At 45.4% G+C, this 57,671-nt stretch carries 46 protein-coding genes, 1 tRNA gene, 1 other RNA gene, 3 pseudogenes and 1 CRISPR repeat array (1 of these 52 running past the window's edge); of the genes and pseudogenes, 33 read left to right on the forward strand and 18 right to left on the reverse strand.

All coding sequences use genetic code 11. From position 1 onward, the window contains the following. Window positions 1-399: 399 nt before the first annotated feature. A complete protein-coding gene (locus tag QUB16_RS13165) occupies window positions 400-1,626 on the forward strand; it encodes a glycosyltransferase family 4 protein (RefSeq protein WP_333316607.1) in 1,227 nt (408 codons plus the stop codon). Between the two features lie 102 nt (window positions 1,627-1,728). Here the strand turns inward: QUB16_RS13165 and QUB16_RS13170 are convergent, their stop codons facing one another. Further along, entirely contained in the window at window positions 1,729-2,136 is a 408-nt protein-coding gene (locus QUB16_RS13170; RefSeq protein ID WP_333316609.1) for a hypothetical protein, read from the reverse strand. Between the two features lie 17 nt (window positions 2,137-2,153). Further along, window positions 2,154-5,497: direct repeats of the CRISPR family, unit length 37 nt; unit sequence GTTTCAATCCCTGATAGGGTTTTAGGTTTTATCCGGC. A gap of 1,269 nt (window positions 5,498-6,766) precedes the next feature. On the opposite strand from QUB16_RS13170, the gene QUB16_RS13175 reads away from it, so the two are divergent. The 3 genes from QUB16_RS13175 to QUB16_RS13185 all read left to right on the forward strand — a co-directional run bounded on the left by QUB16_RS13175 (window position 6,767) and on the right by QUB16_RS13185 (window position 9,561). Next, a complete protein-coding gene (locus QUB16_RS13175; protein WP_333316611.1) occupies window positions 6,767-7,786 on the forward strand; it encodes an RRXRR domain-containing protein in 1,020 nt (339 codons plus the stop codon). 29 nt (window positions 7,787-7,815) lie between these two features. Then, window positions 7,816-8,562 carry a dienelactone hydrolase family protein gene (locus QUB16_RS13180; protein ID WP_333316614.1) on the forward strand — a complete coding sequence of 249 codons (747 nt, stop codon included), beginning with the start codon at window positions 7,816-7,818 and terminating at the stop codon, window positions 8,560-8,562. Window positions 8,563-8,661: 99 nt separating this feature from the next. Next, window positions 8,662-9,561 (forward strand): S1 RNA-binding domain-containing protein, encoded by a 900-nt coding sequence (locus QUB16_RS13185; RefSeq protein WP_333053701.1) that lies wholly within the window; start codon window positions 8,662-8,664, stop codon window positions 9,559-9,561. Window positions 9,562-10,050: 489 nt separating this feature from the next. Here QUB16_RS13185 and QUB16_RS13190 read toward each other — a convergent pair whose 3' ends face one another. Then, entirely contained in the window at window positions 10,051-12,282 is a 2,232-nt protein-coding gene (locus QUB16_RS13190; protein ID WP_333316616.1) for a polysaccharide biosynthesis tyrosine autokinase, read from the reverse strand. Window positions 12,283-12,307: 25 nt separating this feature from the next. Beyond that, window positions 12,308-13,738: an SLBB domain-containing protein gene (locus QUB16_RS13195; protein WP_333316618.1), complete on the reverse strand. Its 1,431-nt coding sequence runs from the start codon at window positions 13,736-13,738 to the stop codon at window positions 12,308-12,310. A gap of 33 nt (window positions 13,739-13,771) precedes the next feature. Here QUB16_RS13195 and QUB16_RS13200 point away from each other — a divergent pair, with 33 nt between their 5' ends. Beyond that, window positions 13,772-15,127 (forward strand): O-antigen ligase family protein, encoded by a 1,356-nt coding sequence (locus QUB16_RS13200; protein WP_333316620.1) that lies wholly within the window; start codon window positions 13,772-13,774, stop codon window positions 15,125-15,127. Between the two features lie 120 nt (window positions 15,128-15,247). On the opposite strand, the gene QUB16_RS13205 is transcribed toward QUB16_RS13200, so the two are convergent. Continuing rightward, window positions 15,248-17,413, reverse strand: coding sequence for an ATP-binding protein (locus QUB16_RS13205; RefSeq protein WP_333316622.1), 2,166 nt, complete (start codon window positions 17,411-17,413; stop codon window positions 15,248-15,250). 170 nt (window positions 17,414-17,583) lie between these two features. Continuing rightward, a complete protein-coding gene (purD, locus tag QUB16_RS13210) occupies window positions 17,584-18,864 on the reverse strand; it encodes a phosphoribosylamine--glycine ligase (RefSeq protein ID WP_333316624.1) in 1,281 nt (426 codons plus the stop codon). 338 nt (window positions 18,865-19,202) lie between these two features. Here purD and QUB16_RS13215 point away from each other — a divergent pair, with 338 nt between their 5' ends. Then, window positions 19,203-20,465 carry a 5-(carboxyamino)imidazole ribonucleotide synthase gene (locus QUB16_RS13215; RefSeq protein ID WP_333316625.1) on the forward strand — a complete coding sequence of 421 codons (1,263 nt, stop codon included), beginning with the start codon at window positions 19,203-19,205 and terminating at the stop codon, window positions 20,463-20,465. A 325-nt stretch (window positions 20,466-20,790) separates the two neighbouring features. Beyond that, window positions 20,791-20,978: non-coding RNA, 6S RNA (ssrS, locus tag QUB16_RS13220), on the forward strand. Between the two features lie 252 nt (window positions 20,979-21,230). Here ssrS and QUB16_RS13225 read toward each other — a convergent pair. Then, window positions 21,231-21,401, reverse strand: a pseudogene (locus QUB16_RS13225) (ISKra4 family transposase); the annotation flags it as partial. A gap of 63 nt (window positions 21,402-21,464) precedes the next feature. On the opposite strand from QUB16_RS13225, the pseudogene QUB16_RS13230 reads away from it, so the two are divergent. Next, window positions 21,465-22,195, forward strand: a pseudogene (locus QUB16_RS13230) (IS1 family transposase). 189 nt (window positions 22,196-22,384) lie between these two features. Then, window positions 22,385-22,543, forward strand: coding sequence for a hypothetical protein (locus QUB16_RS13235; RefSeq protein ID WP_333289107.1), 159 nt, complete (start codon window positions 22,385-22,387; stop codon window positions 22,541-22,543). A 78-nt stretch (window positions 22,544-22,621) separates the two neighbouring features. On the opposite strand, the gene QUB16_RS13240 is transcribed toward QUB16_RS13235, so the two are convergent. Together QUB16_RS13240 and QUB16_RS13245 are read right to left on the reverse strand one after the other, a co-directional pair. Next, window positions 22,622-22,708, reverse strand: a tRNA-Ser gene (locus QUB16_RS13240). 34 nt (window positions 22,709-22,742) lie between these two features. Next, window positions 22,743-23,672: a TIGR04168 family protein gene (locus tag QUB16_RS13245; protein ID WP_333316627.1), complete on the reverse strand. Its 930-nt coding sequence runs from the start codon at window positions 23,670-23,672 to the stop codon at window positions 22,743-22,745. Window positions 23,673-23,871: 199 nt separating this feature from the next. Here QUB16_RS13245 and nadA point away from each other — a divergent pair, with 199 nt between their 5' ends. From nadA to QUB16_RS13305, 12 genes are all read left to right on the forward strand, one after another. Then, a complete protein-coding gene (gene nadA / locus QUB16_RS13250; RefSeq protein ID WP_333316629.1) occupies window positions 23,872-24,840 on the forward strand; it encodes a quinolinate synthase NadA in 969 nt (322 codons plus the stop codon). 201 nt (window positions 24,841-25,041) lie between these two features. Beyond that, complete coding sequence (locus QUB16_RS13255; protein ID WP_333316703.1) at window positions 25,042-25,659, forward strand: TIGR04282 family arsenosugar biosynthesis glycosyltransferase; 618 nt, start codon at window positions 25,042-25,044, stop codon at window positions 25,657-25,659. 413 nt (window positions 25,660-26,072) lie between these two features. Beyond that, on the forward strand, window positions 26,073-26,792 hold the full coding sequence (locus QUB16_RS13260) for a TIGR04283 family arsenosugar biosynthesis glycosyltransferase (RefSeq protein ID WP_445251121.1): 720 nt from the start codon (window positions 26,073-26,075) through the stop codon (window positions 26,790-26,792). A 114-nt stretch (window positions 26,793-26,906) separates the two neighbouring features. Then, on the forward strand, window positions 26,907-27,416 hold the full coding sequence (locus QUB16_RS13265) for a photosystem I reaction center protein subunit XI (protein ID WP_333081456.1): 510 nt from the start codon (window positions 26,907-26,909) through the stop codon (window positions 27,414-27,416). A 57-nt stretch (window positions 27,417-27,473) separates the two neighbouring features. Next, entirely contained in the window at window positions 27,474-27,590 is a 117-nt protein-coding gene (locus QUB16_RS13270; RefSeq protein WP_333042098.1) for a photosystem I reaction center subunit VIII, read from the forward strand. A 337-nt stretch (window positions 27,591-27,927) separates the two neighbouring features. Then, entirely contained in the window at window positions 27,928-28,482 is a 555-nt protein-coding gene (locus QUB16_RS13275) for a hypothetical protein (RefSeq protein WP_333316707.1), read from the forward strand. Between the two features lie 137 nt (window positions 28,483-28,619). Continuing rightward, complete coding sequence (locus tag QUB16_RS13280) at window positions 28,620-29,507, forward strand: hypothetical protein (protein ID WP_333316632.1); 888 nt, start codon at window positions 28,620-28,622, stop codon at window positions 29,505-29,507. Between the two features lie 183 nt (window positions 29,508-29,690). Beyond that, on the forward strand, window positions 29,691-30,263 hold the full coding sequence (locus tag QUB16_RS13285; RefSeq protein ID WP_333299244.1) for a DUF2996 domain-containing protein: 573 nt from the start codon (window positions 29,691-29,693) through the stop codon (window positions 30,261-30,263). A gap of 377 nt (window positions 30,264-30,640) precedes the next feature. Beyond that, a complete protein-coding gene (locus tag QUB16_RS13290; RefSeq protein WP_333316634.1) occupies window positions 30,641-31,462 on the forward strand; it encodes a sigma-70 family RNA polymerase sigma factor in 822 nt (273 codons plus the stop codon). Between the two features lie 233 nt (window positions 31,463-31,695). Continuing rightward, on the forward strand, window positions 31,696-32,136 hold the full coding sequence (locus QUB16_RS13295) for a hypothetical protein (protein ID WP_333316635.1): 441 nt from the start codon (window positions 31,696-31,698) through the stop codon (window positions 32,134-32,136). A gap of 311 nt (window positions 32,137-32,447) precedes the next feature. Next, a complete protein-coding gene (locus tag QUB16_RS13300) occupies window positions 32,448-34,043 on the forward strand; it encodes a tetratricopeptide repeat protein (RefSeq protein ID WP_333316637.1) in 1,596 nt (531 codons plus the stop codon). A gap of 74 nt (window positions 34,044-34,117) precedes the next feature. Then, window positions 34,118-34,558, forward strand: a complete 441-nt coding sequence (locus QUB16_RS13305) for a hypothetical protein (protein WP_333316639.1) — start codon at window positions 34,118-34,120, stop codon at window positions 34,556-34,558. A gap of 773 nt (window positions 34,559-35,331) precedes the next feature. Here the strand turns inward: QUB16_RS13305 and QUB16_RS13310 are convergent. Together QUB16_RS13310 and QUB16_RS13315 are read right to left on the reverse strand one after the other, a co-directional pair. Continuing rightward, a complete protein-coding gene (locus QUB16_RS13310; protein ID WP_333316641.1) occupies window positions 35,332-36,153 on the reverse strand; it encodes an alpha/beta hydrolase in 822 nt (273 codons plus the stop codon). A gap of 113 nt (window positions 36,154-36,266) precedes the next feature. After that, complete coding sequence (locus tag QUB16_RS13315; protein ID WP_333316643.1) at window positions 36,267-36,992, reverse strand: lysophospholipid acyltransferase family protein; 726 nt, start codon at window positions 36,990-36,992, stop codon at window positions 36,267-36,269. Between the two features lie 412 nt (window positions 36,993-37,404). Here QUB16_RS13315 and QUB16_RS13320 point away from each other — a divergent pair, with 412 nt between their 5' ends. The 5 genes from QUB16_RS13320 to QUB16_RS13340 all read left to right on the forward strand — a co-directional run bounded on the left by QUB16_RS13320 (window position 37,405) and on the right by QUB16_RS13340 (window position 41,240). Further along, a complete protein-coding gene (locus QUB16_RS13320; RefSeq protein WP_333056259.1) occupies window positions 37,405-37,719 on the forward strand; it encodes a hypothetical protein in 315 nt (104 codons plus the stop codon). A 129-nt stretch (window positions 37,720-37,848) separates the two neighbouring features. Continuing rightward, complete coding sequence (locus QUB16_RS13325) at window positions 37,849-39,576, forward strand: succinate dehydrogenase/fumarate reductase flavoprotein subunit (protein ID WP_333316645.1); 1,728 nt, start codon at window positions 37,849-37,851, stop codon at window positions 39,574-39,576. A gap of 191 nt (window positions 39,577-39,767) precedes the next feature. Beyond that, window positions 39,768-40,610 (forward strand): pentapeptide repeat-containing protein, encoded by an 843-nt coding sequence (locus tag QUB16_RS13330; RefSeq protein ID WP_333316647.1) that lies wholly within the window; start codon window positions 39,768-39,770, stop codon window positions 40,608-40,610. A gap of 124 nt (window positions 40,611-40,734) precedes the next feature. After that, window positions 40,735-40,959, forward strand: a complete 225-nt coding sequence (locus QUB16_RS13335) for a hypothetical protein (protein WP_333251707.1) — start codon at window positions 40,735-40,737, stop codon at window positions 40,957-40,959. Then, on the forward strand, window positions 40,959-41,240 hold the full coding sequence (locus QUB16_RS13340) for a type II toxin-antitoxin system mRNA interferase toxin, RelE/StbE family (protein ID WP_333316649.1): 282 nt from the start codon (window positions 40,959-40,961) through the stop codon (window positions 41,238-41,240). Before QUB16_RS13335 ends, QUB16_RS13340 begins: the two co-directional genes overlap by 1 nt. A 37-nt stretch (window positions 41,241-41,277) precedes the next feature. Here QUB16_RS13340 and QUB16_RS13345 read toward each other — a convergent pair whose 3' ends face one another. From QUB16_RS13345 to QUB16_RS13355, 3 genes are all read right to left on the reverse strand, one after another. Further along, window positions 41,278-42,147 carry a Uma2 family endonuclease gene (locus QUB16_RS13345; RefSeq protein ID WP_333316652.1) on the reverse strand — a complete coding sequence of 290 codons (870 nt, stop codon included), beginning with the start codon at window positions 42,145-42,147 and terminating at the stop codon, window positions 41,278-41,280. A 257-nt stretch (window positions 42,148-42,404) separates the two neighbouring features. Continuing rightward, window positions 42,405-43,313 carry a tetratricopeptide repeat protein gene (locus QUB16_RS13350; RefSeq protein WP_333316654.1) on the reverse strand — a complete coding sequence of 303 codons (909 nt, stop codon included), beginning with the start codon at window positions 43,311-43,313 and terminating at the stop codon, window positions 42,405-42,407. 191 nt (window positions 43,314-43,504) lie between these two features. Then, window positions 43,505-44,719, reverse strand: a complete 1,215-nt coding sequence (locus QUB16_RS13355; protein ID WP_333316656.1) for a transposase — start codon at window positions 44,717-44,719, stop codon at window positions 43,505-43,507. A 549-nt stretch (window positions 44,720-45,268) separates the two neighbouring features. Between QUB16_RS13355 and QUB16_RS13360 the strand changes: the two genes are divergently transcribed. Further along, window positions 45,269-46,519: a hypothetical protein gene (locus tag QUB16_RS13360; protein ID WP_333316658.1), complete on the forward strand. Its 1,251-nt coding sequence runs from the start codon at window positions 45,269-45,271 to the stop codon at window positions 46,517-46,519. Between the two features lie 230 nt (window positions 46,520-46,749). Here QUB16_RS13360 and QUB16_RS13365 read toward each other — a convergent pair whose 3' ends face one another. Further along, the gene (locus QUB16_RS13365; RefSeq protein ID WP_333108202.1) at window positions 46,750-47,925 is read right to left on the reverse strand and encodes a homocysteine biosynthesis protein; all 1,176 of its coding nucleotides are present in this window, start codon (window positions 47,923-47,925) and stop codon (window positions 46,750-46,752) included. A gap of 309 nt (window positions 47,926-48,234) precedes the next feature. On the opposite strand from QUB16_RS13365, the pseudogene QUB16_RS13370 reads away from it, so the two are divergent. After that, window positions 48,235-48,882 (forward strand): annotated as a pseudogene (locus QUB16_RS13370) (Uma2 family endonuclease). A 97-nt stretch (window positions 48,883-48,979) separates the two neighbouring features. On the opposite strand, the gene QUB16_RS13375 reads toward QUB16_RS13370, so the two are convergent. From QUB16_RS13375 to QUB16_RS13385, 3 genes are all read right to left on the reverse strand, one after another. Then, a complete protein-coding gene (locus QUB16_RS13375) occupies window positions 48,980-50,152 on the reverse strand; it encodes an AI-2E family transporter (RefSeq protein ID WP_333316660.1) in 1,173 nt (390 codons plus the stop codon). A 179-nt stretch (window positions 50,153-50,331) separates the two neighbouring features. Beyond that, window positions 50,332-50,949, reverse strand: a complete 618-nt coding sequence (locus QUB16_RS13380; protein ID WP_333316663.1) for a Uma2 family endonuclease — start codon at window positions 50,947-50,949, stop codon at window positions 50,332-50,334. 108 nt (window positions 50,950-51,057) lie between these two features. After that, entirely contained in the window at window positions 51,058-51,246 is a 189-nt protein-coding gene (locus QUB16_RS13385; protein WP_333316665.1) for a hypothetical protein, read from the reverse strand. Between the two features lie 333 nt (window positions 51,247-51,579). Here QUB16_RS13385 and QUB16_RS13390 point away from each other — a divergent pair, with 333 nt between their 5' ends. The 5 genes from QUB16_RS13390 to QUB16_RS13410 all read left to right on the forward strand — a co-directional run bounded on the left by QUB16_RS13390 (window position 51,580) and on the right by QUB16_RS13410 (window position 57,437). Further along, window positions 51,580-52,185, forward strand: coding sequence for a Uma2 family endonuclease (locus QUB16_RS13390; protein ID WP_333316666.1), 606 nt, complete (start codon window positions 51,580-51,582; stop codon window positions 52,183-52,185). Window positions 52,186-52,426: 241 nt separating this feature from the next. Continuing rightward, the gene (locus QUB16_RS13395; protein WP_333316668.1) at window positions 52,427-53,014 is read left to right on the forward strand and encodes a Uma2 family endonuclease; all 588 of its coding nucleotides are present in this window, start codon (window positions 52,427-52,429) and stop codon (window positions 53,012-53,014) included. Between the two features lie 106 nt (window positions 53,015-53,120). Continuing rightward, complete coding sequence (locus tag QUB16_RS13400) at window positions 53,121-54,440, forward strand: methyltransferase domain-containing protein (protein WP_333316670.1); 1,320 nt, start codon at window positions 53,121-53,123, stop codon at window positions 54,438-54,440. A 113-nt stretch (window positions 54,441-54,553) separates the two neighbouring features. Beyond that, window positions 54,554-55,087, forward strand: coding sequence for a type IV pilin-like G/H family protein (locus tag QUB16_RS13405; RefSeq protein ID WP_333316671.1), 534 nt, complete (start codon window positions 54,554-54,556; stop codon window positions 55,085-55,087). 109 nt (window positions 55,088-55,196) lie between these two features. Further along, a complete protein-coding gene (locus QUB16_RS13410; RefSeq protein ID WP_333316673.1) occupies window positions 55,197-57,437 on the forward strand; it encodes an O-linked N-acetylglucosamine transferase family protein in 2,241 nt (746 codons plus the stop codon). 59 nt (window positions 57,438-57,496) lie between these two features. Here QUB16_RS13410 and QUB16_RS13415 read toward each other — a convergent pair whose 3' ends face one another. After that, window positions 57,497-57,671, reverse strand: partial view of a methyltransferase domain-containing protein gene (locus QUB16_RS13415; protein WP_333316675.1) — the 3' portion only. It continues 2,132 nt past the right edge of the window; only the last 175 of its 2,307 coding nucleotides appear in the window; its start codon lies off the right edge, out of view; its stop codon occupies window positions 57,497-57,499.

A 57,671-nucleotide genomic window follows, 5' to 3' on the forward strand; every position in this document is an offset into this window, starting at 1 on the left:
AGTTGACAGTTGACAGTTGACAGTTGACAGTTGACAGTTGACAGTTGACAGTTGACAGTTGACAGTTGACAGTTGACAGTTGACCTGGGATACCGACATCTACCTGGAAAGAAGAGGATTGGAGTAAGCTGAAGTGCATTTAAATTGTAGAGTCAAATTTAAGAAAAGTCTTGTGGGGAGTAGGGGTTGGGCCTAAGAGCCCGCCCAAAAAATACAATTTAGATGCCCAACAGCTTAATGAACAGTCTTCTTTTAATTTCTCCCGATCGGGGTTCTGGCTGTAAACCTATTCTTTCTGGTAATTGGTAATTGGTAATTGGTAATTTTTGCTGGCTAATTACTAATTACCAGTTTCTGATTATTAGGTGAATTTTTAATTCCAAAAGCGGGAGTTTTGAATTGCAGATTATTGTTGAAGGCTGGCGTTTTATTTATCATTCCTATTGCGTAGCCAATCAATTTCAACTGCTGGAAATGCACGCGCGGCGCAGCTATCCCGTAGGGAATCGCCCGCGAGGAAAAATTGAGCTTTTCCACCGCGATATGCCCTACATTGACGCAGCTTGGGAGACGAAAATTAGTTTGTTCGATCGCCCAAATGAAACATTACTTCGCAGCATTAAGAGCCCTGGGGTAAATCAGTCAGCGGATGTTACCCTGCGAATGTACTGCCCGTGGAACTTCTCGGCATCCAGCAGCGCTCAAACTTGGGTATTTGCAGCCACAGAATGGGGGATTATTACCCGTTCAGTATTACAGGCGATGGGTGTTAAGTCGATCGCCCAAACCCCGGTTAATTCAGAAACGAAAATTATTACACCTTCAGCTTGGTCAAAAGCCGGCTTAATTCGCAGCGGAGTTGAGGCCGATCGCATTGCCGTTGTACCTTTGGGGGTCGATCCTAATATTTATTATCCTGCTACGGGCGATCGGCGTCAATCACTGCGCCAAAGCTTGGGCTGGTCAAACTATTTTATATTTTTAAACATCGGAGGACAAACGGATCGCAAAGGTATTCGCCCTTTATTAAAAGCCTTCGCTGCGGTAGTTGACAAATATCCAGATGCGAGATTAGTTTTAAAAGGTTCGGAACTGCTTTATCCGTCGAGAGACGAGATTGCCCAAGCCTGCCGAGTTGTGCTCAACGATGCCGAAAGAGCGAGGGTTTTACCAAGATTAATTTATACTGGTAGCCAGCTATCTTTTGCTCAAATAGCTGAGTTTTACCAAGCAGCAGATGTTTATGTTTCTCCCTATTTGGCAGAAGGTTTTAATCTGCCGGTGTTAGAAGCTGCAGCTTGCGGTTTGCCGGTTATTTGCACGGCGGGCGGCCCTACGGATGATTTTACGCGATCGAACTTTGCACAGCGGATTGAGAGTAAATTTACGGCTGTGGAGAGTGAGGGGGAAACCTTATTTATCTTAGCTCCTAAGTGGGAACATTTGACTGATTTGATGCAAAGGGCGATCGAACAGCCTGGATTGGCTGCGAAAGCGAGGGTTGCGGGCCCGGCTTTTGTGGCTGAAAATTTTACTTGGAGGCGTGTAGTCGATCGATTGCTTGAGGTTATGGGAGGAGATAAAAAGAGAGAGGAGAGGTCTATTTTTGAGCCAATAATTTTGTAGTTTGGGCGTTTCAAGCCCTAGATGGGGAAATAGGTATTTTCCGGCAAGTTTGCTGCATCGCAGGGGCGTTTTAATTTGTGACGTTGCTTGCGATCGGATTCCCTAGAACTGAGAGCAAGCATATTGCAAGATTGCTTCTGCAACCGTATCTTTTGTCGGCACAGTAGGCGCTTTGTCTGCGCTCTCTAGGGGAACCCGCCGAACAAATGAACCTTGAGCGTTTACTATTTCCACCGCCTGCAATGCTAAAGTTCTCTGGAAGCAATCAGCTTGATAGCGCATTCCCCTCAATGACCTTCCTTCAGGGGAAGTAGTCACGGTGCGGAAAGTGCTTTTCTTGACCCCAGAGTCAAACAGTCGTACTTGGGAAGACAGATCAAGATAAATCCGATTGCCGTCTTCGGTCGTAACTACTTGAACCCATTGCTCCGGCGGTCTTTGAGCGTAAACCGCTGTTGCGACAGTAAAACTTAATATTGACGCTGCGATTGCTTTGATTGACTTGTGCATTCTTTTACCTTGTTTTGGTTTCAATCCCTGATAGGGTTTTAGGTTTTATCCGGCATAGCTGCAAGTCGGCGGTTGATAGTAGCTTCTGCTGTTTCAATCCCTGATAGGGTTTTAGGTTTTATCCGGCGATTCCGGCTCGCCGCGCTGTACGAGATGAAAAAGCGACTAGCAAAGTTTCAATCCCTGATAGGGTTTTAGGTTTTATCCGGCATTCTGTATTGGTTAGTTTCTTCAGCCTGTAATCGTAGTTTCAATCCCTGATAGGGTTTTAGGTTTTATCCGGCTCATCGCTCAGCCACATGGCGAACCGTGTAGAAAGCTGTTTCAATCCCTGATAGGGTTTTAGGTTTTATCCGGCCTTAAGTTGGTTTTCTCCTCTGGGGTTCCCTGGGTTTCAATCCCTGATAGGGTTTTAGGTTTTATCCGGCAAGTGCAACAGGCAGAAGCTTTGCAGAAGTTAGTGTTTCAATCCCTGATAGGGTTTTAGGTTTTATCCGGCTCTGGGAAGACCCGTTAAGTAAACCTATTCCTTGTAGTTTCAATCCCTGATAGGGTTTTAGGTTTTATCCGGCTTAGCACAGCGCCACGAACTAAACCGCAAGCTCAGTTTCAATCCCTGATAGGGTTTTAGGTTTTATCCGGCTTTTCAAGAGAAGAGAAAGAGAGGAAGAAGAGTTGTTTCAATCCCTGATAGGGTTTTAGGTTTTATCCGGCCAAACAATCTGAAACCAACCGAGCCCGATGCCGCTTGTTTCAATCCCTGATAGGGTTTTAGGTTTTATCCGGCCAGTTGTTCGTAAACGAACTATAGTTAATTAACGTTTCAATCCCTGATAGGGTTTTAGGTTTTATCCGGCCAGAGGGACAGCAAACCCTGTCAATCCGTCTCCCCGTTTCAATCCCTGATAGGGTTTTAGGTTTTATCCGGCCCGCTGCACGTTCATCTGAGCAACCAACTTTTTCGTTTCAATCCCTGATAGGGTTTTAGGTTTTATCCGGCGCGGGATACCTTGAAGATGCGGGGGTTAAACGTGCGTTTCAATCCCTGATAGGGTTTTAGGTTTTATCCGGCCTGCACCCGCAGCACCTTAACCCCATTATTTTTGTTTCAATCCCTGATAGGGTTTTAGGTTTTATCCGGCAATCTGCCCATTGCTAATGCTGAATTTTAAAGGAGTTTCAATCCCTGATAGGGTTTTAGGTTTTATCCGGCTAAAAGCATTATTTCCTAACCAAACGCCACGCCTTGTTTCAATCCCTGATAGGGTTTTAGGTTTTATCCGGCTTGCAACTGGTGGGCGAAATTCCAGCACCACAAGACAACGTTTCAATCCCTGATAGGGTTTTAGGTTTTATCCGGCAAAACTTTAATTCCGTCTCGCCACTGAAGGCCAAGGATGTTTCAATCCCTGATAGGGTTTTAGGTTTTATCCGGCACCAAATCCATCTCAAAGAAGGCGGCCAAGCTGTCCATTTTGTTTCAATCCCTGATAGGGTTTTAGGTTTTATCCGGCTCGGCATCGTACAGGCCCGTCGTCTCGGTATCCAGAATGTTTCAATCCCTGATAGGGTTTTAGGTTTTATCCGGCGCGGTTCGTAAGTGTAATAGAAGTTGGGGCTATGTTCGTTTCAATCCCTGATAGGGTTTTAGGTTTTATCCGGCATGTCAGAGTTACGATGCCGTGCGATCTGGCAAGTTCGTTTCAATCCCTGATAGGGTTTTAGGTTTTATCCGGCAGTGTTGTGGGTGCGGGTGCTGCGGCGGGTGCGATGACTTCGTTTCAATCCCTGATAGGGTTTTAGGTTTTATCCGGCTTGCGACTTCGTTTTTATGTTGACTTGACACAGTTGCGTTTCAATCCCTGATAGGGTTTTAGGTTTTATCCGGCAGTTGTCAGCAAGCTAAAGACCGCGCTCGTTATAGTTTCAATCCCTGATAGGGTTTTAGGTTTTATCCGGCAATGATTCACCCTTGGAAGCAATGCGGTTGGAGTGTTTCAATCCCTGATAGGGTTTTAGGTTTTATCCGGCCAAGTAATTTAGAAAAAGATGCTCCAACTCTAATGGGTTTCAATCCCTGATAGGGTTTTAGGTTTTATCCGGCTCTCAGTTGATGGAAAAAGGCTTGGAGCCGACGACCACCGGGTTTCAATCCCTGATAGGGTTTTAGGTTTTATCCGGCCCGAAATAGACAAATACACAATCAAAGTCTGAGCCTTTGTTTCAATCCCTGATAGGGTTTTAGGTTTTATCCGGCTTTTGCTGTAGCCGATCGCCCGTGGGGAAGGAGTGTTTCAATCCCTGATAGGGTTTTAGGTTTTATCCGGCGAAAATAGGCCAACTTTGCAATGCAGATCCTCTAAGTTTCAATCCCTGATAGGGTTTTAGGTTTTATCCGGCTCTACAGAAAGTGGCGGCTAAAGTTACAGCAACCACGGCTAGTTTCAATCCCTGATAGGGTTTTAGGTTTTATCCGGCTTTGATTGTGGATAAATTACACCTGAATAGTAAGTTTCAATCCCTGATAGGGTTTTAGGTTTTATCCGGCTTCCCAGTCGAAGGGCGGCGCGGGGTGTCCAGATGGTGTTTCAATCCCTGATAGGGTTTTAGGTTTTATCCGGCGCTGCTTGTAGCTTCTTATCAAACCGGAAGTTTTAGCGTTTCAATCCCTGATAGGGTTTTAGGTTTTATCCGGCTCACCATCTCCCAGCCCCGCACCCGCACCGACTGGCGATTTGTTTCAATCCCTGATAGGGTTTTAGGTTTTATCCGGCCTTTAGCAACAACAGTCGTAATCATTGGCTCTCCGTTTCAATCCCTGATAGGGTTTTAGGTTTTATCCGGCCTACAAACATAAACCGATGGCAACTAGCGTTTAGTTTCAATCCCTGATAGGGTTTTAGGTTTTATCCGGCTTGTTGGTGAGAGCCTGGATATGCCTTGTGGCATTTAGTTTCAATCCCTGATAGGGTTTTAGGTTTTATCCGGCGAAGCCCCGGACGGCTCAATCTGGCAGGCTTGTAAGGTTTCAATCCCTGATAGGGTTTTAGGTTTTATCCGGCTAGATGTTTCGTCGAACTGGTATTTTAAAAATAAAAATATTAAGTTTCAATCCCTGATAGGGTTTTAGGTTTTATCCGGCGTTGGGGGCAAAACGCCCCCAACACACACCATCAAATAATGTTTCAATCCCTGATAGGGTTTTAGGTTTTATCCGGCACCACAACATGGCTGATTATGAAGTTGAACCCATGTTTCAATCCCTGATAGGGTTTTAGGTTTTATCCGGCACACGGGCAGCGTCTTCGAGACTTTGGTAGAAATGTTTCAATCCCTGATAGGGTTTTAGGTTTTATCCGGCCGCCCGTTCCAGAAGCCAGGGTGTATTTGGTTTTCAAGGTGCAGTTCCGTGAATCTAAAACAAAAGTACCATTCCAGCCTTCGGGTTGTCAATACCAAAAATTTCATATTCACTCCAAAACCTTATCCTGTAAAGCTTTCAGACTTTCCGTGAATCGTTTTTTCAGAGGAGGGGCATCAAACTCTTGCTGCACATGAGTTTGAGCCTAAAAATTTGATACCCCTATTTTAACACCTACCGGTTCACGGAAACTAGGCAAAAAATATTGTGCGATCGACTGGCTCTACCCCACCAATACCTTCGATCTTACCCTGACAGCAAGCCCACAGCGGAAAAAACCAAATACTGTCTTCCTTGGGTTGGATAACTTTGTTCGGCGTGGCGATCGTAACTTAGACTTGAGTCCTAGCCGGAATCAATCTCCTCAACTGGTTGCATGACTTTGTTCGGCGTGGCGATCGTAACTTAGACTTGAGTCCTAGCCGGAATCAATCTCCTCAACTGGTTGGATGACTTTGTTCGGCATGGCGATCGTAACTTAGACTTGAGTCCTAGCCGGAATCAATCTCCTCAACTGGTTGGATGACTTTGTTCGGCATGGCGATCGTAACTTAGACTTGAGTCCTAGCCGGAATCAATCTCCTAAAACGATTCCGCCAACCAGAAAGCAAAGCGATTAAAAAACAACTCCGATATATCAAAAAAAATTAGCTCATATTCAACAGCTAACGGCTTAGACACTTATCTCTAAAATCTCACGAAAAAGCCAGATAAAAGCTGCCCACTCGTAGAGTTATCAAAATCTATGCTTTAGAAAATCCCAGACCACAACTTATATTTTACCGGAATTGAATCCCCAATTAATTGCTAGGAGTGATTTGACCCAACTTATTTAGCGAAACCTAAACCTTCAATAAATAGCGAATTTTTACCTGCCATATTTGCGGTATTTGCGCTTCGCCGTTCCGAAAAATATTATTGGCAAATTTCATACAAAATCCCCAAATTAACTTAAAATTAGTAGAGTGGCATTTACCTTAAAACTCCCTGTCACTAACCCCACCCTAAAGGGATGGGGCTTGTAAGGAAACCAAGCCATAGGTAGAAAACAAGCGCAAGTAGGACTAGACAACGGTTGAGAAACCAATTTGAACTAACTGAAGGTGGCACTTTCATTGGACGTTACAGGCGCTATTCCTAACCCGTAACCACTCCGTTAGTCAAAGTCGAAGGAAATTAAACAGTTAGGCTTATCGCCAAACAAAAACCATGCAATACGTTCCTGTAGTGGACTTTGAGCAACGTCCTTTAATGCCAACAACACCCGCAAGGGCAGAGCGTTGGATTAAATCTGGAAAAGCAACACCATTTTTCCGTAAAGGGATATTTTGTGTTCGCTTAAACGTTGAACCTTCAAATCGTCAGACCCAACCCGTAGCAGTCGGAATCGATCCGGGTTCTAAACGTGAGGGGTACACAGTCAAATCAAAAGCTCATACCTACTTAAATCAGCAGTTTCATGCTGTTGATTGGGTCAAAGAGGCTGAGGAGACAAGTACAAACGCCAGACGTGCAAGGCGCAATCGAAAAACACCTTGTCGCCAACCTCGTAAAAACCGTAAGCGTGGCGGGATTCCTCCAAGCACTAAGGCGCGTTGGCAATTCAAAATCCGAGTAGTCAAAGTTTTTGATACCATCTTTCCTATCTCAGACATTGGAATTGAGGATGTAAAAGCATTGACCAAAAAAGGTTGTCGCAAATGGAATAAGTCATTTTCGCCCTTAGAAGTTGGCAAAAAATGGTGTTATTCCGAGTTGGAAAGAATTGCACCTGTCACCCAATTTGATGGCTATACCGACACCTACTTAACTCGTCAAAAATTAGGTCTCCAAAAATCTAAGGTCAAGTTATCCAATGTTTTTGATGCCCATTGTGTCGATTCTTGGGTGCTAGCTTACCTGTTGGTAGGTGGCGATAGATCACCAAAAAATATGGTGGTGATGGAATGTAAGCCCATCCGCATTTATCGCAGGCAATTGCACGTTTTTAACCCTGGGAAAAACGGATATCGCCGTCCTTACGGTGGCTCCATGTCGCAAGGATTGAAGCGCGGGGGGATTGTCAAGCATCCTAAGTATGGAAAGTGTTACGTAGGTGGCGAAGATTCTAAAAAATCTCGCATTAGCCTGCACAGTCTTGGTACAGGAAAACGCCTGTGTCAAAACGCAAAGCCCACAGATTGTAAGTTTCTGGCTTACAACTCATGGCGAACTGTAAAGCCGTCCTAAAAGGACGGGGTTTCAAACCCATTTTTCTGATGACAAAAGCCGAAATTAGCACCAAAAACATCACAGTTCCTAACGGGGATTTGCAAATAGCTGCATACCTAGCCCAGCCAGCCTCCCCAGGGCAATTTCCCGCAGTTATCGTGATTCAAGAAATCTTTGGCGTCAACTCGCACATCCGCGAAGTTACTGAAAAAATAGCAAAAGAAGGATATGTGGCGATCGCCCCAGCCATTTACCAGCGTCAAGCCCCCGGCTTTGAAACCTGCTACACACCCGAAGCCATCCAAATCGGCAGAGAATACAAAGAAAAAACCACCGCTTCCGAACTTCTCGGCGATATCCAAGCCACCATCGATTACCTCAAAACTCTACCCTCAGTCAAACAACAAGGTTTTGGCTGCATCGGTTTCTGCTTTGGAGGACACGTCGCCTACCTCGCCGCTACATTGCCCGAAATCAAGGCTACAGCGTCGTTCTACGGCGCCGGTATCGCCACCCAAACCCCCGGCGGCGGCACCCCCACGATCGCCCGCACAGCAGACATTAAAGGCACTCTCTACGCCTTTTTTGGCACTCAAGACCCCAGCATTCCCTTAGAACAAGTTGACCAAATCGCCGCCGAATTGCAAAAACACAGTATTTCTCACCAAATTTTCCGCTACAATGCCGATCACGGCTTCTTCTGCGACCACCGCGGCAGTTACGACGCTACGGCAGCAGCCGACTCGTGGATGCAGGTGAAGCAGCTATTTCATCAGCAACTTCAACCAGCTTAGAGAGTGGGAGATGGGGAGATAGGGAGATGGGGAGAGTGGGAAAATTTTTTCTACTGACGACTGACAACTAAATTACTGACAACTGACAACTAAACTGACATGAATTCCAAATCTACAGGTTCTCAAAGCGCAAAACCATCCTTTTCAATGGATGATTTTGCTAAAGCCCTCGAACAGCACAATTATGAGTTCCAGAAGGGACAAGTAGTGCGCGGCAAAGTGTTCGAGTACGACTCAAACGGCGCGTATGTTGATATCGGCGGCAAGTCTTCGGCTTTTTTGCCGATCGAAGAGGCTGCTTTGAGAACAGTAACGGATTTGTCGGAAGTGGTTCCCCTGGACGAGGAACGGGACTTTTTGATTATCCGCGAACAAGATGCAGATGGCCAAGTTACCTTGTCCCTGCGGCAGTTACAAATTCAGCAAGCTTGGGAAGATTTAGTTGAATTGCAGGAAACCGGTAAAGTTCTTCAGGTGCGGGTTTCTGGCGCAAATAAGGGCGGCGTGACTGTAGATGTTCAGGGAATGCGCGGCTTTATTCCCCGATCGCACTTAGTCGATCGCGATAACCTAGAATCGCTGATCGGTCAATCTTTGAGCGTTAATTTTTTGGAGGTCGATCGCGAACGAGAAAAACTCGTACTTTCCCAGCGGATGGCCACTCAATCCAATGCCTTCAAGGATTTGCAAATTGGTCAGTTGGTGGAAGGAAAAGTCAGCAGCATCAAGCCTTTTGGGGTGTTTGTGGACTTGGAAGGAGTTAGCGGTTTGCTGCACATCAAGCAAGTTAGCCAAAAATATATTGATAACCTTGGAAAGGTGTTTGCTCCCGGTCAACCCCTGAAAGCGATCGTGCTTGACCTCGATGAAAGTCGCGGCCGGATTTCGCTTTCTACTCGGGTACTGGAAAATTACCCAGGGGAAATGGTGGATAAGATGGCGGATGTTATGGAGACGGCAGAAGAGCGATCGGAACGTGCTAGAAAGACTCTTTCTTAAGTCTTGATCTAATTACCACCCCGACTTCTTTAAGAAGTGGGGGTGGTAAAAGTGCGATCGTTTTACGTTTAATTAACTTGATTTACTTATTTTGCATTCTACATCGACTTCTTATACCAGTTTCCCAAAAGAATCCCAGTATAGGCTAACTCCAAACCCCTAAGCTGTTGCACATTTAAACTGTGAACTAAAATTTGATAAAGTTCTTATGGGGAGTAGGGGTTGGGCCAGAAAGCCCGCACAAAAAACACGATTTAGATGCACAACAGCTTATCTAGTAAGTTAATACCTCTCGCCCATCAAAAATCTCAAATTGTCTTACTTCTTCCTTTCCCTATCTAACTCCATTTTAGCGGGAGCATCTCATATTTGCAAAAATACTTCTTTCTTCTTCCTTCTGACTCTTTTCTCCTGGCTCCTGACTCCTGACTCCTAATTCCAATTTCGAGCTTGGCTGCTTTCATTGAGATGCTCCCATTTTAGCATTCGTTATTTGACCCCATTAGCTACTACTCCCAATACTTTAAAATCGGCTACATTTAGTTGATCTAAAGCTTTGCTTACCATGCCGCGATCTGTTTTTTCTATTTTCACTATCAGCACTGTACCATCAGTTTGAGAAGCTAGTAAATGACCGTCGGCTAAACCAATCAAAGGTGGCGTATCGTAAATGACTAAATCAAATAAGGCTAGGAATTGTTCCATTAAATAGTGCATCTTTCTCGAAGAAAGTAATTTAATTGGATCGGCGGGAATAGTACCTGCTGTGAGGACAAAAAGATTGTCATCGTCGGGTAATCGCTGAATAGCCTCATTTAAGCTTAAATCCGAACTTAAAACATTACTTAAACCTCTCATATTTGATAAGCCAAGGTATGTGTGCAGTTGAGGCAAACGCATATTAGCATCCACTAATAATACTCGTTTACCAACAGCCGAAGCAGTTTTAGCTAAATAAAGTGCTACAGTGGACTTACCCTCACCTTTAATAGTCGAAGTGATGGTTAAAGAACTTATTGGGTTGTCAGCATTTAATAATTGAATATTTGTGTATAAGTAGTGAAATGCCTCGACCACAGGAAAATCTTTGTAATTTGAAACTATTATTCGTTTTAAGCTTGCACTGTTAGTATTTAAACTTACGCTAGTGAATTTAGGTGGAACACTTTCACCTCTACGAGATTTAATTTTCATCGCTTTGGCGATCGGAATGACTCCCAAAAGAGGCCGTTTAGTTGCTGATTTAATTTCTTCGGGAGTATGGAAAACCGTATTTAAAACTTCTACTAGGAAACCTATAGCAATGCCTAGTAAAGTGCTAATAACGATCGCGATCGCTAGGTGGCGACGGGTTGGTTTTTGTGTTACTGGGTTGGGCTCACCATTTTCGTTTGTGACTAACTGTGGTTTAGATATAATTTGCCAAGAGCCATCAATTTGACCAGCATCTAGTTGTAAAGTTTTTTGTTTTTCGAGGAAGAGTTTGAGAGTCTCCTTAGCTAGTTCTAGTTTTAATTGTAGGTCATCATAGCGACGCTGAGCTTGGGGCATTTGAGTGATTTTTGCTTGCAGTAAGTTTTGACTATTAGTTATCACTCGCTCGCGAGCTTCCAACTGTTCTAGTTGGGATTTCATCTGAGAGATGACAGACTCAGCTTCTTTTTTCATTAAAGCGCGCAAACTTTGCTGCTTTTCCCGCAAAGATTGAATGGGAAGGCTATTTTCATAAAATTGAGTAGAGGTTAAAGCTAATTGCGACTCAATTTCATTTACTTTGCTAATTAAATTTTCATAAGACTTGGGGTTAATCTCAACAATCCAACGATTATCCCCGGTTAACGATCTTTTTTTGTAGCTTTCATATTGATGCCTACTTTCTGCTAGTTGTACTTGTACTTCTAGGCGACGATTAGTTAAATTATCTAGCTGATCTGATAGGCTGCGGCTGCGTAGTTCGGGTTGGTTAAAGTTATACTGAACCCTTAACCTTTGTAATTCTTGTTGCAAGTTATCTACTTTCTGTTGGAGTGGTGGCAGTTGTCGATCAATAAAATCAATACTTTGTTTGCTAACTTTTAAACGCTCTTTGTCCATATATTCTAGGTAATATTTGGCAGTTTCATCCAGCACATATTGGATGCGCTTGGGATCTCGATCGCGGTAGCTAATATCTACGAGCTTAGTACCCCCCTGCTTCCCATCTCGCAAGAAAGTAATACGTTGGATCGTCAAGCGGCTACTGAGACTTTTATAGTCAAACTTTGGATATTTTGTTTGCAATTTATTGACTAATGGTAGTAACACTTCTGGGCTTTTTAAAACCCGCGCTAAACTTTGATAATCCACCGAGGAACCGTCTTCCGCTGATGATTTAATTTTGTTCAAGTCTGTGATACCTAAACTGTTATTTTGAGCTTGAACCAAGAGCTTGGATAGCCGATCGTCAGCCGTAATGGGTTCTGCTAAAACCGTAAATTTTCCTTCATACTCGGTAATAGAGTTTTTGGCAGCCTTGAGCACGAAACTCCCGCTTAAAGTAGCTATGCTGGCAGCTACTATGCCCATCACCAGAAGGCGACGTTTGACTACAGCTAGTACCCAATTCATATCAAGAACTTGGTCATCCTCTGCTGGGCTACTAGCTAGGTAATTAGCGGAGGGAACAGACAAATATTGACCATTAAGGTCATTCTTGAGGGAAGACAACAGTTTTTTATCCATAGCAAAAATGTATGTTATTTAATTCCTAATTTCCCAATAGTCTAAGTAGCTCTATCAGTCGGGTAGGAACGAGAATTCCACCAATAATATTACTAGCGGGTGTGAGAACAGTGTTAATGGTGTCTACCAAGGTAGCAGTCCTCGAACGTCCCACTATAATTATGTCATTATCTTGAATAAGTGGGTTGGTTTGAGCATCGATTCCTTGATTCAAATTAATTGCTACTTCCGAGCGGGATATAGTTCCATTAGGATTCAGCCTGATCAGTTCCACGGATCTAGAGTTAGCGCGACTTAGTCGGAAACCCCCCGCACTCATAATTGCTTGATTTAAGGTAGTATTAGGAGGTAATTTAAGTCCACCCGGAGTATTGACTTCTCCGATAACACTCACTTGCACAGTCCCCGGAGCAAAGCTAGCAGTAGCTAGAACCGAAACTTCTCCTGGGTCGATCGCCGTCGCTGTCGGGACAAAGATGATATCCCCTTCTTGTAGTATAGTATCTTGAGAGGTATCTTGTTCTTGCAAATATTGCCAGAGGTTAATAGTTCTAATTTGTTGTTTGCCACTTCTAGTATAACGTTGGAGTTGGATTTGCCGAATATCAGCGATTGATGTGATGCCACCAGCTAGTTGTAGAGCTCGAATGATGGTCGGTTGTCCGCTGGTTCTTTGACCATTTTGGGTATCACCACCGATCGCTACATATCTACCGGGACGCTTTACCTCTCCGAATACTGAGACACTACGGGGTTGCTCTGCTGGTATAGAAAAAGTAGATTCACTAACTTGATTTGTTTCTGCTAAATTAATTGTTTCTTGAGGGGGAACCAAGATTTGATCTCCATCTCGCAACGTGATGTCTTGGCTTGTTTGACCAGTTTGTAAATAATCCCACAGGTTATAAGTGAGAGTTATTTGTTGGTTAGCCTTGACACGACGTCGGACAATTACTCGGCGGATATCAGCGCTAGCTCGAATACCGCCAGCTTTTTCTAAAGCTTGAGGAAGCGTGGGAAACTGAACTGATGGTGTATTTCCACCTCCATTAGCTAGGGGCAATGAGTAGGAGCCGGGACGACTTATTTCACCCGACAACCAAATATTGAGCGGGCGGGCAGCTTGTAAGCTAATGGTAACTAAAGGTCTTTTTACGACCCGGCCATAAGCTCTAGTGATAGCTTGGGCTGCCTGTTCTAAAGTTAATCCTTGAAGGGAAACACTACCAATAACCGGGATTTGAATAGCTCCCCCAGCGGGAATTTGATACACCCCACTAAGCTGGGGCAGATCGTAGATATCAATTCTAATATTGTCTCCACCACCTAGATAGTAGTCAGTATTAATACTTGTTGCGGGGGCAGGCGACTGAGCGAGGTTGGTTTGAGGGTAGGAGAGTGTGAGTACCAGCGCCAGCAGTGGCAGTTGTAAAGCACGGAGAGTAAGCCATTTCATAGGTAGTAACAAATTTATGATAGAGGTAAAGCCATGAAAGATATTTTAAGGGTGCCGATGTTTGCGTTGATGCTATTGTGTTTAGCGCTTATCGTCTTGGTGACTATTTATATTTTAGTCGCACGCCATCCCAAATTGGGTCTCACATTAGAAAAGATTTTTGTGGGGATACTTTTTTTTACCATGACTGGTGGTTCGGGGATCGCGGCCATGCCCTTTAGCAAACTCCACCCTAACGTTTTCTACAACTTAGAAACTACGCCCCCAACGATGATTGGTCAAATTGCCATTTATGGGGCCATGATATTAATGATATTTCCCCGCTTAACTAAAACTACGCAAAAAACTGTTTCTATGTGCATTAAATGGATAGCAGGGGACATTTTTTTAGGTTGGTTTTTGTTGATTATGACTTTATCGGGCTTGTGGTCAGAAACTCCTGAACTTACTTTCCGGGCTATTTTTGCTATGTGGGGAATAACACTGGTTTCTATTTATGCAGGGAAAGTGTATAGTTGGTTAGAAATTTATGGATTATTGAGATGGCTAAGTGGTTTATTAGCTTTATGGTCTATTGTGAAAACAAATGCAGCGCCGGACGGTTGTTGGACAGGAGTTTTAGGTCATAAAAACCCTTTTTCTTTTCAAATGGCTAATACAGCTTCTTTATGGATTTTATATGCTTTTAAGGATCGTAAGTATCGATATTTATCATTATTTATCACTTTAATAGCTTTAGTAGGATTGCAAAAAGGTTGTAGTGGTGCTAGTCGGATTTTGACAGTGGTATTAATCAGTTTGTGGAGTTATTTAGCACTCTTAAAAAAATTACCTGTAAAATGGGCTTTTGTCTGCTTTATCTTATTTTTGGTGGGTAGTATAGGTATAAGTATTTTGGTGTTAAATAATTTAGAGGCTATTATTGTGGATGGTTTGGGAAAAGATATGACTTTAACCGGGCGAACCGATTTTTGGCCTTTAATTATTGATCGACTTAATGAAAATAATCCCATATTTGGTTATGGACTGAAAGGATTTTGGCAGTCTTGGCGTGGCTCGGAAAATCCAGCTTACGGAATTGTAGTAGCTAAAACTGGTTTTGTGCCACCCCACTCTCACAATGGTTTTATTGATATACTTTGCGAACTGGGTTGGGCCGGATTATTGTTGTTTATTGGGTCATTTTTTAATAATATATTTAGAGGTATAAAGTACCTAGTTAAGGGAAGTTTTCCAGAGTCAGGTTTGCCTTTGTATTTATTAACATTTATACTAATGACCAATTTGACAGAGGGGGGACTATTGGGGGTTGGTACTTATTGGTCTTGGTATGTAGTTTTATCGGTAAAATTGAGCTTAGATAGGACAGCTAAGGATAATCCACACTGATGATGTCAGCGTTTGGTCAGGCCTATTAGGAGAATCTTTAAACAGAATAGGCAGAACCCCGACTTCTTAAAGAAGTCGGGGCTTTAATACCGATCGCCTTTTACGTTTAATTAAGTGGGCTTACTTAATATGACTCGCAATTGTTTCACTTTCCACCGTTGCTTCCACTGGCCAAGAATTTTCCATCTCTACTGTTTGTTTCGGCTGATAAACTGCCAAGTCAAACCAGAAAGTCGTACCCACATTAACTTCGCTAACTAAATTAATTTTAGTGTGGTGCTTGTCAATAATGTTTCTGACAATAGAAAGACCTAATCCCGTTCCTTCTAAAGTGTGTACTCGGTTTTCTACCCGGAAAAAGCGATCGAAGATTGCTTGTTGGTCTTCAGGATCTATCCCAATTCCCGTATCCGAAATTTCGATCCGCACTACCGGAAAATGTTTGGCATCCGGTGACAAGTTTTGGTTGACGGATTGACCGTCTTTGTGGGTGGACGCCTCCGACTCTAGCAAATACGCTCGAATTGCCACCTTGCCGCCGGACTGAGTAAATTTTAAGGCATTTCCTACTAAATTTGCAAATACTTGCAGTAGCAAATCGTAATGACCTAACGCAGGCGGCAAATACGGGTCAACTTCTTGCTCTAATTCAATGCCTTTATCCTTAGCATTTAACTGATAAGTCCGCAGGGTTTGTTCCACAGCTTGCGGGAGGTCCACAGCTTCCAAGTGATAAACTCGGCAGGATTCCAGCCGCGACAAGTCTAACACGTCGTTAACTAAACGAGTTAGTCGATCGGTTTCTCGATTGGCAATTTCTAGGAATTCCCTGCGCTCGCTTTCTAGAAGGTCTTCTCCGTACTCGTGAAGAGTCTCGATAAAAGATTTGATATTAAATAAAGGTGTTCTCAATTCGTGAGAAACATTGCTGATAAAATTGCTTTTAGCCTCATTGAGTTCTACTTCCCTAGTGATGTCCTGCACTGTCATTGCAATGCCTTTGAGACTTTCTCGGTAATTTCCGGAACCTTGATGCTTGGAGGTTTGCTCGTAGAAAGTACACTCTACAGCTACCGGGCGTTGTGGCTCGGTACAGGTATCTTCCTCATGGCGGATGCAGCTTCTGCACAGCGGTTCGGCACCGGGCGCTTTGTGCAGAATGACTGTAGTTAAAACAATCCTAATTGTACGGTTAACTGGTTCGCTCATAGAGATGCGAAATTCGCCGCCTTCGCGATCGCCCGCAGCTATTTCCTGCAACGGTCTCCCCAACTCCTGCTGCACTTCCGAAGGCAAAATGTTCAGAACATTTACTCCGAGCGCATTTTTGCCTTCCCATCCAAAAATCCGCATCCCCGTCGGATTAACTAAAATCACCTGCAAATTTGCGTCTAATAAAAGCGCGCCATCAGCAATCGTTGAAACCAAAGTTTCTAACTTAGCTTTTTCCGCTGTCAGCTCTTCAATATTTTGTTCTTCATAACTTTCGAGTTTCTGGGCCATCTCGTTAAAACTGCCGATCAACTCGCCCAATTCTCCCCCTAAAGGCAGGTCAACTCGCTGCTTAAAATTCCCGCTGGCAATGTTTTTGACCCCGAAGACTAATTGTTTGATCGGCTGAGTAATTGTCAGGGCATTAAATACAGCTCCCAAAATTACCATCACCCAAATTGTCACAAATACTGCTAAAGTGACATCCCTAGTCAGATTTGAAGAGATAACTGCTGCGGGATTGGGGTTAATGCCGATCGCCAAAACTCCCAAATATTTGTCTTCATGAATTAACGGCACAAATACATCGGTAACTTCTCCATCTGGCGTCAAATGCTGCCGCACCAAAGGCAAAGAAGTTAAATTTCTCGCCTCAATATCGGCGAGAAAATTATCGGGAAGTTTGATCTGGCGGCGCAGCGTCAGGGAAGTCTCCACCTCGGATTCCGAAAAGGGTATCCCCAGGAAAATATCCCCCGCTTCGTCGGCATAAAGCATATAGCGGACGCTGGAGGTGCTGCTGTAAAATTGGCGGGAAAAGCGGGCGACTTCGGAGCGATCGTTTTTGGCAATCAGCGGCGCCACATTTGCCGCCAACAGCAGGCCGAGGTCTCGGCCGTAACGAGTATCGTTAAGTCGGGCGTCTTGCTGGATAGTATTCACGGCCCAGAATGTCAGGCCGCTCATAATTAACGACACTACGAGGGTAGCACCGGCCATCAGGCGGGTCTGGAGGGTAAAATCCGACCACCAGCGGGCAATAATTTCTCCGATTTTGTTTAGTATGGCCAGCATTTCACCAGTTCACCCGTTCAATATTAAAAGCAAGATCAATTCAGTTGGCTCCCGATCGAATTTTCTGCTGCGACTTGTCCGCTACCGCCACCGCAGAGAGACCAAACTTCATTGTTACATTTCTACATTGAGATTGCTTGGCTTTCGGATGGCGGCCGATGCCGCAATTCCTAATTTTTATCGCCCAGTGCTCGGCGGCCGATGTCCCGCCGGCAGTAGACCCCTTCAAATTGGATGCAATCCACTGCTGCATAAGCTTTGGAGATAGCTTGTTCCAAAGTTTCTCCCGTCGCAGTGACGCCCAAAACCCGGCCTCCGTCGCTCACCAACTCCTGGTGCTTCAACTGGGTGCCTGCGTGAAACACTTCTGCTCCTTTGGCTTCAGCTTCCTCGATACCTGTAATAACTTTGCCTTTTTGATAACTTCCAGGATAGCCCCCAGAAGCCAAAACTACGCAAACAGAGCCCCCCGACTTCCAGCGAATAGAATATTCACCGAGACGCTGCTGACAGCAGGCCAGCACCAAATCTTCTAAAGGAGTTTCCAGCAGTGACAAAACCGCTTGAGTTTCGGGATCTCCGAAACGGCAGTTGAATTCTAAGACTTTGGGTTCTCCGTCGGGGGTAATCATTAAACCTGCGTAGAGTACACCCCGGTAGTCGATTTTGCGTTTTTGCAGTGCGGAGAGGGTGGGTTCGAGAATTTCTTCTTGAATCCTTTCCATGAGTTCCGGGGTGACGATGGGCGCTGGGGCGTAGGCTCCCATACCCCCGGTGTTGGCTCCCTTGTCGCCTTCGCCGATAGCTTTGTGGTCTTGGGCCGGCAGCAACGGTTCCACTGTGATGCCGTCGGTGAGGGCGAGAATCGAGACTTCTTGACCTGTTAAGAATTCTTCGACGACGACTCGGATGTTGTCTGTGCCGAATTCGCCTCTGAAAATGGTGTTGATGGCGCTGTGAGCCATTTTGACGGTGGTGGCAACGGTGACTCCTTTGCCTGATGCGAGTCCGTCTGCTTTGATGACTATTGGGGTTCCTTGTTCCAGAACGTATGCTTTGGCTGCTTCTGCGTCTGTAAATACGGCAGCTTTGGGTGTGGGGATGCCTGCTTCGAGCATCAGTTCTTTGGCCCAGGATTTGCTGGATTCAATTTGGGCGCCGGCTTTGGTGGGGCCGAAAATCATCATTTTTCGCTGTTGGAAATAGTCGGCGATGCCTAGCGATAGGGGCAATTCGGGGCCGACGATGACTAATCCGATGTTGTTGACCATCACAAAGCGTTCGATGCCTTGGAAGTCGTCGATGTTGAGCGACAGATTCTGACAGCCTGGGGTGGTAGCTGTGCCGCCGTTGCCCGGTACGCAGAATACTTGTTTAATCCGCGTAGATTCTAGCAGTTTTTTTGCGATCGCGTGTTCGCGACCTCCGTTTCCCACAACTAAAACTTTCACAGTATCCTCACCTATAAATTTTGTTCCCTGAATGTCTGATTTTCAGTGTTGGCATCTGTCTATCTGCTTTTTGCAGTGCTGTCAATTATGCCATGCTTGGCGCTAGGGAATTGCTAGATGTGGCACTTTTCTGGAGGAGTGGGCTTCGACGGCTGTTTCTCAATGGCTGGGAGCGTGCAATAATTAAAGACTTTAGCTGCCCAATTTTTCTGGGTTCTGCCTCGATTTAATCATGCAATTAAAACTATTTTTTGGCTTTTAACTCTTCAATTACTGTAATTTAGCTAGGGCCAAATAGCGATAAGATAGGCAGGTTGACTTTGCGGAATTTTACTCACATGAAATCAAATCAAACCGCTGCGAGTTTGTCGGCCAAATTTAAGCGGGTGGGCGTTGTCGGCGGGGGCCAGCTAGCTTCGATGATGGGGGATGCTGCTAGGGCACTCGGTATTGAATTGGTAGTACAAACTCCTAATGCTACTGACCCGGCAGTTTCTGTGGCTGCTGGTGCTGTTTTGGCGGCTGTTGATGATGTTTTAGCTACGGCTCAATTGGCTGCTGGCTGCGATGTTATTACTTTTGAAAATGAGTTTGTGGATTTGGATGGTTTGCGGCCGCTAGAACGGCAAGGTGTTTTATTTCAGCCGAGTTTGTCGTCGCTTTCTCCTTTGTTGGATAAGTACGTTCAGCGCTGTTATTTACAAGGTTTGGGTTTGCCAACTCCGAGGTTTTGGGAATGGGATTGCAGCGCGGATTTGCCCCCGGAATTGTTTAAGGCGGTGGCGATCGACTTTCGGGCAATTTCTGTTTCCGACAGGGTGCAGATGGAAGGAGACTCGGATGCTGGATCGATCGACTTTCCCTTTGTCGTCAAAGTTCGCCGCCACGGTTATGACGGCCAAGGTACTTTTATTGTTAACGATCGGGGGAGTTTTGAGTCAATTCGTGCTAAGATAGAGGGTCAGTCTTTGCTAGTGGAAGAGTTTGTGCCGTTCGATCGCGAGTTGGCTGTGATTGCAGCTCGATCGGCAAATGGCGAAATTGCGATTTATCCGATAGTGGAAACTCAGCAGCAAAATCAGGTTTGTCATCTGGTGATTGCGCCCGCTGATATTAGTTTAGATGTGAAAACGGAAGCTTGTGCGATCGCCCGCACTCTCCTCAACAGTTTGCAAGCAGTCGGCGTATTCGGCATTGAATTATTTTTAACCGCCGACAATAAGCTGTTAGTCAATGAAATTGCACCGCGCACTCACAACTCGGGACATTTTACGATCGATGCCTGCGAAACTTCACAATTTGAACAGCATTTGCGCGCAGTTTGTCAACTGCCTTTAGGTAATTCGGCTCTGAAATGTGCAGGCGCTGTCATGGTAAATTTGCTAGGCTACGAGTCGGCCCAGTCCGATTATTTAGCAAAAAGAAAACAACTGGCACAAATTAGCGGTGCTTTTGTCCATTGGTATGGTAAGAAAGTATCGCGTCCGGGCCGCAAACTCGGTCACGTTACAGTTGTGCTCGACGCGGACTTGGTGGCTCAGGGGCGATCGTCAGCGGAGGCGATCGCTCAAACCGTAGAATCCATCTGGTATGCAAGTTAAATTGCTCGCAGCTTGCCAAAATCGGGTTAGTTGGTATATATTAACTACCAGCCGGGAAGTCCCTCGGTATATTTAAAGGCGATTAATCTGAGCGCTGCGCGAAGTACCCCGTTGGGAATTACTCCTTGGGATGAAAGGCTCGTCGGGTGTAGGTACCCAAAGCGACAATTATTTCTGTATATCCCTTGATAATCTGGAAATACTCTGATACTATATTAGCAAGTGGGGGTGGAACTACCTCACTATAAAAAGCCTTTGAAAAAAAGGAAAAAGAAGCCTGCGGTCTAACTGTACTCAGTTGACAGTCAGGTTTGTTCACATAAAGGTTCTACTGCGACGTTGGTGACTGCCAATAATGTTTTTTTGATCTATAACTCTTAACTCTCGGGAATCAAGATGTTTGGACAGCAGTAAACTGGGCTTGTACCCAGAAACTTTAAGTCCGAGCCAACGGTACCCACCTGGTAAAATACCAGGTCAAAAGCTGAGGTAAGACGGCGTTGCGGGGAACCATTAAAATTTGGATAGAGATAGGCGCTGTGAAATATGGCTAGCCTATTTTTTTTTAGATACACGCTTTTACTCATAGTAAACGTGAGCTCGACGAGGGCTTTTGCAACGGGAACATCCCGGTTTTGCAAAAGCCTCAAATGGCTAAGGATCGCGAATTAAATAACTTACAATTTTAATTGTTATTGTGGGATGGGCGTCCCGCCCGTCCTTTTTCGACGGGCGGGACGCCCATCCCACTTTCAAGAGTGGAAGTTATTTAATTCTCATTCCTAAGAGGTCGTTGAGGTAGGCACAACGAAATTTTAGCATTTGATTGACATTTTTTTTCAACCATTGAGTCCCAGAAATTTTCAACCTTCTGTCTATTTGTTTGACCGTCGATTCCACCGCTCCCGAGCCGATGGAACAAATCTGGCGTTGCTGAATTGAGGTATGATAAATGGAGCGAGGGATTCATAAAAACCAACTAACTGAAAGTGAAAGACAATGAAATGTCCCGAATGTAAGTTAACTCATGTTAATAAAAATGGTCACAAAAAAGGCAAGCAAAATTATATTTATGTTGACTGTGACAGGCAATTTATAGATTGCTATCAAAGCCACCGTGGCTACGAACAAGAAGTTAAATATGAATGCCTAAAAATGTAGATCGAGGGAATGGGTTTTCGGGCGATAGAGAGAGTAAAATGCGTGCCTCACAGGACAAGAATTAATTGGGTCAAGCAAGTTGGAAAATTGCTACCATCGGCTTACGCTCCCGAGATAATTCCCGAAGTAGGAGAACTAGATGAACTACAAACTTTTATCGGATCAAAAAAAAAGGGGTGTGGACAGTAGTAGACCACTTTAGACCAGGTATTCTAGGAGGGGTATTAGGAGACCGAGCGTGCTAAAACATTTGAACCTTTGTGGGATGTAGTTAGTAAATGGGGATGTTATTTTTATGTGACAGATGGCCCGAAAGTTGATCCAATGTTTATTCCAGATGGAGACCAAATTATATCCAAAACTTACATGACTTGCAGAAGGTGAAAACACAAGATTAAGGCATTATCTGGCTCGATTAAAACGAAAAACTCTTTGTTATTCTGGCATCAGAAAGAATGCTCAGATATTCAATTAAGCTACTTATTCATTACCTCAAGTTTAATGATGTTCCCGTTCCATGTTCAATTAATTATTCCGAGCGAGCATTACTCACCGCACAGGATTCCTAAATCATACCCCCATTCAGCAACGCCAGTTGCAATAAGCGGAGAACAGATGACCTTGAACAAGAATTAGCAGAAGCCCGCGCGGACTACGCCAAGCTTCTAGAATCTAGTACCCACATCACCAATAAGCTCAGGCAAGAATTAGCAGAAGTGCGATCGCAACTTACGACCGAGCGCGCCGATCGTGAGAAAATGGAAACACAGCTCGCCGACCTGAAACAAAAATCAGCCACTGCCAGCGAGTTGCCAGAAGCGGCCGACTTGCTCAATCAGTTGAAAAACAGACGCAAAAAGTCCGGGGCAGACTTGGCAGATATGGAGGCGGTTTTGGACATATTAGAAAACCATTAGCGCGAAAGTTGAGCGGAAAACGGTTTTTCTTGCTATGTAGTTAACCTGAAACCCTTAACAGGCAAGAGAATTGTTCAACGGAGAGGGTGGGATTTGAACCCACGGTGACATCACTGCCACACTCGGTTTCAAGCCGAGCGCATTCGACCACTCTGCCACCTCTCCTGGCGCATAAGTTTTATCATACCAGCAAATGTCTCTAACTACAAATAGCCGCAGATTCTGTGCGCCGATAAAGAATTTGTTCTCTTTCTACCCCGAAATCTTCGCCTACCCATACCAGCGACACTTCCGACACTGCTCCATTTTCCAGCAGGACGATCGAGAAATTCCGCAATTTCGAGCACTCTCTCTCCACAATTCGCGGTACGCTGGCGGCATTCAAATACACCGTACCCTCCGCACTCACCTCCAGCGACTTCCGCAACTCGTGCTTCGTGTGCCGCAGTTTGTGGTGCATATGACCAAAAGTTACCAGCGGTATGTGCTTCCCAGAACTCCGAGTTCGATCGATCGCCTCCGCAAAATCCGGGTCGCCCCAATCCCCTCCCAGCGGCTTCCAATCTCGCCCGCAGGGGTCTTCAGGAGCGTCTCCTAACCCCGTCGGGCCCGTGTGACCCAAAAAAATCACATTTTCGCAATCGGCATCCGCCGCAGCCCCTGCAATTCGCCGCGCCGACTCCTCAAAACTTTCTACCCCAAACCACTCCGAGTAAAAATCCCCGTACTTCCACTCCGATCCCCCCCAAGTAAACGGGCGGCTTCCTACCACAGTTACGCCCAATTCGGGAAAATCCCGTTTCCCGTAACCGACGTGAGCTTCTCCCATTAAATCTAACTGCTGTTTTACCCAATTTTCTTGAGTGCGATCGTAAGGACACTGACTGCGGCCCCACTCTGTCGCCGTGTACCAAGCGTCGTGGTTCCCAAACACCGCTGCTTTCGGAATGTCCAATTGGGAGATCGCCCGCACCACCTCCACCGACTCATTGCCAAAATCCCCCACAAACAGCACCAAATCAACGCCCAGATGCTTCAGGGCCTCGCCGTCTTCAGGTTCCCAGCGATCGTGAACATCCCCCACCACCGCAATTTTGATAGATTTAGCCTCATTCATGTGATTTGTCATGTGCGATCGATCCCTAGCCCCTTCTTACTCAGCATAAGAAACAGCGACCCATTTTTGCACTCTCCCACAGCATATTTTGGATTTTAGATTTTAGATATTAGATTGGTTCCACTGAACAGCCAGCACTTTTTGGTGAATTCAACTATAATTCAAAATACACTTTAGCTGTCTTCGCCACCTTCCCCGGAATATTCTAACTGTGTTTACCACCGCACCTGCTCCGAACTTTACTCAAACCCGACTGCCCGACGACTTGTTTGCAGCCATTAACGCCCTCAAACAAGAGTTAAACGCCGTCATTCTCGCCCACTATTACCAAGACTCCGAGATTCAAGACATCGCAGACTTCATTGGCGACTCCCTAGAACTTGCCCGCAAAGCCGCCAACACCAGCGCCGATGTCATAGTTTTTGCCGGAGTTCATTTCATGGCTGAAACCGCAAAAATTCTCAATCCCGACAAATTAGTATTGTTGCCCGACTTAAATGCTGGGTGTTCCCTCGCCGACAGTTGCCCTCCCGAAGCCTTTGCAGCTTTCAAAGCCGATCGACCAGGACATTTGGTAATTTCCTACATTAATTGTACCGCCGCAATTAAGGCAATGAGCGATATAATTTGCACCAGTTCTAACGCGGTTAAAATTGTCAACCAAATTCCCGAAAATCAGCCGATAATTTTTGGACCCGATCGCAATCTCGGCCGCTACGTCATGGAACAAACCGGCAGAAACATGGAGATTTGGCAAGGAGCTTGCATCGTCCACGAAAACTTCTCAGAAAAAAAGATAGTTCAACTCAAAATCGAAAATCCCGAAGCCGAAATAATTGCCCACCCAGAATGCGAACCTCCCGTGCTGCGCCACGCCAATTACATCGGCTCCACCACTGCTTTGCTCAAATATTCTCAAGCTAGTTCCAGCCCAGCTTTTATTGTCGCGACTGAACCGGGAATCATTCACCAAATGCAAAAGCAAGCTCCGCACAAACGCTTCATCCCCGCTCCTCCCAACAATAATAGTTGTGCTTGCAACGAATGCCCGCACATGAGATTAAATACCTTGGAAAAATTGTATCTAGCTATGAAAAATCAAACCCCTGAAATTACCATGCCTCTAGATATTCAACTAGCAGCTTTGCAGCCCATCCAACGAATGCTAGAAATGAGCTAACGGTTGACTGTTGACAGTTGTCAGTTGACAGTTGACAGTATTTTAGGATGGGTGGAATCCACGGATTAAATTAGTAATCATGGACGCGAAAAAACCGGTTTCTCCGAAAAATTGCGGATGCTCGCCACAGAAACCGGGTTTTTAGCCCCGCGTGGTTCCAGCACTGCATTAGGTCATTTATTTAAAAATTATGGACAATCGATGATTTTAGAAAAACTGATTGTTTTCACCCGCTATCCCGAACCCGGAACAACCAAAACTCGACTAATTCCGGTGCTGGGAAAAGCAGGTGCTGCCAACCTTCACCGCTTGATGGCCCAACGGACGATCGCCTGCGCTCTCTCTCTGGAAAAAACCCGCCGATTATCGGTAGAAATTCACCGATCCGGCGGCAGCCAACAACTGATGCAAGAGTGGTTGGGAAGTGATATTTTTTGTAAAAATCAAATAGACGGTGATTTGGGCGCCAGAATGACAGCAGCGTTTCAAAACTCTTTTAATTCAGGGGTTGAGAAAACAGCAATTATCGGCACTGATTGTCCGGGTTTGAAAGCAGAAATCATGGCACAAGCTTTTGAGGAATTGAGCCAGCACGATTTAGTTTTGGGCCCGGCAAAAGACGGAGGTTATTATCTCATCGGGCTGCGGCGATCGATACCGGAATTGTTCGGTGGCATTGACTGGGGAACCAGTGAAGTATTGGCTTGTACGCGGGCGATCGCCCAAAAACTCGACCTCAATATTGCTTATCTTCCCACTCTTGCAGATATCGATCGACCCGAAGATCTCCTCGGTTTAGATATTAATATGTTTAAATAACTAAAGTCTATTTAACGTCGATTAAGTATTAAAAATTGTCATATATAATTGGATAAAAATACTTGATTGTGAAACCAGAACGTCATAATATAGTAATTGTATTTGTCTAACCAAATGCTGAATCTCAGTAGCAGTTAGACAGCGCTTGGGACAATAGTCCCAGGCGCGAGAAAAAGCCAAAAATTACCAACTAAATTAGCAACTAACAGATCGGCTTTGTACAAAACCCGCCCTGCCACAGGAAAGCCCAATGTAGGCGCGGGGCCGGTGTAAAAAATGAGCGACTAATAGCTTTGTTTTTTACCAAACTTCTCCCACGTTAAGGCAAAATGTAGGGGCGAGCCCGGGGGCAGAAATGGGCAAAATCAGCTTTGTACAAAACCCGCTCTCTCTCACGGGCTGCTTAATTCTGTATGTTGTCGCCAGAAAATTCCAATCTCAAAATTTCCCTGATCGTTCCAGTCTTAAACGAAGCACCTACAATTGCCTCAGTCATCTCCACCGCCCTTGAGGCCAAAAATGTCGAAATAATTGTCGCCGACGGCGGCAGCAGCGACGGTACTACAGATATAGCAAAATCTTTGGGCGTCCGAGTTATCTGCACCGCCCCAGGCCGCGCCACCCAAATGAATGCAGGTGCCGCCGCCGCTACTGGAGATATCCTGCTGTTTCTCCACGCAGACACTCTGTTGCCTCGCGGGTACGACTCTTGCGCGCGTCGGGTACTAGCTAACCCGTCTGCAGTAGCGGGGGCCTTTGAACTCAAGATTGACGCCTGCAGGCTCAGCCTCCGGCTGGTAGAAACAGGGGTAAACTGGCGATCGAACTTTCTGCAAATGCCCTACGGCGATCAAGCCATTTTCCTCAAAGCAGTTACCTTTGACCAAATCGGCGGTTTTCCCGACTTGCCCCTCATGGAAGACTTTGAATTCGTGCGGCGGTTGAAAAAACAAGGCCGCATTGAAATAGTACCCCAGCCAGTGCTGACATCCGCCCGTCGCTGGCAGCAGCTTGGGGTGATCAAAACCACCGCCATTAATCAAATAGTAATCCTCGCTTATTTCCTGGGAGTGTCGCCCGATCGACTCGCTTTCTGGTATAAGAGGCAAAAGAAAAATTCTTCCAAAAACTAAAGAATAGTGAACTTTTCTAAAGCTCGCTGCCAATTATGCAAATAGGAAACACGTCCCTGCGTAAAATATGACTTGAACGCCTCAACTTTTACGCACAGCGAGGAAAAAGAGAATATGGCAGATCCCAGAGATGCAGAGCTGATTAAACCCTTTAACGGCGACCCCTTCACGGGTCATCTCGCAACTCCCATCAGTGCTTCTGATTTCACAAAAGCATTCATTGGGAACTTGCCCGTCTACCGCAAAGGACTCTCGCCCCTAATTCGAGGCCTAGAAATTGGTTTGGCACACGGTTATTTCCTCGTCGGCCCCGAAATCGTCTTCGGACCCCTGCGGGATTATCCAGAAGCAGCTAATCTCGGAGGATTATATACCGCCCTCGTCTTAGTTCTGCTTGGCACACTAGGTATGTCTGCTTACGGTTTAGTCTCTTTCAAACAAGACAACACCAGCTACCCTAGCGCTAATCCCATGACCCCTGATGCCCTCAGAAATGCTGAAGGGTGGAGCCAGTTTACCGGTGGTTTCTTCATTGGTGGAATGGGTGGTGTCTTTGTTGCCTACTTCTTACTCGAAAACTTTAACGGCGTTGATGCCATTTTCCGGGGTTTAGTCAACAATTAGACTCGACTCCCACATATCCCTGTTGGAACACACTAACTTTAGTTTGGAGAATTTGATATGACAGGTTCCTACGCTGCCTCTTTCTTGCCTTGGATTTTGATTCCCCTAATTACCTGGGTGATGCCGGTTGTGGTAATGGGTTTGTTGTTTATCTACATTGAAAGCGACGCCTGATCCTTACCCCTCAAGTAAGACCTAAGTTGGAAAGCCGAAGTAAGATGATTGAGGAACAATCGCTCTGAAATTTCTAGATAAATCTAGGGAAAATCAGCAAAAATTGTTTTGAGATTGCTGGCTATCAGAAAACTTAGTTTCTTTACCCCCATCCCCAGAATTTATCTGTGGAGCAATCTTTCAGTTTTCTTCCTTCAAAACTCGTAATTGCCAAAAAATCCTCTGCCTGTAGGTAGAGGATTTTTTTGCCAAGAAGACAAATCATCCGATCGGGGAACACAAATTGCCAAATTCTGAGCCACAATTGTTATGGAAACCTACTAATGAGGAGACAGCGATGCAATTTTCCCCCGCACGCAGAATTTTAGCTCCATTCCTGATCTCGGTACTGCTGTTAGTGACCGCCTGCGGTCAAACCCAAACCGAATCACGCTGGGACAAAGCTCAGCAGGAAAGCACCCAAAAACCTGGTAAAGCACAGCAGACAACTGCTGATAAATCAAGTGCTAGTAATCAAAACCTGCCCAAGAAGGCAGTTGCAGGCGGTAAGTTAAATAAATACTTCCCGTCTTCTGGCGGTGGATTCGATCGCGTTTTTGCTCAAGAAAAATCCGGTTTTGCGGAAGCTAAATTGAACAAAGACGGTAAAAATGTCGCGGTGCTCTCGATTAGCGACATCGCCGGCAACCCCAGCGCAGGTGCAAAATTTAAGCAAAGTACCAAGCAAATCAGTGGCTATCCCGCCGTTAATCAGGGTGCTAATGGTACCGCTGTTTTAGTGGCAAATCGCTATCAGGTGAAAGTTCAATCGCGCAGTCCCTCTTTTACCGCTAGCGATCGCGAAGCTTGGCTGTCAAAATTTAACCTCGGCGGCCTCGCCCGCGTCAAATAGCAATGTCTCTTGTCGCACTCCGCGCCCGATTCCAGTCTGGCGCTATCAGAACTAAGTCTGCCACAATGAGACTGTGAAGTTTTGCAATCTGCCAAAAGTAATACCTTTGATTTTCGTTCCAGCATAAGGAGTTTTTTGTGAGCAAAACAGTCTTTGAATTAGTCGATCAACTGCCTCAAGACAACATGACTGTCAAAGCCCTACGAGCGCTTGACTTTGTGGTACCCGGCGAGTGGAACAATTTAGTTGGCTTTGAAAATACCATTCGCACCGTTACTGGCGAAACAGACGAAGATTTAATCCAGCAAATTGGCGAGCGCGCCATCTACCTCTACAACGATAAATCAGAGGGCTACCAGCGCGCTCTCTGGCTCTACCAAACTATTGACAGTGCTGACAAGGCTTTGGGCACTGCTGCCCTCGCTAACAAAGTCTCCCAAAATGTGCCGTTTTTGTCCCTGCTGGGCAATCTCACTCCCAAGCCGGAAAAAGCTCAAACGATCGACCTTTCTCTGAAGTTAGTCACTGAGTTGCTGGCTTTTTGCCAAATCAACGGCCTTCCCGGCGACAGCATCGGCGATTTTGCCGCTTCCTTGGGCGACTACGGCGGCGAATCCCTGATGCGGATGGCTGCTTTGGTTTGTTTTGACGGTTTGATTCCCCTGGGCCCGGACTTTATCATGGCAACTCAGTCTTGGATTCAGAGGCTTTCCCCGAACGATTTGCAAGATAATTCGGTCTTTCAGTCGATCGGTGGCATGATTCCTGGGGGCTCTCCCGCAGGCCAACTCGGCTTTATCGGCGAAAGCTTTAACTCGGTTTCTGGCTGGATGGGCTCTTTTGTGAGCGATCGAGGTTTGACTCCCCAAAACGTACTCGGCCACTTGCAGAATTTTGTAGATATTTCAGCAGACAAGGTGGACTACGTGGGCGCATTCCTCGACATGACTACCAACTACTACGAACACACCGGTGTTCAAACTCTCGCCCGCCGTTTGATTGAACGAGCTGTCGCTGAGATTTAGAATAATCTCAAGAGTTGTGATGTTTGCGGGCGATCGCCCTGTGAGAGTGTTTTCAGTTCAATTTTTTTTGACTAGCCATTCTCTCAGGTTGGTTTTCGATAAAAAGTATGCGATCGATCGAGCCGATCGCCCGCTTGCTCAACTCCCAACTCCTTACCCAATCACTTTTACCAGGAAGCGTTAATGTCAGAAGAACCGAAAAATCCTACCGCTGGCGAATCGGAAACTCCCAGTGCTTCGATCGAGAACGCCCCGAGTTCCGACACAGCCGAGACAAGCGACTTCCCCAGCACTGACAAGCCCCAGGCGGCTGCTAAAAAGCCCGCAGCCAAGGCCGAAGGCGACAAGCCCCCAGCTAAAGCTAAAAAGGAAAAAGCACCTGCTGTTGAAGACAAGCCCTTTGCGGAATTTATTCAACAAGATTATTTGCCCGCTTTGCAAACTGCTTTGACTAAGCAGGGCGTTAAGGATTTAGAGGTGAGTTTTACCAAGCAAAAATTCCCCGTTTTTGGCATGAGTTCCGCCGGGGATTGCTGGCAGGTAATTGGTAAATTCCAAGAAGGAGAGCGCCAATTTAACCTGTATTTTCCTCAAGAAAATATTCAAAGTCAAAGAGCCTTTTCCTGCGCGGAAAATAAGACAAAAACCAGCACTTTAGAGCCTTTTTTGATAGATGAGCGTAAGGTAACACTAGACCTCATGGTGTTTGGCGTCGTCCAGCGGCTTAACGCTCAAAAATGGCTAAATCTTAATTAACCTGAGTTCGGGATAAGAAGAGGAGGAGCCGTGTAAGCTGAAATACAGCGTATTCGAGGTTTGTGAATTGTAGGACACGGCAGTGTCCATTGGTGTCAACTTAAGCCTGAAAGCCCGCCAAGTTCGTCTGTGGGCCCGGAGTCCGCCAGGGGTTGAAACCCCTGTCTAATAGCTAAATTCCTCTCAAAGAGGACTAATGAGTTGAAAATTCTTCTCTTCAGTCCTCTTTTAGAGGACTTTAGCTTTGAGGCCGGGGTTTCAACCCCCGCCGGACTATGGGTTTGACCTTAAGTTGAGACTCCTTGGGCTCTTGGAGTATCCCTACGGGGAAGCTCACGATAGGCGGGTGTACTTCATAAATGTGAAATCTGCTGTAAATGGAAAGCAATAGCCATAGAACTCAAAAAATCAGGTCATCTTCTCAATCAGTGGCGGCATCAATCCTGTGGGATGAAACTGAAGATAAAAATACAATTTTTTGGCAAGAATGGCAGGCGCATCAAGATTATCTTTCCCATTGCTGTTTCAAGTGGATGAACTCAAACCCACTCGATGCCGAAGAAGTATTGAGTCAGGCAATGCTTAAAGCCTGGACAGAATGGCAAAACTATGGAAGTCAAATTAAATATCCTAAAGCTTGGTTAACTAAAATTCTCTATAACTTCTGCATAGATTTGCATCGAAAACGGAAACGAGATGCACTAATAATTGAAAACATAGACGAGATTAAACTTGAAGATAATCCAGCACTTTATTCTAACTTAGGATTTACTGAACCTAATATTATGAACCTAGAATGGGAGGCATATATCCACCACAAAATTGACTCCTTGCCTCTCAGAATCCGCGATACTTTTGTCTTATACCACTACCAAAATAAATCTTATCAAGATATTGCCAAGCTATTTCTATGCTCTGAAGAAAACGTCCGCAAATGCGTGAGCAAAGCCGGACGTATTCTGCGAAGGCATTTAACCAAATATCTGGCCGGTGAAGATGATACTCCTCTAAATTCTTCCTCGCCCCCCTTAAAGTTGGTAATTCCTTTGCCAGAAAAGTCTCAACCCCAATGCAATTGGGAATCACTAATTCCCCCAAAAAGCCAGGATGAAGAAATTAGCTATCAAGTCACCGTACTATGTCTGGAAACTTTACCCCATCATTCCTACATCTCTACTACTCTTCTAGCCTGGAGATGAAAATGCGTTGAGTCAGCCGTTGTTTATCCCGCCTGTGGGGAAGTTTAGACGATATTGCAGCGGCCAAAGGTAAGAGGAGCAAAAGTTCTAGGCGTTGAGGGGGGATTTTTGGAGAGAAAATTTGCCCGTAACTCGAAAAATTCCCAAATTGGGGTAGAAAAACGTCTAATAAATAAGCGGTCAGAGAAAACCGCTTAAAATCCATGTATTAGTTGCATCTTCCTTAACAAAAAATGAGTACATCCCGCAAAATCCAGATCGCACTCGTGGCAAGTCTCCTGTGGTCATCTACACCCATAAGCAGTTTTGCTGCTACCAACTCGATTACCTCTGAAAAGTTTCAGTCAGACACGGTAAAACTTCCTGTGGAAAGTATTCCCTCTAGGCAGTTAAATGTAACACCAGATACTTATTTAATTGCTGGTCAGTTCAGGGATATGCTGAGTAAAGTACCTGGGGGATATGACACGTTCAAAGCATTTGACGAGATATGGAAGAATCCAGCAGACAGGAAGAAAAGATTATTTGATCACTGCAACACTCAAAAAGTGTTATCAGTTAAGCTATGTTTTAGAATGCTAACAGTTTGGGCAGACGATATAGGGGAATCTGCCAACCGTAAGGACTCCGATGAGCTAAACAATATATTTGATGAAGCAAGAAAATTACCATGAGCTAAACAATATATTTAGAGAAGCAAGAAAATTACCAACTTAGTGCTGCTCTATTTCAGTGTTCAAAAACTTGAATAAAAAGCGATCTTGCCCACTCGACGAAGGGCGCGATCGCTTTTTTTCGGAGTGCGTAGGCAACGCCCGTCGTAGATTTCGCTTTTTGTTTACGAGAGAGCCATTGATTGACGCGATCGCATTAATTTTTCTTAATAATAATTAATCTTTTTTAGCTTGTTCAGTTTGAGTAACTAAGACATAATCTGAGCAACGTAAGTTATTCTATTTCCCGTTATATATAGCCAGTCTAAATTATGTCTGGATACTTTGCCACATCATTGGTGCAGTTCTGCCAATCTTCTGGGCTAGAGATGAATGTTCACTTTTTCTTAGAAGAAAAGCCAACTAGACAAGAGCAGAAATTGAACACTTTAAGTAAGTATGTTCAGAAATATCCCCAAGGATGGAAAAAAAGGTTAGAACTAGCTAATTTGCTTTACCAGATGGGAGACTGGCAACAAGCGGTTGCCGAATATCATCAAGTGATTGAGCGACAACCGCAATTAAGGGGTGTGCGGCTGCAACTAGGGAAACTATTGCAGCTAATGAAACGAGAAAAAGAGGCAATAGAAGTCTATGAAAAAGCCTTGTCGTGTTCCGAAAACGCAGCGACTCAGCATCATATCAAGGGATTGATTGCAGTTTGTCGGGGTGAGAGTGACAAAGCAATTATTGCCTTTAATTTAGCAACTCATTTAGAACCTGAAAAAGTCGTTCACCGGCTGGCTTTGGCACAGGTGTATCAGCAGATAGAAAATCATCTTGGCGTGCTCAGTGCTGTGGAGCAAATTTTGGCAATCAACCCAGATGATGTTGTGGCGTTGATTTACAGCCAAGATGCGAATCTGGCGGTGGGGGATATGAGCGCCGCAACAGAGCAGTTGAGCAAGCTTATAGCTCTATTTCCGAATGATTTTAGGGTACTGCAACGACAAATTGAGCAACGTCTTCAGATGAGATTAGTTTCTGGTGAAGAGGGGAAACTGACGAAAAAGATGATTACCTCTTTACTGCTACAAACTCCTCATGGGGCTGAGGCTCACAATTCTCTGGGCTATTATCACATTTTCCGGGGAGATTGGCGGCAAGGTGTGGAGGTATTAGCAGAGTTTACCGCCCAACACCCCAATCATCCTTATGGTTGGTATTACTATGGCCGGTGCTTATACGACACGAGAGACTATCAAAAAGCAGCACAGATGATGGCGAATGCTTATCAACTGTATCCCCATAATTGTGCAATTTATCAGGTCTTGTGTGAAATTTTACCGGCTGCCAAACGCTGGGAAGAATTGCGTTTTGTGGCAGAACAGATGCTGAAACGATTTCCTGAACGTTGGAGTGTTTGGGCGACTGCGGGGCGGGTGTTGGTGGAACATTTCAAAGAGATTGAACGAGGATGTAGTGTTTCTGAGCAGGGCACAAAACTTCAGCCGCAGTTAGTTGATGCTTGGTTTCGTCATGGGCGGGTGTTGGCTTTGGCGCTTAAACATCAAGAAGCGGTGGAGGCGTTGGAGAAAGGATGGAAGTTGTTACCAGCGGGAATTTCTCTGCAATTCGTGCCGACGGCGTTGTGGCTGGCGGAGAGTTACCAGGTGCTGGGGGATGTTGGGGCTAGTCAGCGCTGGTGGAAAGTTGCCGGTGAGGGATGTCAGGAATTGAGAGCGTTTAACGGGGCTATGGCTGACTACTGGTTAGGGAGAGCTTTGGTGGGGTTGAGGGATAAGTTGGGGGCGATACAGGCGTATGAAAGTGCATTGAGTCAGCAGTTGTTGTATCCAGCGCGTGGGGAGGTTGAGAAAAGTTTGCTGCGGTTGAAAGGTAAGAAGGGGAAGGGTTCTAGGGGTTGAGAGTGTATTTTTTGGGAGAAAAATTGCCTGTAACTCGAAAAAATCCCAAATTGGGGTGGGGAAACGTCTAAAAGATGTGGGAAGAAAAAACCACCAATCAACGTAAATTTCAACAAACGAGGTATTGTCGTATGAGTTTTGTCAAAAAATTACCAGCAGTTTTAATTGCTGCGGCTGGTATCTCTTTGGGTTTCGTTGGTACAGCCTTAGCAGAAACGATTTTATTAGGAGAGAAGACTCTCGGTCCTCAAGAGACATTGAACTTAATGCCAAAAGATATGAGGAATATAACGCTTTGCTTCCAGACAACAGATAACTTAGTGGGGAACCTAAAATTGCTTTATATCACCGACAGGGTGGGCGGAATAGACGTAAAAATAGAAGATTTACAGGCTAGCCCTAAAGAACAATGTATATCCAAAAGCATGGGTATATATCCGGTAAAGGTAATAAATATGCAAAGAAACAGGCCTGAGTTTAGTCGATCTATTCGTGTACGTGCGACGCAGGAATAAAGAATTACGTCAGGAAGCGCACATCTAAAGGCATAGGCTTGAAAAAGTCAGAATCTGACCAGACTAAGTATGTTTCACGAGTAGTAAAGCAGGGTGGATTTATTGTCAGAGGATAAGTAGGTAGGCGCAAATAAACCTTGCTGTGTAACCGAATGTAAAGCTGCTAGAACCGTAAGCGAATTGCGACGTTTAACGAACAATGACATACTTATGTATTTTCCCACTCATCTACTTAAATTTATCATAGTATTTGCGATCGGGTCAGACCCGATCGCAAATACTATCCTAACTCGGTGTATCGCTAATGAACTTAAGAGACTGTTGGCGAATTCACATAGGGTTTCACCCCTCACCTCTAAAACCAGCACTCGCGGTGTTTCTCACATAGATGTAGTAGGTTGGGTAGAGCGTCAGCGAAACCCAACACATTATTTTAAAAGAGTTGGGTTTCGCTCGCGCTCTACCCAACCTACACTATCTACATTGTACCTATGAGGGGTATTACCCTTTTTTAATTCGCCAACAGTCTCTGAACTTAATTGAAGCTATTATTGCAGTTCCTGACCATCGACATCCAAGAGGTATTAAGTAGGTAGGCGCAAAGAAACCTCGCTATGTAACGGAATGGAAATCTGCCAGAACCATTGCGATTGCTTAGTTTCACTTCGTTTCATGCAGCTATGACATACTTATGTATTTTCCCACTCATCTACTTAATTGCTAATTGCTGATGCCGATAAGATTGTTTTTCGGAGATGCCCAATGCCCAATGACTAATGACTGCTGACTAATGACCGATTTTCTTCGGATTTTGTCAAAAAATTGCGAGATTGCATAATCCCGTAAAGGTTAACATCTGTTTCTAACAAACAAGCGTGACCGCTGTTAGCCAGCAGCACCATTTGAGCTTTGGGAATTACCTTGACTAAAAGCTTCGCTTCTACTAGGGAAGGCAGCAGCCGATCGGCACCGCTAGCAATTACTAGCGTCGGCTGTTTGATGCCACGCAACTGATTTTCGTCAACATTAAACGATCGCACTAACGCCAATCTCCACACAGACGTATTTTGCGGTACTGCTTGCATCGCTTCTAGCAAAGCTCGTCGATCGTCGTGCCCAATCTTTCCTAATGATGCTAATATCGGCAATAAACCGATTACCGACAGCGGATACAGGTTGGCCGGCAGCCACTGAGTCAGATACGATCCCCACTGCACCCAAGGCTGCTGTCGGAATGAAGAAGCTGGATTGACTAAAATTAATCGATCGCACAATTGAGGAGCTTCTAAAACAGTTTTCATCGCTAAACAGCCCCCAAATGACTCGCCGCACAGATAAACCGGCCGCTTCGGCTTTCCGGCTTGCTTTTCGGCTTCAATTAAGGCAATTGTTTCGCTAACCAGTACCTCCCAACTAGCCATGTCGTCAGCCGGTACAGTTAAGCAGCGAATGTCGAAATCATTTGCTAATTTAGAAATTTGCGGCCGCAGCAGCAAACCGCTACCATCCATACCGGGCAGAAATACAAATAAAGGGCGATCGGGTTTCGGCGGTTTGGGGGTTAGGAAACGAATCTTGTTGTTAGCATTTGCCATGATTCAAGTCAATCGATTTTAGATTTTAGATTTTAGATTTTAGATTGGAAATCTGATACCAGCCAACAGTCAACAGTCAACAGTCAACAGTCAATAGCCAACAGTCAACAAACTTACAAACAACCTCGTTGGAGTAATTCTGCAATTTCTCCCTGACAGTGGTTTGTGAGTTCAGCCACAACTGCTTTGGCTTTTTTGCCTTGATATTGCTGCTGTCTATCGACAGTAATCCAGTAAGGCCGGCCGATTAAAACATTAACTCGCTGATAAATTATCACAGGATGCCACCCAGAGCGATCGAACAGCGGTTCCGAAGGATCGAACAAACTCAACAACTTGAGCGGTACACCCGATCGTACTGAGTGTTCCTCAAAAGAACTAATCGCCACCGGCAAAACTGCCAAATCCCGCACCGGTGCTCGCAAAGCCAAATGAGCAAATCCCCGCTGAAACTTCCCCACAGTATTCGGCCCAGTCAGCTTCACCATCGGTTCTGCACCCTCTGGAAACACCCCCACCATCTCCCCGCTTTGCAGCAGCGCTGTCGCTTGAGAGAAAAAATGCTGCTGTCGGTGCTCCGGTGCTTCCAAGGGGAAAGCGCCGAAAGTCGTGACCACTTCCCTCATCACCGGAACTTGACCCATGTAATGATGACAAGCAAAGCGGATCGATCGACCCAAAGCCGCCGTCAGCAGCACAGGATCTAAGAAACTGCGGTGATTGCTCACCACCAGCACCGGACTCTCTTGGGGAATCCGGTCTTCGCGGTACATAAACATCTGCGTTCCTAAACCAGCCAGGAAACAGCGCGCAATCAGCAATTTGCTCTCTGAAAACATGGGCCAAAAGACAGGTGGGACGCTATAAAGGTTGATTACATTCTCATGAAGCTTAACATTTCTTTACCAAGTCGCGGCTCAGCCAAAAAGTATACTTTCCCCTTCAGCCTTTGTTTCATAGTCCTGGACGCAGGGGTTGCCAGAAACCGGGTTTTTTGCGAAAAGACGCGCTACAGCCCGCCAAAACAGTAAAAAACCCGGTTTCTTTGTCGGAGTGCGTAAGTCTTGTTTCGGCAAAATTTCCCAGTCAGAAACAAAAATTCATAAAGTGTTGTTGCAAACTTCTATAAAAATGTTTAAAACAGCCCCAAAACCAAGTTGCGACAGCTAAACTTAGAAATTTACAGTGGCCCTTGACACACTGTCAAAGTATTTTTGGACAAGTCGTAATAGCAATCTCGCGAGGCATCAAATGAATAACATCCAAAACTATCGCCTTAAATGTACGCTCACCTTTGGCGACATTTACGGTCAAATCATTGTTTGGCTGATAGTCATCTTCCTAAGTCTAGCGTCGGCACTCGCCTTGTGGAGTAGCGCCCGCCAAATCTTCGCCTTGGCTACCGTCGGCTTGATTTTAGTGCTGTCTCTGCCCTTCTTGCTGTTTGCTTTCGTTACAACTCTGCTAAATAACATTGAAGTGCTTGCTGTAGAACCCGGTACGGAAACTCAACCTTCTGCAACGGGAAATCAGTCCAATCAGCAGCCTGTCGAAAGCGCCGGCTAGTCCAATGTGAAATTTTAACTTTTGATTTCCCATTCAAATCAAAAGTTAAAAAACTTCCTGCTCTTTTGGTAGGAAGTTTTTTTTTGCGTCACGATAAGTTGAGTAGAACACTCAAAATAATTCAAAAAGATGCTAGAACACGACGTAATCATTGTAGGCGGCGGTTTAGCAGGTTGCCGCGCCGCAGTAGAAATTGCTCGGACTGACCCCAGTTTAAAGGTAGCTGTCGTCGCCAAAACTCACCCGATTCGATCGCACTCCGTCGCAGCCCAAGGTGGGATGGCCTCCAGCCTACAAAATGTCGATCCCGAAGACAGTTGGAAAGCCCACGCCTTCGACACAGTAAAAGGTTCAGACTATTTAGCCGACCAAGACGCGGTAGAAATCCTCACCCGCGAAGCGCCCGGTGTAGTCATAGATTTAGAACACATGGGAGTCCTCTTCTCCCGCCTCCCAGACGGCAGAATTGCCCAGCGCGCTTTTGGCGGACATTCCCACCGCCGCACCTGCTACGCCGCCGACAAAACCGGTCACGCCATCCTGCACGAGTTAGTCAACAATCTGCGCCGCTGCGGAGTTCACATCTATCAGGAGTGGTATGTCACGCGCCTGATTTTGGAAGAAGGCCAAGCCAAGGGGGTAGTTATGTACCACCTGCTAGACGGTCAAATTGAGGTCGTGCGCGCTAAGGCGGTGATGTTTGCGACGGGCGGTTACGGCCGAGTTTACAATACCACGTCGAACGATTACGCCTCCACCGGAGACGGTTTGGCGATGACGGCTTTAGCTGGATTGCCGCTGGAAGATATGGAATTCGTACAGTTTCACCCGACTGGTTTGTATCCCGTGGGAGTGTTGATTTCCGAGGCTGTGCGGGGCGAAGGCGCTTATTTGATTAATTCAGAGGGCGATCGATTTATGGCCAATTATGCCCCGTCGCGGATGGAATTAGCGCCCAGAGACATCACCTCGCGGTCAATTTCCATAGAAATTCGCGCCGGCCGAGGAATTAATGTTGATGGTAGTGCCGGCGGCCCCTTTATCTATCTGGATTTACGGCACATGGGACGCGAAAAAATTATGAGTAAAATTCCTTTTGCTTGGGAAGAAGCCCACCGTTTGTTAGGAATTGATGCCGTAAATCAGCCGATGCCCGTGCGCCCTACTGTTCACTATTCAATGGGGGGAATTCCTACTAATGTTAGCGGGCAAGTTCGCAGCAGTCCTGACAGTTTGGTAGACGGTTTCTTTGCAGCCGGCGAAGCAGCTTGCGTATCGGTTCACGGCGCCAACCGTTTGGGCAGCAATTCGCTTTTGGAATGCGTCGTTTACGGCAAAGTTACTGGCGCAACCATAGCACAATTCGTACAAAATCGCAAGTTGCCGACAGTAGACGAACAGCGTTACATTATGGAAGCAAAAGAGCAAATTCAAGCACTTTTAGAACGTCCCGGAAAATACCGCATCAATCAAATCCGGCAGCAGTATCAAGATACTATGACTGAGTATTGTGGTGTATTTCGTAGCGCCGAATTGATGCAGGAAGGTTTAAAGAAATTGGAGGATTTAGAGCGACAATATGAGGAGGTTTACTTAGATGATAAAGGCAAGTTGTGGAATACGGAAATTGTGGAAGCTTTGGAGTTGCGGAGTTTGATAATAGTCGGGAAAATGATTTTAACTTCTGCTTTGAATCGGCAGGAAAGTCGGGGAGCTCATTCGCGGGAAGATTTTACTGAGCGCGATGATGGGAATTTCTTGAAGCATACAATGGCGTATTATTCGCCGGCGGGGATTGATTTGGCTTATATGCCGGTGGCGATTACGATGTTTGAGCCGCAGGAGAGGAAGTATTAATTTGTAGGGTGGGCATTGCCCACCTTACTAATAGTCTGGTCAGAGAAGTAAACATAATCTACTAACTTGGTCATTTATTCAACTTTGAGATATGACTGTAAACTTGGTAGTGTTATAATGCTTTGATAGGGTATAATTCCCAAGTTTTTGAAGTTATACCGCACCGACAAGCAATTAATCTGCTGTAAATCATGAACTCTGAAGAATTGTTGCAGCGGTACTCTGCTGGAGAGAGGAACTTTAAAGGAGTCAATTTGGAGGGAGCGAAATTGCACGATGCCAATTTAGAAGGAATTAACTTGCATAGTGCTAATCTCTACTCCGCTCGGTTGCAGGGTGCTAATCTGGAAGGAGCAGTTTTGGATAATGCAAGGCTAGATAGTGCTGAGCTAGAAGGAATTAACCTGGAGAATGCTAGCTTAGTCGAAGCCGATTTGAGTGAAAGCAACTTGGAAGGGGCTAATTTGACTAACGCCGACATGAGAGGTGTTAAACTATATGAATCTAGTTTGTATAATGCCTGTTTGAAAGGAGCGAACTTAAGAGGAACTCAAACAACTTCCGCCTTGTTCAATGGTGCTAACTTGAGAGAGGCTGATTTGCGAGATATTGGATTATTTGATGGTTCCTTAGAAGGTACAAATCTGATGGGGGCTGACTTGAGCGGAACTCAGTTGGAGTACGTAAATCTCAATAGATTTCTTTACGACTCAGAAACTACTTTTGACGATACATTTACTCCTCATTCAGGTGGAATTTATATCGGGGTTGGAGCTAATTTGAAGGGGATTGATTTGACAAATGCCGATCTAAGTGAGGCTGATTTAAGTGAGGCTGATTTGAGTTTTACAAATCTGAGGGGCGCTAATTTAAGTGGGGCTATCCTCTTCCAAGCCAATTTAGAAGGTGCTAATTTAGATTATACCGATTTAACTGATGCTGACCTCGAACAAGCTAATTTGAGTGATGCTCAGACTAGCATGACTATCTTTTGCAATACTGTTATGCCTGATGGTACTATGTTGCTAAAATAATTTATAATTAATTTGAAACTCATCAGGGAAATTCTCCACATCACAACTAAAAAATGCTAGCTTAGGATAAGTCTTGCTAAAATAAATAAAAAATATCGTGGTTATAAACAGTTAAAAATAATATATGAGTAAAACGACACAGACATCTCAATTCCAGCAAGCTCTTGAAGCTGTAGAAGTTTTATCATTAGAAGATCAAGCTATGCTTCTAGATATTCTTCAGAATCGTCTGCGACAACAGCGACGAAATGAATTACTCAAGGAAGTAGCAGAAGTTCGTCAAGAGTATGCTGAGGGCAATGCTAAATTTGGGTCGGTAGCGGATTTTATGGCGGAGTTGGATGATTGATGAAAATTGGTTGGACTCCAAAATCTATTCGTACTTTCAAAAAGTTAGTTCGTAAAAATCCTCAGCTTCGCCTTTTAATTGAAGCTACTCTAGAACTTTTGTCTGAAGACTGCTTTAACCCCAGCTTGCGAACTCACAAACTGACAGGAGATTTATCGGGTATCTGGTCGTGTTCAATAGATTACGATTATCGGATTTTATTTGAGTTTGTGACCGATCCCGAAGATGATGAGGAAGCTATTTTATTGCTCAAAATGGGTTCTCATGATGAAGTCTATTAAGACCGATCGCCCTTTTCCCCCATTCTCTCCCGCTATGTCACTCTCCAGCATTCTCCGTCACTTCTTCGACGGATAAACTTAACGCCTCCGCCACTTGTTCCGCACTCAAACCCATTCCCAACAACCGGGGAATTGCATCCCTTCTTGCCTGAAATTCAGCTTGTCGTGCCTGTTCTGCACTCTCGGCTCTTTCCCGCTGTTGTGCCCCTCGCAATCTCTCTAATTCTGCTCTTTCATCGCCAATCAATAGCAAATTACCTTCCTCGTCCCACCAGCGCAGCCAAAGCATACTTTGATTTTGATAACTACCTTGCCAAAGTCCCAATTCTATGCCTAAAGATGCAATGGGAAAATGGCCGCGTTGATTGAGTTCTAACAGTTGATAATACCCCTCCATCAACCGATAAACTTCTAATCGACCGCTGTTAATTTCATAGATGCCGTAATAGGGAATTCGCATCACCTGTTCGTACACCCAAAACTTGCCCGGTTTCGTTATTACCCCTTCATCAGTGCGAGATAAAGGAGTACGTTCGCGCTCTTCATCACCGTTGCCGCTCGCAAATTCCAAAGCAATTAACGGTGCTATGTGTTCTCGCCACAGCACGTAGGAACGGCGAATTTGACCGTCTAAATTAGGAGGTACATTGGGAACATAAAACCAATCAGGAGCTTCTGCACCTTTTTCCGGCGGCTCGGTTTCTCGCCAGTAAATGCCGCAGTCTTGACCGATCGCATATTGTCCGTCTGGATGCCGCTGCTGCAAAATTTGCCCGATCGAATCAGTTAAAATTAAACTTTGCGGGTGTTCCTGAAAATTTTTAACAAAAATACCGTCGGAGTCTGGTAATTGAGTGTGGTCTGGAAAAGCAGGAGGTAGAACAACGCGGTCAACGCTTTGGGTCATAATTCCCTCCGAGGTCTTACATAATTGGTAATTAGTAATTGGTAATCGGTAAAAAGACGCTCCCCGCGAGGACTTATAAACCCGGTTTCGACCTGTATCTATCGTCGTTCAACCAAGATTAATCGTAGAAACCGGGTTTCTTTTCATAAGTTCTGCGTAATTAGGAAAAAAGCCAGTAATTTTGAGTTTAAAGTATTAAGTTTTTAACTTAATACTTTTTCACTGACAAGTCAAAACTCTTTTACTTAGAACTTTCCTTAAGGTTTCGGTAGCGCACCTTCAGGACTAGGAGAAGCAGCCGGTTCGGGAGTCGTCGTAGCCGCAGGAGAAGGCGAAGGAGTGCCACTAGCTAACTGATTTATTTGGTCTTTATAGTTAGGAGGAGCTAACTCACTAGCTCGATCGAACAGCGTTTTTGCCTCATCTGTTTTGCCCTGTTCCTTCAGCACGATCGCCTTTCCTAAAGTCGGGCGAAAATCTTTCGGATTAGCCTTAGCAGATTCGTCGTAAATCGCGATCGCCTCCTCGTAGCGCTTCTGCACAGCATAAACCTGTCCCAAAATCAACTGCACTGAAGTTACATCCACACTTTCCGGTTTCGCTAGATTTGCAGCCGGAGCCGCCTTCAGCGTATCTTGCAGCAGTCCGATCGCAGCTTCCGGCCGCTGCTGCACTAGCAACAAATTCACCAACCCCTGCAAAGCCTTAATTTCCCCAGGCTTAGACGCTAAAATTGACCTGTAAGCTTGAGCAGCCCCTTCGCGATCGCCCGTGCGTTCCTTAGCCTGAGCCAGCAAAATCCCGTATTCAGTAGTCTCAGGATTCAGCGAAGCCAACTTTTCCAAAGGAGCGATCGCATCCTTAATGTCGCCCACTCCTTGCCCGATCAACTCCAGTCGCACCTGCAACAATCCCCGCAAAGCCGTTACATTGTCAGGTTCCCGCTGCAAAACCAATTCGTATCCCCTCGCCTGAGCTTGCAGCAACTCTGATTGCTTCTCCCCAGACTGCGCCGTCTGAGTAGGCGTTGGAGTCGATCGACTTTGCGCTTGGCTGGCCTGGAGAATACTGTTTAAAATTGGCACAAGGGAAAATCCCAAAAAAGCGATGAGCGACAGCACCACCACCACAGTAATCAACCCACGACGCTTGTTTGCTTTTTCCATAATTCAACTATCCCAGCTTAAAATCTACTATTTTCTAAGAATTAAGGCATCGCCGGGGGGCATCTGCCATTTAGCTCGATCGGTGCAACCGTAAACGTTTTTAACTTCATAGTCCGAACGGACAAAGCAGCCTTTTACTTGCAGCTAATATGTTGACACTCCCCACGCATACAATGCGGGGGATTCTTCTCTCACAGGCTCGACTCTAGACCGATATTACTATCGATCCCCGATAGAACGCCTCCAGAAGCAGTTTTACTCACGGGCTGCCCGACCGCAAGGATACCTCTGTCTCTAATTACTTGTGCTGCTGCTGTATCGCGATCAGTGGTGTACCCGCACGACTGACAACTATGGATTCTGACATCCAAGGTTTTCTTACCAGTATGGGTTCCACATTGGGGGCAAATTTGACTCGTATAGTTTTTATCAACACGAGCAAAATACACCCCGCGCTTCCAACACACATGAGACAGAATCGAGAAGAATTGACCATAGGCTGCATCGAGAGTATGTTTACCGAACATCCCCTTTGCCCAAGCCTTAAAATTGATATCCTCAACGAATATCATTCCTGCTTGGTCACATAACCGATGAGCTAATTTATAGTGCCAATCCTTTCTGGTATCACTGATTTTTTGATGAATTCTAGCAATCTTTTTCTGGATATCAAGCCAATTATTAGACCCTTTTCTTTGATGCTTTAATCTTCGTTGCAGTGATTTCAACTCGCGGTGAAGTGCCTGAAAAAATCTCGGTCTGTTGACTAATTCTCCATCTGAAGTTGCGAGGTATTTGTCAAGCCCAATATCTACCCCTAATGGATGTCCTGACGGTGGGCGAGCGGGCAGGTTGACTGCTAACTGGTAGGTCAGCATGACAAAATATCCTGATGCCCTTTTAACTACTCTAATTTGCTTGAGTATAAAACCCTCTGGTGTGGGTCTAGACATTTTCATCCTTACCCACCCAATAGACGGCAGGTTAACCTTTCCCTTCTCCACTGCTGCATCCTTAACAGCCGGGAAAACAAACGATCGCATCCGTTTTTTGAAGCGAGGAAACCCATGCCCTCTATCCCACATTGCCACAAATGCCGACTCTAAAACCTTTAAAGTTTGCTGCAATACTTGCTTGGGAGGGGTCTTTAATTCGGGACAATGCTTCTTAGCTTCTGCCAAACCTTTGCACTGACTAGCATAGGTTGGTCTAGGAGTATCCGGTGAGATAATATACTCACCAATTATCGAACAAGCATTAACAGAAGACTTACGAGAATTAACCCAATCTTTCCGTTCTCGCAAGGCATAGTTATAAACCTGACGACAAACAGACAACCAAATCTCAAATATTTGAACTTGAGATTTGGTCGGACGTAGTTTGTACTCGTGAGTTACTGTTAGCATGATATAATCATATCATGCTTTTAGAAATCAACCAGGATTTTTCTAAGACTGTAGGCGGCCGCATCCGCTGCCGAATTCATCCCCACGCCTGAAGTCGGGGGCTTTCCTCTCGTTTTCCGGTAACAGACCCACAACTCCATGCTAGCTAAACAATTTTGGACACTCAGACCCGCAGCCCCAAGGACTGCGGTGTCTGTCCAATTTAGTATGGTCAAGCTAAAAATTACCGAAAATATGGCGGATCAGGCCGTTAGGTAATTGGATTAAGTAAAATAGGCAAGCTGAATATCCTAAATGCTATTAGCCAGCAACTCCACCTGGGCGCGATCGGCGATCGATCGGTCAGCAACTGCCAAAGTCCTTGCTCGCAAGGATTGTAGCAGCCAGCGAACCGATCGGCACTCGTAGCGTTGAAAGTTGGCGTTGACGGGTCACAACCAGACCTCCGGGCGCAAGCCCGCCTGTCAGGTGCTAGTAGTTTTTAAAGCAGTTTCTTCAGTTTATTCCTAATTTCCCTTAAGGGATGTGTCTCCGCTGCAAGGAGTTTTTATGAACCCCTCTCCCAACCGGTCTTCCAAATCGTCCAAATCTACTTCAAATCGCAAGGATCAGCCGAGCGAACAGGCCGTCAATCCGCCTAAAGATACAGATTCCATTGCTGAGACACCAGACGAAAGTTCGGTGCCTTCGGCGTTGGCTGCACCTGTTGACCCAAATCAACCCGCAACACCAACAGACGCCCCAGCGTCCAAGGATAGGCTGCAACGACCACGCTACAGTTCTGCCCCCGACAAGGACAAAACAAAGCCACAAGACCAGCCCAGCAAGGCTCCTGCACCCCCCGCGCCTGCAGCGTCTTCGACACCTGTCAGCGATACTCCAGCCCTAGCAGTCGTACCGCCCGCAAACGCCGAGCCTGCCGCTAACGAAAGTCAGGCCGCTGAGGACATACCCTCCGTCATGCGCCAACATCCCATTCCCCCCCCCAGCGAACCCAGACAGTACCGAGCTGTTGGTTTGGTGCGGGGCCGCTACACGCCATCAGAAGAGCAATTCACCCGGGGTATGCTGATAGCTGCCGACGGAACTGCCATCGACGCAGTTTTGCTGGGTAGAGTCATGAGTTTAGTCAAAAATCACCTGGAGCTGGAACAAGAACACTTGTGGGTGGTCTATCCCCGCACCAGGCAAGAAGACGGCAACTTGCACGCCCAGATTATGGGAGTTTGGGAGCCGGAAACGCTCAAGAAACCTCCCGAACTGTCCTCTGATGAGGAAAATCAGGAAGCAGCGGAGATTGAGGCTAGCGGCGAAGCATCGACCGCATCTTTGCCTCCCTCGGAACCTGATGTTGAAGATGGCTATTTTTCGATTAGAGGTGAGGTGATTTATCAATCCCAAGACGAAGAAAAGTATGTCATCGTCAAAATCAAGCAAGCTCCCCGCAAGAATGACGACAAGATGAAGTTTTTTAAGTTGAAACTCAAGGGAGATTTAGCTACAAAGGCGATCGGGTTTTTTTGGGATTTCCACGTCAAATTGAAAGCTGAGAGTCTGATGATTGAGCAGGCTAATAATATTGGTGCCCTGCCGATTAAAAAGCGGAAATTCCCCCCTGGCAGCAAGAAGCCAGGCGGCTTCAAAGGAGGGGGAGGGAAGCGTCCCTTTACTCCTAGGCCCAGCGGTGACGGTGATCCTGTAGGGCGTCCTACCATCAAATCCGCAGCAGCAGCACCACCGCCTGTCCCGAAGGAACCTCTTCCTAAGCCGGTTAAGAAGCCTAAGCCGATCGAGGAATGAACCAATTTTAGATTTTAGATTTTAGATTTTAGATTTTAGGTGAGTGCATCAGTTTCCCATGTGTGCAGTTTTTTACCAGAATTCTTCAATCGAAAATCTAGAATCCTGGACGCACTCGCCGGGAGTAGAAACCGGGTTTCTTGACCAACCACCCAAGCTTTCAGGCCCGCGCTGGCGACAAGAAACCCGGTTTCTGGGACCTGGTGCGTCCACAAATAATCTAAAATCCTTTATTCGAGCCGGACTTGGGCGCCCCACAAATCTTGCGGGAGAAATACTCTGTCGGTGGGTAGGGGAGCAACTGGGGCCGTGAGGGTAAATTGACCCGCTTCAATTTGCTGCTTCAATTCCAATGCTACTTGTCGGGAGAGAAACATACTCGCAAGGGGGGCGGCCCGCACAGGTTTGCCCTCTATCAAGATGCGGCCAGTCTTTAATTGAGCGTAACTAACTAAACCGAATGTGGGACGAACGCGCCGGGGGATAGAGAAATCTACCACCGGCGCTACTATTTTTTTGTCTGATACTGCACAGTGGGCGACGACTGTTTCGTTTAAGACGGGAAAGGGGATGCCGACTCCCAGCATCAGGGATGGGCCGTAGTTTTTGAAGTAGCAGCCGCGCACCCATTTCGAGTTCATCTGTTTCGCGTCGCCGATGAGTGCGAGGGTGGCGGCTGGGCCGATGGGGGTGCGGTTGGGCTGGCGTTTTTGCAGCGGGAAGTGCTGGGTTCCTTCCCAGGTGATGTAGCCGGTGGCGCCTCCTAGGAAGATGCGGGTGCCGATGCCGATGATTTCGAGGTCGGGGTCGTTGAGCAGGGGAGACATGGCTCCAAGGTTCGAGTAGACGGCGTTGCCGAGGTTCGGTTGCAGGGGGCCGAGGTAGGTGAACAGCGGACGATCGCCCCCGTTGACGCCAACAATAAAGTTTTGATATGCGTTGCGGGGATTGAATAAATAAAACTGGTTGATTGTATCGCGGGTAATCGTGGTTTCAAAGGAGGCGCGGGGGTAGCAGTCTGTTACTTGCCCCAAGGCTCGCAACTGCACGGGTTTGCCGGCTATTAAGTCTTCGATGACGTGTCCGCCGCCCCGTTCGCGGGATTCTTCGCCGTCTTCGGCTACTTGGGTGGCTCCCAGGTACAGGTCTACTGCCCCGAAGCCGGAGTAGGCTAAAACGCCGTCTAGCCAGCACTGGCGGATTTTTATCGGGGGGTCGGTATGGCCGAGGTTGATGATTGCACCGGAGGATTCCATCGGCTCGAAGGTGCCGGTGGTAATCACATCGACTTCTTTGGCTGCTTGGGTAATGCTGGTTTCTTGAACTCTTGTTTTGAGTTCTTCGATTGTCCAGACTGTGGCTTTGCCCTGGCTGATTTTATCGTTGATTTCGTCGATCGATCTCATATATTTTAGATTTTAGATTTTAGATTTTAGATTTTGAATAGATTGATTTTGGAGTGATTTTGATTTGGGATTGATTTTAGATTGATGGATTGTCGATCGAGCTGGTTGTTTGAGATAAAAGCAATATATTATAACTGAGAAGTTGCACCATTCTCAATAAGCCTTTTATGAACAGGCTTTTCGGCCTGTTCCACAAGAAAATTCACTCTTTGTGGAACAGGCCGAAAAGCCTGTTCTTGATAATGAGCCAAGATGTAAATTCTAACGGATACAATAACAATATCATAAATCAAATAAAGAGCGATCGCCATGACTCAAGCGATATTAAAACCAGTCACCTTCGATGAATTTATTGACTGGTATCCTGAAAATTCGCTTAACCGTTACGAACTGCAAAATGGAACTATTGTTGAGACGCCTAAAGCAACCGGAGAACATTCAGAAGTAGCGGGCTTCCTTGTCGCTGAACTCAACTTTGAAATCAGACGACTAGGACTTCCTTACTTCGTTCCCAAAGAATGCGTTGTCAAAGCTGATAACGGGCTATCTGGTTGCGAACCGGATGCGATCGTTTTGGACAGGCAAGGGACGGACAGCGAACCGAGATGGAAAAAGTAATCTATCATTACAATGGGTAGTTCTGTCCGGCTAATTGTCGCAGTTGTCAGTACCAATTGGCGGGATGATTACGGCTACAAATTGGTTGACTACGAAGCTTTGGGCATTTCTGAATACTGGATTGCGGACTATTTGGGACTTGGCGGGCGACGCTATATTGGCAATCCTAAACAACCTACTTTTTCTGTTTACCAGTTTGTTGACGGTGAGTATCAAAGTCAGTTTCGGGGCCGTGATAGGGTTGTGTCACCCCCATTTTTGCCGTTGAATTTGACGGTTAAACAAATTTTTAGCGCCCGCAGAGATACGGTAGAAAATGCGAGGCTTGAAGATAGTTAGTTGAGGGTATTCGTACCACAAATTTACTAAGTTTGTAGAGAATACTTCTGTCCTCTAACTGGGAATGAATAAGAACTGAAGTCATTACAAACCTTAACTATTGATTTTCAGGAGTGTCATTTTCTACATTATCTGGGATGTCGGGTTTGTGTTTTGGCAACTTTTCGGGTCGGCTTTCGGCGACTTCTATAGATTCATATTCTTCATGGATAGCCGAATCGATTGCTGCTAAGGTTTTAGGGCTGGCACTCCACTGGTTGAGAATATCTTTAATTAGGACTTCCCTAATCCAAACTTGAGCTACAACGGTGAGGGGGAGAGCTAGCAGTAAGCCTAAAAATCCAAAGAAGGTGGCGAAGAATACTTGAGCTATTAATGTTACTGCTGGCAGTAGTGCTACTTGCTGCGCCATAACGTAAGGGGTGAGGAGGTTGCTTTCAAATTGTTGAATTAGAAAGTAGAGGATGAGTACAAAACCGGCTTTTAAGGGAGAGTCTAAAAGTGCGATCGTCACTGGGGGAATGACGCTCAAACCTGGTCCGATATTGGGTATTAAGTTCAGCAAACCAGCTAAAACAGCGTGGGCTAGAGCTAGGGGAACTTGCAATACTGACAAACCAATTAAACTCAGGAAAGTGATGACGCTCATGCTAATTAAAGCACCGATTACCCATCGACCGAGGGCTATTTCGCATTCATCTAAGATACCCTCGATTCGCCGCCGATAAAAAGAGGGAAATAGTTGGATAAATGCTTTGCGGTAAGATAAAGGTTCTGCTAATGTCATCAATGTCAAAACTATGACTAGCAAAAAGCTGAGTATAACGCCTAATGTGTTGCCAACAAAGGCTCCTGCACCGCCGACGAGTTGGTTGAATAGGGGTTGCAGTTGTTGGATAATGTCGTTAATATCAAGATTCGGTAGTCGCTGACCCATTTGTCCAGAAAAGCGAGATTCAATCTGATCGATCCACTCATTTAATTTTGCTATTCCTTGAGGGGCTCTTTGGGTAAGTTGTTGAAACTGTTGGGCAAATGGTGGTACAATGATTAGGAATAATCCTACGAAGATGAGGACTAGGAAGCTAACGGATAAGAGTACGGCGATCGATCTTTTGAGTCCGAATTTTTGCAAGTAGCGTGCTAGTCTGTTTAAGGCTGTGGCTAAGACGACGGCGGCAAACAGCAGCAGTAGGGCCTGCCTGATTTGCCACAGGATGTAACAAGATGCGATGAGGGCTAATAAGCCCATCCACTGTCCTAGCTTCATTAGATTTTAGATGTTAGATTTTAGATTTTAGATTGAGGAATAGGGTATGGGGAATTACTGCTGGCTAATTGCTCTGCAGCCCAGACGCGATGAATCGCCTGTATACAAGATACAGCAGATGGGCGCGATCGCATCTTTAATCCGATACCCCTACTCGGACATCAGCATAAGCAGCCTCCTCAATTCCCTTTGGCGAACACCTGCTGCGCTGTCAGCTTCAATTCCGGGAAAGTTGGGGACTCAATACCCTCGCTGCCTCTGAACAGTTTGACTTGGTATTCCCCGTCAATTAGTTGGTAAACCGAAAAAGTGGGTTGTTTGGGGTTGCCAATAAACCGTCTGCCGCCCAATCCTAGATAGTCTATAATCCAATATTCTTGAATACCCATTGACTCATATGCCTCAAGCTTTAGGGCATAATGATCACCCCAATTAGTGCTAGTTACCTCGACGATTAGGGGGACTGATGAACCCATTGTGATAATTGATGATTTCTCCCATCGCGGCTCGTTTCCAATGGTTTGTTCGTTAAGTACAATAATATCTGGTTCATATCCCGATTCCTCGCGCATGGGTTTGATGACGCATTCTTTGGGGATGAAGTAGGGTAGGTTTAAGCGTTCTATTTCGAGAAATAACCAGCCGCTGGTAAAACCGGCCACTTTAGAATGTTTGCCTGTTGCTTTTGGCATTTCAACAATTTCTCCATTGTGTAGTTCGTAGCGGTGTTCGGAATTATCAGGATACCAGTCAATGAATTCATCGAATGTTACTAATTCAGGTATAATTTGAATCATGGTGAGTGCCTTAAATTGGGTTGTGTTTGATAGCTGTACGGGGAATTAAGATTTTGGTAAAAACACAGTCTTTAGACCTAGTGTAGAGCGCACTTTTTGATTGTGTCTCTAATACTGCTGTTGGCGCGATCGCCAGCCGAGGATAGCAGCTAAGAGGATACTGGGGGTAAAGACGGCGATGAGGGCGTTGAGGTCGGTAGAGGGGATGGATAAGCTAGGCCCTGCGTACTTGATGGCCACCGAAAGGGCGGCGGATAGGGTGAATACTTTGATGATGGGGCTGATGTTGGTGTTCATGGATATCGTAGTTGGTTGTATAATGAGGCATTGAGACTATTATCGCAAGTTTGTGCTAATACCAATTTAATGTGAAGTTGCATATATTTCGATCCCCCTAAATCCCTCTTAATAAGGAGGAATTTGACCAAGCTCTTGTCCCCCCCTTATTAAGGGGGGTTAGGGGGGATCAGATTCTATGCAGCCTCATATAAAATTGGTATAAGCCCGGAAGTAATAGAAGATTAGGAGAGGGGCCCGATTGAGAGCAAAGTACCAAATCTTTGTTTTTTTGCCAGATAGTCGATTTTAACTAAACTTACAATTAAATTACATCCCGTTAAAACACGATCTATGACCTACACCACAGCCCAATTACTTAGCTTTGAGGAGTTTATCGCCCAATATGGGGATAATACACGCTATGAACTAATTGACGGAGAACTCAGAGACATGGAACCTACTGGCCCTCACGAAGCTGTTGCCGGGAGCATTGCGGGTAGAATTTATGTCGAAATCTTTCGGGATAACTTCAACTGGTTGGTGCCAAAAAATTGTCTAATCAAACCATTATATGCTGAAGCTACAGCGCTGCGTCCTGACGTAGTTGTTTTAGATAAATCAGAACTCGGTCAAGAACCCCTTTGGCAAAAAGAACCAGTTATTTGTAACGGTAGTACCATTAAGCTTGTTGCTGAAGTAGTCAGCACTAATTGGCAAGATGATTATGCCAGAAAAGTCGAAGAATACGCTTTCTTGAATATCCCAGAATATTGGATTGTGGACTTTCGTGGCTTAGGTGGTTGGCAATTTATCGGCAACCCAAAGCAACCGACTTTCACGGTCTGCCAGTTGGTTAATGGTGCATACCAGCAGCAACAATATCGCTTGGGAGATACTATTTCTTCTTACCTGTTTCCCAATTTACAACTGAGACTCGACGACATTATGCCGACTTGAAAGTCTGGTAAGCTGTCGCGCATTTAAATTGTATATTCGGGGCGGGATCGCGTGCCCAACCCTACTCCCCACAATAGTTTGATTGTTTTTTGACATATAATTTAAATGCCGCAACAGCTTATCTACTTATCGATCGCACTTTGGGAAAAAAAGGCAATCTAAACTTATCACAGAAATAACGTTAACAGTATTTAATGCTTTATAAATGTTGTTTGAAACCCAGAACTTGATTGAGGTTTGCATGATGACACAGACACTCTTACAGCCACTCGACCAACGGTTCATTCAGTCCGGGATTAGCTGGGAACAGTTCAAGCTAATTGAACAGGGGTTTTCTGACTCCCCAGGGACGAGGTTGTTTTATTACAAAGGAGAGGTAGAAATATTGGCAGTTTCCCCAGAACACGAATTTTTTAGTCGGACAATTTGTACGCTGCTGGCTATCTACTGCGCCGAAAATGAAATTGAGTTTGCCCCTACGGGAAGCTTTACCCAAGAAAAGGAAGGGGTAGTATCTGCACAAGCTGATGAATCTTATTTTATTGGCCGACGCATAACCCCAAATTATCCCCCAGATTTATGTATCGAAGTTATCTTCACTAGCGGTACTGTCAAAAAATTGCAGGGCTATCGAGTATTGGGAGTTGCTGAAGTCTGGTTTTGGGAGGATGGTGTATGGGCTATGTATCGCTTGGGTTCTGAGGGTTATGAAAAAATTTCTTCAAGTATGGTTTTGCCAGATTTAGATATTAACTTGCTGTGTCGCTGCTTGCTGATGGCTTCGAGTGTGGAAGCGATGAGGGAGTTTAGGATGGGCATTTCTGGTTAGCGCGGGCGTTTCAGACTATTATGGCAAGTATGTGTTGCGGCCGGGCGGGCGATCGGCTATTTTCTGAGATACTAAGGTAATTTGCCAGCGTTGAGTGTAATTGAACATGGATCACCAAAATTTAGAGTTAATAGAAAACATTCGCCAGCAATTTGACCATACTCCTTATCCCAGAATCCCGCTGGAACAATCTCCAAAAGACAACAGTGAATTGCTCTACCTTCATAATCTTGTAACTGCTTATTACTTCAGAAATAGAAAAATAATTAATACCTCTGGTAAAGTTATCCTCGATGCGGGATGCGGCACCGGTTATAAATCCTTGGTTTTAGCTATAGCCAATCCGGGAGCGAAAATAGTAGGCATCGATTTATCAGAACAATCGGTGAAACTAGCTGAGCAACGTTTACAGTATCATGGGGTTGCTAATGCAGAATTTTATGCTTTGAAGATAGAAGATTTGCCAAGTTTAGGGTTAGAGTTTGACTATATCAATGCTGACGAAGTTCTGTATCTCTTGCCCGATGCTATTGCTGGATTGCAAGCAATGAAATCGGTTCTGTCTCCAGACGGAATTATCCGCACAAACCTTCACAGTTCAAATGGTAGAGCCGGAGTATTTCGCGCTCAAGCTGTTTTCAAAACAATGGGATTAATGAATGGATCTCCGGGAGAATTGGAGATAGAAATAGTCCGGGAAACAATGGAAGCATTACAAGATCAAGTAGGGCTTAAGGCATTCACCTGGAATTCCGATCGCGCGCAGGATGAGGGATGGATTATGGCTAACTATTTATTAGTGGGTGATAAAGGTTGTACAATTCCTGAAGTGTTTGCAATGTTGAGAGGTGCTGATTTAGAGTTTATCAGTATGGTGGCTTGGCGCAGGTGGGAGTTGATGGATTTGTTCAAAGATCCAGATGATTTGCCTCCGTTTTTGGCGATGAGTCTGCCAGAAGCTTCTCTGGAAGAGCGACTGCATTTATTTGACTTGTTACATCCCCTGCACCGTTTGTTTGATTTCTGGTGCGGCAATCCCCATCAGGCTCAGGCTTTTGTGCCCGTTGCGGAATGGACGGAAGCTCAATGGCGGGAAACGCGGGTACATCTGCACCCTCAACTGAGAACTTCCCAGATTAGGGAAGACTTGAGTAATTGCATTGACAGCCAGACGCCGTTTGAGATTAGCCGTTATATTATTGTGCCCACTTTAGCGCCGGTGGTGATCGAGAGTACAATGGCTGCTTGCCTGTTGCCACTGTGGGATGGGCCGCAGTCTGCGGTGTCGCTAGTCCAGAAGTGGCTACAGATTAGAGCCGAGGCTGCTGTTAATCTAGAACCCGCAGCCCAGGAGACAGCCTTTGAGGAAGTCAAGGAACTGTTGAGTCGGCTGGAAGTCTTTCTGTACGTACTTTTGGAGCGTTAGCTGCCAGAAATTAAAAAAATTTGGACGGGATGATAGCAAAGCGGGGGAAACTGGGTAAGTTACATATAAGAGTTAGAAATCAAGCATTCCACCCCCTCCAGGAGAAACAAATTATGAAGACTGAATTTAAAGCCAAGTTCCTGCAACACATCAACAAGAAAAGACAGGATCAAGGTTTCACCCTGATTGAACTGCTGGTTGTTATCATCATTATCGGTATTTTGTCTGCGATCGCTTTGCCTTCCTTCCTCAGTCAAGCAAACAAAGCCAAGCAGACAGAAGCCAAGCAGTATATCAGTTCAATCAACAAGGGTACGCAGGCTTACTTTGCAGAAAACACCAAGTTTACAACAGATGTCGGTGTGTTGGGTCTTGGTCTCAAAACTGACACCACCAACTATACATACACCATGAGCGATGGTGGTACTGGCGCAAACGGCGGATCAACTTCGGCAGCAAGTCCTAAGAGTGCTAATACACTGAAGGGATATGGAGGAGCTGTAGCAGTGACAGCGGCCGATGCTACAGGGGCTTCAGGCACACAGACAATCCTTTGTGAAACGACGGGTGTTGGAAATCCTGCGAATATTGCTCTTGCTGGTAGCAATAGTGTTTGTCCCGCCGGTATGACAATCGTTACTAAGTAACAGCTTATTACACAAGCCATGCTTGTGAAAAAGTACGAAAAAGCGGGTTAGCGTTATCGATGCTGCCCGCTTTACTGTAGATAGGAAACTGAGTTTAGTGGCTGAGTTTATGATTTCTGACAATTTATTAGCACTTGCGCCGGATTGGCAGCAAACAGCCGAGCAACTCCTGCTTAAAGAAAATTACGCTCAGGCAGCAATCCTCTACGAACAGGCGATTACAGAGCAACCAAGCGTTAAGTCTTACTACTGGCACTTGGGATTGATATTGCTGTTGCAAGAACAAGAAGCAGAAGCTCAAACAACCTGGCTGCTGGCAATGGCTGAGGGTGAATCTGAAGAAATTGAACTCTGGACAGCAGAACTGTTACAAGTGCTGGAAGCTGAGGCTGAACGACAACGGCTGGATTTGGTAAATTATGAAGTAGCTTGGGCGATTCGGCAGCACATCCGAGAAATCAATCCTGGGGATATTAATAACCTGTTGCATTCGGTGGGACTTTCCATCCTGCGGAAAACTTACAGAGGTGAAGAATCAGACGCTTTGGGCACGATCATAGAGCTTCTGAAGTCCGAACCTCCAATAGCATTAGACTACGACCTGTTGCTGCAAGTCTGGAAGACCGTTTTAGATGTTGCTCCATTCCACCCTTCATCATTTGAATTTACAGAAGCTTGTTTTAACCATGTTAAAGAACCTCTACCTGTTATTGAAAATTTACTTTACTTTGCTTATGACATCGCATATTCAGGAAAGCAATTTCACTTAGCGACCCGTTATGCAGAACTCGCCTTGCGGTTAGAAGCTAAACACCAAGAAGCTTTGCGGGCCTTGGCTAGTTTTTACCAAGATATAGGAAATTTTGATAAAGGGATAGAAACTGCTAAGATTTGCTTCTCAGTGATGGAACAGTTGGTAGATAAAATTTTTGCCAATCATTTGCTGCTGCGCGGACTGATGCTGGCTGGCGGTAATTGGGAAGATGCTTGGTCAGCCTTTGAGACACACAAATTAATGATGAGGGCTATTATTGAGGAAGCTCCGACTAATCTGGATTCGGCTGCTGCGCTTCGCTTGATGAGTTCGTTATTTTTCTTTCCTTACTTTGAAGATCGACCTCAAGAAGCTGGGATAATTCGCATCCAAATTGGTAATCTTTTTCAAGCAAATGTTGAAAATTATGCTAAGCCAATAGTAGAGAGGTGTCGCCATCGCTCGTTGCCTCTGGTTCAGGGAGGTAATGAAAAAAGACGTTATAAAGTTGGTTATTTATCTTATTGCTTACGTAGCCATTCTGTAGGATGGCTGGCACGCTGGTTGTTTGAACATCACGACCGCGATCGCTTTGAAATATGTGCTTATCTAATTGGAGCCAAACTGACAAACGATCCCATTCAGCAATGGTATATTGGTAAAGCTGACCAAGCTTATAAACTAGGTATTTCAGGTATTGAAGCTGCTGAAAAAATTTACGAACATGAAATTGATATATTGATCGATCTTGATAGCATTACGATGAATACTAACTGTGAGGTAATGGCAATTAAGCCGGCCCCTGTACAAGTTAGTTGGTTGGGGTGGGATGCTTCTGGCGTACCAAATGTTGATTACTATATTGCAGATAATTACGTTTTACCCGAATCAGCACAGGATTACTATGCGGAAAAAATATGGCGATTGCCTGCCACTTATCTAGCAGTAGATGGTTTTGAAGTGGGAGTGCCCACAGTTCGACGCGATCTGCTAGATATTCCTAGCGATGCAGTCATATACTATTGTAGTCAGATGGGATACAAGTACAATCCCAACACAGCTCGGCTGCAAATGCAAATTATTAAGGCAGTCCCCAATAGCTACTTTGTAACTAAATGGTTTGCTGAGCAAGAATCGCTAAAAAACTTTTTTATTCAGATTGCGGAATCAGAGGGGGTGAGTGCGGATCGCTTGCGATTTTTGCCTCACGCTCCTTCAGAGGCAGTACACCGGGCTAATTTAGGTATTGCTGATGTGGTGCTAGATACTTACCCCTACAACGGAGCTACAACCACAATGGAAACTCTCTGGATGTGCATTCCTTTGGTGACACGAGTAGGGCAACAGTTTTCTAGTCGCAACAGTTACGGAATGATGATGAATGCTGGTATTTCGGAAGGGATTGCTTGGACTGATGAAGAGTATGTAGAATGGGGTATTCGTTTGGGGAAAGACGCGGCTCTACGGCAGCAAATATCCTGGCAACTGCGGCAGTCACGACAAACTGCTCCGTTGTGGAATGGCAAGCAATTTACGCGAGAAATGGAGAAAGCATACGAGCAAATGTGGCAAATATATCTGGACAAAAATCATTGATGGTGATCTGATCCGAGTAAGTAGTTTGTGCAGCAACTCGCTGCACAAATTCGCTGGGTTCATCCGTAACTCTCCTTCATAAAACGGTCTAATTCTAATGAGGGAATGTTGTCTGCTTTGGCGTGACCGATAGATTTTTTATTCTCATTCTCCAATAAAATTCGACCGTAAAGTCGAGGTATCAAAGCTGACCACTGAATTTCGCTCAACTGTCCCATCAGTGAAATTTCGGGT

The sequence above is a fragment of the Microcoleus sp. D3_18a_C4 genome (assembly GCF_036702415.1).
GTDB lineage: Bacteria > Cyanobacteriota > Cyanobacteriia > Cyanobacteriales > Microcoleaceae > Microcoleus.

What these genes read in the sequence shown, in the direction of transcription:
- QUB16_RS13170 (WP_333316609.1), bottom strand. Translation starts at nt 2,136, where the DNA reads ATGCACAAGTCAATCAAAGCAATCGCAGCGTCAATATTAAGTTTTACT.
- QUB16_RS13175 (WP_333316611.1), top strand. Translation starts at nt 6,767, where the DNA reads ATGCAATACGTTCCTGTAGTGGACTTTGAGCAACGTCCTTTAATGCCA.
- QUB16_RS13180 (WP_333316614.1), top strand. Translation starts at nt 7,816, where the DNA reads ATGACAAAAGCCGAAATTAGCACCAAAAACATCACAGTTCCTAACGGG.
- QUB16_RS13185 (WP_333053701.1), top strand. Translation starts at nt 8,662, where the DNA reads ATGAATTCCAAATCTACAGGTTCTCAAAGCGCAAAACCATCCTTTTCA.
- QUB16_RS13190 (WP_333316616.1), bottom strand. Translation starts at nt 12,282, where the DNA reads ATGGATAAAAAACTGTTGTCTTCCCTCAAGAATGACCTTAATGGTCAA.
- QUB16_RS13195 (WP_333316618.1), bottom strand. Translation starts at nt 13,738, where the DNA reads ATGAAATGGCTTACTCTCCGTGCTTTACAACTGCCACTGCTGGCGCTG.
- QUB16_RS13200 (WP_333316620.1), top strand. Translation starts at nt 13,772, where the DNA reads ATGAAAGATATTTTAAGGGTGCCGATGTTTGCGTTGATGCTATTGTGT.
- QUB16_RS13205 (WP_333316622.1), bottom strand. Translation starts at nt 17,413, where the DNA reads ATGCTGGCCATACTAAACAAAATCGGAGAAATTATTGCCCGCTGGTGG.
- QUB16_RS13215 (WP_333316625.1), top strand. Translation starts at nt 19,203, where the DNA reads ATGAAATCAAATCAAACCGCTGCGAGTTTGTCGGCCAAATTTAAGCGG.
- QUB16_RS13235 (WP_333289107.1), top strand. Translation starts at nt 22,385, where the DNA reads ATGGAAACACAGCTCGCCGACCTGAAACAAAAATCAGCCACTGCCAGC.
- QUB16_RS13245 (WP_333316627.1), bottom strand. Translation starts at nt 23,672, where the DNA reads ATGACAAATCACATGAATGAGGCTAAATCTATCAAAATTGCGGTGGTG.
- QUB16_RS13255 (WP_333316703.1), top strand. Translation starts at nt 25,042, where the DNA reads ATGATTTTAGAAAAACTGATTGTTTTCACCCGCTATCCCGAACCCGGA.
- QUB16_RS13260 (WP_445251121.1), top strand. Translation starts at nt 26,073, where the DNA reads ATGTTGTCGCCAGAAAATTCCAATCTCAAAATTTCCCTGATCGTTCCA.
- QUB16_RS13265 (WP_333081456.1), top strand. Translation starts at nt 26,907, where the DNA reads ATGGCAGATCCCAGAGATGCAGAGCTGATTAAACCCTTTAACGGCGAC.
- QUB16_RS13270 (WP_333042098.1), top strand. Translation starts at nt 27,474, where the DNA reads ATGACAGGTTCCTACGCTGCCTCTTTCTTGCCTTGGATTTTGATTCCC.
- QUB16_RS13275 (WP_333316707.1), top strand. Translation starts at nt 27,928, where the DNA reads ATGCAATTTTCCCCCGCACGCAGAATTTTAGCTCCATTCCTGATCTCG.
- QUB16_RS13285 (WP_333299244.1), top strand. Translation starts at nt 29,691, where the DNA reads ATGTCAGAAGAACCGAAAAATCCTACCGCTGGCGAATCGGAAACTCCC.
- QUB16_RS13290 (WP_333316634.1), top strand. Translation starts at nt 30,641, where the DNA reads ATGGAAAGCAATAGCCATAGAACTCAAAAAATCAGGTCATCTTCTCAA.
- QUB16_RS13295 (WP_333316635.1), top strand. Translation starts at nt 31,696, where the DNA reads ATGAGTACATCCCGCAAAATCCAGATCGCACTCGTGGCAAGTCTCCTG.
- QUB16_RS13300 (WP_333316637.1), top strand. Translation starts at nt 32,448, where the DNA reads ATGTCTGGATACTTTGCCACATCATTGGTGCAGTTCTGCCAATCTTCT.
- QUB16_RS13305 (WP_333316639.1), top strand. Translation starts at nt 34,118, where the DNA reads ATGTGGGAAGAAAAAACCACCAATCAACGTAAATTTCAACAAACGAGG.
- QUB16_RS13310 (WP_333316641.1), bottom strand. Translation starts at nt 36,153, where the DNA reads ATGGCAAATGCTAACAACAAGATTCGTTTCCTAACCCCCAAACCGCCG.
- QUB16_RS13315 (WP_333316643.1), bottom strand. Translation starts at nt 36,992, where the DNA reads ATGTTTTCAGAGAGCAAATTGCTGATTGCGCGCTGTTTCCTGGCTGGT.
- QUB16_RS13320 (WP_333056259.1), top strand. Translation starts at nt 37,405, where the DNA reads ATGAATAACATCCAAAACTATCGCCTTAAATGTACGCTCACCTTTGGC.
- QUB16_RS13325 (WP_333316645.1), top strand. Translation starts at nt 37,849, where the DNA reads ATGCTAGAACACGACGTAATCATTGTAGGCGGCGGTTTAGCAGGTTGC.
- QUB16_RS13330 (WP_333316647.1), top strand. Translation starts at nt 39,768, where the DNA reads ATGAACTCTGAAGAATTGTTGCAGCGGTACTCTGCTGGAGAGAGGAAC.
- QUB16_RS13335 (WP_333251707.1), top strand. Translation starts at nt 40,735, where the DNA reads ATGAGTAAAACGACACAGACATCTCAATTCCAGCAAGCTCTTGAAGCT.
- QUB16_RS13340 (WP_333316649.1), top strand. Translation starts at nt 40,959, where the DNA reads ATGAAAATTGGTTGGACTCCAAAATCTATTCGTACTTTCAAAAAGTTA.
- QUB16_RS13345 (WP_333316652.1), bottom strand. Translation starts at nt 42,147, where the DNA reads ATGACCCAAAGCGTTGACCGCGTTGTTCTACCTCCTGCTTTTCCAGAC.
- QUB16_RS13350 (WP_333316654.1), bottom strand. Translation starts at nt 43,313, where the DNA reads ATGGAAAAAGCAAACAAGCGTCGTGGGTTGATTACTGTGGTGGTGGTG.
- QUB16_RS13355 (WP_333316656.1), bottom strand. Translation starts at nt 44,719, where the DNA reads ATGCTAACAGTAACTCACGAGTACAAACTACGTCCGACCAAATCTCAA.
- QUB16_RS13360 (WP_333316658.1), top strand. Translation starts at nt 45,269, where the DNA reads ATGAACCCCTCTCCCAACCGGTCTTCCAAATCGTCCAAATCTACTTCA.
- QUB16_RS13365 (WP_333108202.1), bottom strand. Translation starts at nt 47,925, where the DNA reads ATGAGATCGATCGACGAAATCAACGATAAAATCAGCCAGGGCAAAGCC.
- QUB16_RS13375 (WP_333316660.1), bottom strand. Translation starts at nt 50,152, where the DNA reads ATGAAGCTAGGACAGTGGATGGGCTTATTAGCCCTCATCGCATCTTGT.
- QUB16_RS13380 (WP_333316663.1), bottom strand. Translation starts at nt 50,949, where the DNA reads ATGATTCAAATTATACCTGAATTAGTAACATTCGATGAATTCATTGAC.
- QUB16_RS13385 (WP_333316665.1), bottom strand. Translation starts at nt 51,246, where the DNA reads ATGAACACCAACATCAGCCCCATCATCAAAGTATTCACCCTATCCGCC.
- QUB16_RS13390 (WP_333316666.1), top strand. Translation starts at nt 51,580, where the DNA reads ATGACCTACACCACAGCCCAATTACTTAGCTTTGAGGAGTTTATCGCC.
- QUB16_RS13395 (WP_333316668.1), top strand. Translation starts at nt 52,427, where the DNA reads ATGATGACACAGACACTCTTACAGCCACTCGACCAACGGTTCATTCAG.
- QUB16_RS13400 (WP_333316670.1), top strand. Translation starts at nt 53,121, where the DNA reads ATGGATCACCAAAATTTAGAGTTAATAGAAAACATTCGCCAGCAATTT.
- QUB16_RS13405 (WP_333316671.1), top strand. Translation starts at nt 54,554, where the DNA reads ATGAAGACTGAATTTAAAGCCAAGTTCCTGCAACACATCAACAAGAAA.
- QUB16_RS13410 (WP_333316673.1), top strand. Translation starts at nt 55,197, where the DNA reads ATGATTTCTGACAATTTATTAGCACTTGCGCCGGATTGGCAGCAAACA.